Genomic DNA, 56,947 nt, shown 5'->3' with positions numbered 1-56,947 from the left:
AGGACGAGCAGTTCTGGCCCGGTCAGGCCCAGCAGCTGGCCGACCTCGTGCCCGGCTCGCACCACGTGCGGTTCCTGGCCGCCGAGGGCGCGAACATCCACTGCCAGCCGATGGCCCGGCTGCTCACCCACGAGCGGATGTTCGCCTGGCTCGACGAGCAGCTCGCGACGTCCGGATCCTGACGCGAGCAAGGGCGTGCCGCCGACGCGTCCACCACGCGCGGGCGGCCGCGCGCAGACGCCGGAGCGGACCGTCGGGCGGCTCGGCCGGCTCGCTGGGGGTCGGGACGGGAACGACCCGGTCGAGGAAGTCGACCAGCGCGCCGGTGAAGGCCTCGGGGGCGTCCAGGTTGCTCAGGTGCGAGGCCGACGGGATCACGACGAGCTCGACGCGGGGGTCGCGACGGGCCCAGCGCCGCGCACCTGCGGCGATGTCGCCGACGCGGTCGCCGTCGCCGTGGACGAGCAGCGTCGGCACCGGCAGCCGGTAGCCCGGTTCGGCGCGCAGGGCGTCCGAGACCAGCGACGACAGCACGCCGACGGTCGTCCCCTGGGGCATCGCCGCGGTGGCGTCCCGGACGTATCGGCGCGCGTCGCGGTCCCGGGCGGTGACGCGGCCGGCGGCGTGCAGGAAGAGCCGGCGCGGGTACCAGGCCAGGGAGCGCACGGCCGCGAGCGCAGCCACGTTCTCGGCGGGGAGACGGACCCCGCTGTTGCAGGTCGCGTCGGCCACCACCAAGGCGTCGACGCGCTCGGGGTCGCGGCGCACGACCTCCTGCGCGATGTTGCCGCCCAGGCTCAGGCCGACCAGCGCCAGTGGCTCCGGTGCCAGCGCGTCGAGCAGCGCCAGCACGTCGTCGACGGCGTCGTGGAAGCGGAAAGCACCGGAGGCCGTCGACGCCCCGTGGTGGCGCAGGTCCACCGTGACCACGCGGTAGCGGTCGCGCAGGACACGGACCTGCGGTCGCCACGCGTGGTGGTCGAGGGCCGCGCCGTGCAGCAGGAGCACCGTCGCCGCGTGCGGTGGCCCCTCGACCCAGTACGACACCGTCGCGTCCGGCCGGTCCAGGGTCCGAGCGGTCATGAGCCGTCCTCCGTCGACGCCACTGCGGGCATCGGGTGCAGGCTGGACCGCCGGGGCCGAGCCGTCCCGTGGCGGTCACCGACACCGTCACGCGCGACCCCGGCCCGGTCAAGCCGTGCGCACCCTGCGACCGTTGCTCCCGGGCCGCTGGCACCCCCTGCCCCGTGCCGCGGTGCTGGTCACGGGCCCGCACCGCCGGCGGCGGTGACGGGGGTGGCGCCGACCACGTGGGTCACCGCCGGCTGAGCACCACGAGCTGCTCGCGCGGAATCTCCGTCGTCCTCGGCTCCGCCGCCGTCGGCGCGGCCGGGAGCAGGTCCTCCAGCCCACCGACACGGCGCAGCTTCTGCCACCCCAGCCGGATGCCGCCGACCGCCGTGACCATCGACCGGATCACCACCGCGTACATCAGCTGCCGGTAGACGATCTGCTGCAGCGGCAGGAGCCACAGCACGCGCAGCGGCTCCCGCTCGAGCCGGAAGGCGATCACCGCGGCGACGAGCTGGATCGCCTGCACCGACGACCACGCGATCAGCGTCGTCACCGGGTCGAGGAAGAGCAGCCCGTAGATCAGGAAGATGTCGACCAGCGGCGCGAGCAGCGGCAGCAGCACCTGGAACACCGCGAGGTGCCCCAGGCCGGCCCGGCCGAAGCGACCGGACGCGCCGGTCTCGAGCACCGCGCGACGGTGCTTCCACATCGACTGCATCGTCCCGTAGCTCCAGCGGTAGCGCTGCCGCCACAGCTCACCCAGGGTCGCGGGCGCCTCGGTCCAGGCCCGTGCGTGCTCCTCGAACACCACGCGCCACCCGCTGCGGCAGATGGCCATGGTGAGGTCGGTGTCCTCGGCGAGCGTGTCGTCGCTGACCCCGCCGACCTCCAGCAGCACCGAGCGCCGGAACGCGCCGACGGCCCCGGGGATGGTGGGCATGCAGCGCAGGACGTCGTAGACGCGGCGGTCGACGTTGAAGCCCATGACGTACTCGATGTGCTGCCAGCGAGAGATCAATCCGCGACGGCTAGCGACCTTGGCGTTGCCCGCGACCGCGCCGACCGACGGGTCCGCGAACGGCGCCACCAGGCGCCCGACCGTCGCCGGCTCGAACACCGTGTCGCCGTCGATCATGACGATGAGCTGGTGACGGGCGTGGGCGATGCCGGCGTTGAGCGCGGCGGGCTTCCCGCCGTTGGCCTGACGTATCACCCGCACGTTCGGCAGCCGCATCGTCCGGGCCAGCGCCTCGACGATCTCGGCCGTCCCGTCGGTGCTGCCGTCGTCGACGACCAGCACCTCGACGGGGTGCTCGCTCGCCACCAGCGAGCGGACGGTCGCCGCGATGTTCTCCTTCTCGTTGTAGGCCGGGACGATCACGGAGACCGGCTCGGTCACCGGCGGTCCCCACGAGAAGCCGGGACGGTGCCGCTGCCGGTGGTGCCGGACGGCGACGACGAGCATGAGCACCAGCCGGAGCACGACGAGCACGCCGACGACGAGCAGCAGCCAGGTCAGGACGTCGACGACGACGCCGGCCACGGCGACCAGCCCGATCAGCGTCGCGCCCAGCAGGTGGTGGACCGTCGACACCGGACGGTTGTCGGCGGGCAGACCGACCGCCGTCTCCGGGGTGGTGAAGCGGTAGCCCTGGGCCTGCAGCTGCGGGATGAGCCGGTCGAGGGCGGCGACGGTCTGGGACCGGTCGCCGCCCGCGTCGTGCAGCAGGACGACCCCGCCCGCACCGTTCGCGGGGATCGAGTTGGCGACGATCGCGTCGACGCCCGGACGCTGCCAGTCCTCGCTGTCGGTGTCCGAGAGCACAGTGAGGTAGCCGTCGGCGCCGGCGGTGCGGAACGAGCGCAGGGCGTCGTTGTCCACCGCGTCGGCGGTCGAGGAGTAGGGCGGGCGTAGCAGGTAGCTCGACTCGCCCAGGGCCCCGGCCAGCACGAGCTGGGTCTCGGTGAGCTCGCGGTCGATGCGCACGTCCGACGCCGCGGAGAGGTCGGGGTGGGTGAACGTGTGGAGGCCGACCTCCGAGCCGGCGTCGCGGATGTCGCGCAGCAGCTGCGGATGCTGGGCGGCCATCGAGCCGACGACGAAGAACGTCGCGGGGACCTGGTGGCGGCGCAGGACCTCGAGGACCTGCGGGGTCCACACCGGGTCCGGCCCGTCGTCGAACGTCAGCGAGATCGTCTTCGCCGGCATGCGCGCGCTCACCGGGGTGGCGCCGCGAGCGTCGACGATCGGTCCGCCGTCGGTGATGGCCGCCGGGACCTCGTCGTGGGCCTCCTCGGTCGGCACCGCGCCGGTGGCGTCGACGCCGACCTGCGAGCGGGCCAGCCCGTGGACCAGCAGCAGGCAGCTGAACATCAGCAGGGCGACCACGAGGAACAGCACGCCGGGCCGGGGCGCGAGGCGCTTCCATCCGCCGCCGGGGGCCACCGCGCGGTGCGGGTGGCGCGCCGGCGCAGCGGTGCGGCCGCGGCGTGCTGAGGAGCGGTGGCTGGCCACGGTCAGACTCCGGTCGAGGTCGTGAGGGGGCCGATGTCCAGCACGGCGGGCGTCCCGGTTCCGGAGCCGGTCGGGGTCGTCGTCTCGGTGGTGGTGTCGGTGGTGGTGTCGGTGGTCGTGCCGCTGCCCGCGGCCGTTCCCCCGGTGCCGCTGCTCCCCGACGTCCCGCTCCCCGACGTCCCGCTGCCCGTCGTCGGGCCCGCGCCGCCCGACGAAGAGCTCCCGCCCGAGCCACCGGTGGTCGGTGACGTGTCGGGCGTGGAATGAGGGGTCCCCGGCACGCTGCCGCCGTGCGGGGTCGTGGGTCGCGGGGAGCTCGCGGGCGCGGCTCCCCCAGCGGCCGAGGCAGGGCCGCGGACGACCCGGAGGGGGACCAGCGGCGCCGCTGCGCGGTGGATCGGCGTCGTGACGTGCGGAGCGGCGGCGTGCCGCCCGCCCGCTGCCGGCGCATGCCGCGACGTGCTCTTCTGCGACGCGTGCGTGGCGACCGCGGCATCGGTGACGCCGTGACGTCCGGTCGCGCCGACCGGGACGACGACGTCCACGGGAACGTCGTCGAACTCGTCGCCACCCCCGTCGTCGATCGACGGCGACGGCGCGAGGCCGACGCCGGACGCGTCGATGACGCCGGCGTGCGTGCTCAGCGTGATGCCGAAGGCCGCGAGGTAGGCGGTGCACGCCGAGGCGCCGAGGTAGCCGAGCACCGTGACGCCGCGACGCCGGCGCCCGCTCGCGTCGACGAAGACCGGCGAGCGCTCCGCGGTCTCTCGTCCTGACTCCACACTGTTCATGGCTGACCCCCCGAGTCACCGACCGGGGGTCGGCGGGGCTTCCTCGTGAAGCCCGATCAACCACTCATCGTCACCGCGACCTCCGTTTGATACGTCTGGTCTTGTCACACGAAGGAGTGAAGTAGCCCGAATGGGTTCACAAGTGACGGTCGCTCGTGACGCTCCGACCGCGCACCGAGGAGGAACTTCGTGACCGTCGCGATGCCTCCGCGCCCGTAACGCCCGATTTCGCGGCGTCGATGGTCGAGCAAAGACCACCTGATCTCGGGGGATCCGATGTCGACGACGACCGACCTGCTCACGATCCGGCTCGACGACGCCGTGGCACGCCGCCGCCACCTGGACGGTCAGCTCGCTGCGCTCCAGGACTTCGAGCGCCGCCTCGCCGGGCGCGTCCACACCGCCCGCGCCGCGGGCGGCCAGAGCGAGCGGGTACGGGAGCTGCTCGCCCGTCTCCTGGGGGTCCGTGCCCGCCTCGAGGAAACCACGGTCGCGCAGGCGAAGGCCGCCGCCGACGAGAACCGGCTCCGTGACGACGTCCGCGACGCCGACGCACGACTCGGCAGGGCGCAGCGCGAGATCGACGAGCGACGGGAGTTCGAGCTCGCCTGCCTCCGGGCTCCGATGCTCGGGTAGCCGGCGACGTCACTCAGCGCGCCGCACACCCGTCGGGGACGTCTGAGCTTCAGAGTGGGACGCGGGGTCGCCCGCCGGGTCGGGGTTGTCGCTCGGGGTCGATGAACTCGGGCGGGGTGAACCACGGCCGACCGTCGATGATCTGCACGGACCAGTGACTGTGGTGGATCAGTTGGTGGTGGAAGCGACAGAGCAGGCACATGTTGTCCAGCGCGGTGTCGCCGCCGTCGAGCCAGTGATCGACGTGATGCGCCTGGCAACGACGGGGCCGTCGCGAGCATCCGGGGAACGCACAGCCTCCGTCGCGGACGTTGAGCGCCCGGCGGATGGCGTCGGACGCGGTGCGCTGCCCCCGGCCGACGTCGAGGGGCTCGGACCTCGACCCGAGGACCATCGGCACGATCTCCGCGTCGCAGGCCCAGCGGCGCAGGGTGCCCGGGTGGACCCGGGCGCCGGAATCGAGCAGGCCGTAGCCACCATGGTCGGCCAGGGCCCGCGACAGCCACCGGTGGTCCATCGTGATCGTGAGCAGCGCGCGACCGGGGCGGTCGGTCCGCCGCGAAGCCTGGTCACCCGCATTGAAGCGTCGCGGCGCCGGGACCCACGCGTCCTCCGCTCCTGTCCCGTCCTCGGCTTCGGTGGCGGAGTCGCGCCGTGCGTCGGCAGCGACACCGTGGGGGCCACGGGCGTCCTCGACGAGATCCTTGAGCCCGTCGGCGCGGCGGCGCTTGAGCTCGCGCTGGTCGTCCGGCCCGGAGGGCGCGGACAGATCGTCGATCACCTCGAGGAAGGCCTCCCCGTCGACCGGGTCGGACATCCGGCCGCGATAGAGGATCGTGCCGTTCTTGCGTCGCACGATCAGCAGCTCGTCGTCGCGGCCGGCGTCCTCCTCGGGCGGCTCCTCGCCGTCGGGGTCGAGGTGGGCCAGCAATCGATCCGCGACCGCCTGCAGTCCCCTCGGGCCGCACACGGTCGCCTCCTGCGCCAGCGTCCGCTCCGCCGCCTCCCACTCGGCGACGGGCAGGCTCTCCACCCGGTCCAGCCGGGCCATGGTCTTGCGGATGATCGAGATGTGGGCCTCGCCGATCTCGCCCGCGGCCGACACGGCGGACGTGCACGGCAACCGCGCCGGCAGCTCCTCCCCCGCGATCGAGGTGCGTGGACAGAGGTCCGCCGCCTCCGCGACCAGCCGCTTCGCCACGAACGGCGCGAGCTGCCACATCTCCTGCAGCAGCCGTGCCGTCGTGCGATCTCCCGACCGCTCCGCCACCCCCAGCGCCTCGAGCTCGGCGACCTGCTCGAGACGGGCGAACGCCACCCGTCGGCGGGCGATCTCGCCGAGGCGGGCGCGCTCGAGCGCCTCCCGCTCGACCACCCCCAGGCGCGATTCGCTCATGTGTTCGATTCTAGAACCGACCCCCGACAGCGAGGAGTCAGCAGCGCCCTCGCCGGGCGACGCGAGACCTTGGACGAGGTCATCATCCGGATGCGGGTCAGGTCGGCGTCGGCATCCAGTCGATGACGGCGGAGACGAACCGGTCGAGGTCCGAGAGGTCCTCGAGGCGGCGCACCACGATGGTGTCGTCGACGGTCACGTACTCGTGCACGAGGACGTTGTGGAAGCCGACGGCCCGGGCGAGCTGCTCGCTCAGCGCATCGGTCAGGACCCCGTGCCGGGCCAGCTGCCGCAACGCGTCGGCGTTGTCCGCCGGCGGGCCCCACCCCTCCGATGAGCACAGGTGCTGCGCCACGTCCACGCACGCCTCGATCGCCGTGACGAAGGTGTACTTGATACCCGGCAGCCACATCGGGTCACGTCGTCGGGCGGTCTCCGCCGACGCCTCTGCGCGCAGGCGCGACACGTCGTCGCGCACCGCACGCAGCAGGCGCAGGACGCGGACCTCATCGACCACGGCGGACGCTCTCGGCGAACTCGCGGTGGCTGCGCTCGATGCGGGGCCGCTCGTCCGCGTAGATCTTGCGGGTCGTCGCCACCCACCGCACGCGTGCGGGCGGATCGTCGTCGAAGAGCAGGAGCCCGTGCTGGGCGACCCGGCCCCGCAGCTCGAGCGGCGCGGAGTCGAGCACCAGCAGGTCCACGCCGGGTGGGAGCAGGACGTCGAAGGACGCCGGGGCGTCCACGCCCCACCAGGCGGCGACGTCGACGTCGGAGTCCACACGCGCCGTCCCCCGCGCGCGGCTGCCGTGCAGCAGGGCGAAGCGCGCCCCGGCGTCCCGGAGGAGCCGCACGATCTCGTCGCGCTCCGCGAGCGGAAGGTCGGACGTCACGGTGGCGAGTGTGGCACGAGCGGACCGCCGTGACCTGCGGCTCTCCAAAGCTCCGGCGTGACCGGCGCCGAGGCGCGTCGTTGTGCGGAGGCGGCCCTCCGGCGGCGCGACCCGCGCCGCGCCGACGGGGGTCGGGCCCTAGGAGGACGCACCGTGGCACCGATCGGACTCCTGCGGCGCGGGCTCGTGACGGTGATCGCCGCGGTCGGGTTGGCTGCTCTGGGCGTGCCGGCCGCACTCGGCGAGGACGAGGGCCACGTCGGGACAGGCGCCGTCGAGTACGTCAACATGGGCGACAGCTACAGCGCGGCCAGCGGTGTCCTGCCGCCCGCGCCCGGCGCGCCGCCCCAGTGCCTGCAGTCGGCCCGCAACTGGGGCCACGTGCTCGCCGACCGGTGGGGGTACGACCTCACCGACGTCTCCTGCGGCGCCGCCGAGACCCGCCACTTCACCGAGGCGCAGTACCCCGGCGTCCCCCCGCAGGTCGAGGCCCTCTCCGACGAGACCGACGTCGTCACGATGACCATCGGCGGCAACGACAGCGGCGTGTTCATCGGCACCATCCAGGCCTGCGCGACCGCTGCCGCGGCCACCGCCGGGACTGGCAACCCCTGCGAGGAGCAGAACGGGGACCGGTTCACCGACACCATCGAGAACGTCACGTACCCCGACCTGATCGACGCGCTCGAGACCGTGAAGGCCGCCGCCCCGAACGCCCGTGTCGCGATCGCCGGCTACCTGCAGATCCTCCCCGCCGAGCGGGGTTGCTACCCGGTCATGCCGGTGGCCTCCGGCGACGTTCCGTACATCAACGACATCCAGGCCACCCTCAACGACGCCGTCCGCCACGCCGCCGAGGCCACCGACGTCACCTACGTCGACGTCACCGAGTCCTCCCGGGGACCAGACGTGTGCCGGCCGATCGGCACCCGCTGGGTCGAGCCCGCTGTCGGCGGCACCAACCCGGTCGTCGTCCACCCCAACGCCCTCGGCGCGCAGGCCATGGCCGAGCGGGTCGCCGCCGAGCTCGGCGGAGCGTCCCGCGGCTGACGCTCGCCCCGCGCCTCTCAGATCGTCGGGACTTCCGGGGCGGGGTGTGGGGACCTCGTCTACCTCGCGGAGACCGCGAGGGCGCGCCCTCGCCGGACCCGGTTCCCTCGTAGTCGCGCTCTCCAGGGTCCTCGGGACCGGACCTCGTCGACCTCGCCCCGCCAGCGCGCTGTTGCGGTGCCGCGCCCCCGCGACCTGTGCTGTTGCTCGAAGCACGTCCGGAGGCGTTTCAGGAGTTCTGCCTCGAGGCCGTGCGACGCCGGTGCGGTCATCCGCGCCGCCCAGGCCGACGTCCTGGCCTTCCTCGGATGAGGCGTGCCGTCGACGGCGAGCTCCCTGCCGGACGCATTGCGACCGTCCTCGCGCACCTCGACCGGGTCGCCGCACATTTCCCGGCCGACCCGGCGGACCTGTGGCCGAAATCCTCCCCGACGACACCGTCGTCCTGCATCTCTGGCAGGCGATCCAGGTCGTGATCGACCTGGCCGCTGCGCCTCTAGGTCACGACCGCCCTGCTGACCTGCCGAATCAGCCTGCGAGCTCGGCAGCCCTCGCCTGGCATGCCTTAACAGTCGGCAACGCACCGGCTTCGCAGGCTTCTGTCAGGGATGGGGCCTCGCGGTCCTTGTCTGACAGGACGAGGTCCGCAACGTCGATGTACTGCTCCCATGGGAGCTTGAGGTCCGGGTCCAGCGGGTTCACGCCGTGCTCGGCGCCCGGGTTGTACGGCGTCGAGCAAAGGTAGCTGGCGACGGTGTGGTCCTCGAGGGCCAGGAAGGCGTGCCCGAGCCCCTCGGACAAGTAGGTGGCCGCCATCGTCTTTGGGTCCAGCCGGACGGCGTCCCATAGCCCGAACGTCTCAGACCCCACTCGGGTGTCGACGACAACGTCGAGCAATGCGCCCGAGACGCATTGGACGTACTTGGCCTGGCCGGGTGGAACGTCGGCGTAGTGGAAGCCACGTAGGACCCCGCGCCGCGACACGCTTGTGTTGGCCTGAGCCAGGGTCAGCGGGTGCCCAACGGCCTGCCGAAACGGCACCTCCTGGAAGGGAGCGGCGAAGGCCCCACGGGAGTCGGGGAACGACTGCGGTGTGAAGACCCATGCGCCGGGCACGGCCAGCTCTCGCGCCTGCATGGGAGGCAGCGTAGAGAGGCCCCTAGGGCGCCTATCCGTCGGCCTAGAGACCCCTCGACCCGCTGGCTCTGCCGAGTCGCTAAATAACTCTCCGTCCACGCGCTGTCACTATCTGTGCTGAGGCACCATCGTTGAGCGACATCGAGAGCAGTGGGGGGACGATGACTTCGCTTCTTGTGACGGGTGCGGCCGGTTTCATCGGGTCGAATCTCGTGCGCTATTGGCTTCAGGAGCACCCGCGGGATCGGGTGGTGGCGCTGGACGCGCTGACCTACGCCGGGGTGCGCGAGAACGTCGAGGGTCTCGACGGTGTGGAGTTCGTGCACGGCACGATCGCGAACACCGAGCTCGTGGAGCACCTGCTGCGGGCGTACGGGGTGGACGTGGTGGTCAACCTCGCCGCGGAGTCGCACAACAGCCTGGCGATCCTGCGCCCCGGCGACTTTTTCGCCACCAACGTGATGGGCACCCAGGGTCTGCTCGAGGCGGTCCGCCGGGTCGGGGTGGGCCGGTTCCACCACATCTCCACCTGCGAGGTCTACGGCGACCTGCCCCTCGACGTCGACGAGTCGTTCACCGAGGAGTCGCCGTACCGGCCGCGGACGCCCTACAACGCGGCGAAGGCGGGCGGCGACCACGTGGTGCGGGCCTACGGGCTCACCTACGACGTGCCGATCAGCATCACCAACTGCGCCAACAACTACGGCCCCTTCCAGTTCCCGGAGAAGGTCATCCCGCTGTTCACCACGCGGGCGCTGGCCGGGGAGCCGCTGCCGCTGTACGCGTCGACGAAGAACCGCCGGGAGTGGCTGCACGTCGACGACCACGCCGCGGCGATCGACGCGGTGGTCCACCACGGCCGGGTGGGCGAGACCTACAACGTCGGCTCCGGGCACGAGGTCGACGTCGAGGGGATCGCCGACGCGGTGCTCGGCACGCTCGGGCTCGGGTCGGACCTCAAGACGATCGTGCCCGACCGTCCCAGCCACGACCGCCGCTACCTGCTCGACTCCTTCAAGCTGCGCTCGGAGCTGGGGTGGGCCCCGCGGATCGGGTGGGACGAGGGCATCGCGGCGACCGTCGACTGGTATCGGACCCACGAGGACTGGTGGCGCCCGCTGCTCGGCCGGGCACCGGTCATCGAGGGTGCCGGCGCGGACTGGGGCCGCTCGTGAAGGGGATCGTGCTCGCGGGCGGCTCCGGCTCGCGGCTGCACCCGGTGACCCGGGCGGTGTCCAAGCAGCTGCTTCCGGTCTACGACAAGCCGATGATCTACTACCCGATCTCGGTGCTGATGCTGGCCGGGGTCCGCGACATCCTCGTGATCTCGACCCCGGTGGACCTGCCGGCGTTCCGGCGGCTGCTCGGCGATGGCAGCGAACTCGGGGTGCGGTTCTCCTACGCGGAGCAGGCCGCGCCCAACGGACTGGCCGAGGCGTTCCTCATCGGCGCCGACCACGTCGGCGACGACACCGCCGCCCTGGTGCTCGGGGACAACATCTTCCACGGCCAGCAGTTCTCCGCGCTGCTCGCGGAGCAGCGCGCGGTCGTCGAGCTCGAGAAGGGCTGCGTACTGTTCGGCTACCCGGTGCGCGACCCCAGCCGCTACGGCGTCGGGGAGGCCGACGAGACCGGCCGACTGCTCTCGATCGAGGAGAAGCCCGCGGCGCCGCGGTCCAATCGGGCCATCACCGGGCTGTACTTCTACGACAACGACGTCCTCGACATCGCGCGCACCCTGACCCCGTCGGCGCGCGGCGAACTCGAGATCACCGACGTCAACCGCGCCTACCTCGAACGCGGTGACGCCCGACTCATCGACCTCGGCCGCGGGTTCGCCTGGCTCGACACCGGCACCCACGAGTCGCTGATCGAGGCGAGCCAGTACGTGCAGGTCCTCGAGCACCGCCAGGGCGTGCGCTTCGCCTGCCTTGAGGAGATAGCGCTGATCAGGCACTGGATCACCCCGGAACAGGCCCTCGCCCTCGGCGAACGCCAGGCCAGCTCGGGCTACGGCGACTATGTCGTCGGCGTCGCCCATACCGCCAGAAGATTTACGCCTACACAATAGGGACCGGGACGTCCACGGTGCTGACCGCTCATCGACCGGTTGCCCGCAATTCTCCTACGCCGCTTACGCATGCGCAGGAGAACTGCGCCGTAGACGCAGGAGAAAGACGCCTAGCATGACAGCCGTCGCCCACTCCCCCACAGCGACACCGATGGCCCCGCCCGTAGCACCGTAAGCCGAAGACAACGCCACGATACACGGAACGCCTAGCACGACGCCAACCACTGTCGAGGCTAAGAACTGACGATGACGGGATCGTGGCAATAGCACATGACGGCCAAGCGACGTACCAACCGAGATCGCAAAGAAAGCAAGTCCAAGCGCGATTGAGGTCATATAATTGATCGCATACCCAGGTCCGAAGAGCAGCGACGTGGCCGGAGGACCCACAGCACTGAAGAGCACGAGCCCGAACAGGCCGATTAGCGAATGAACCGCCAATGATAGCCTTGTCCGCTTTCCCGAAAAGGGAACTTCGAGATCCAACGCAACCCAAGACTGTAAAGCATTGGCGACACTAGAGACACCATAGAGCGCCAGTCGGAATGCACGGTCTCCAGCTGCATATATCGCCACCTGCGTGAGAGAAGCCCCGACGCTGACCAGTGCGACCGCCCCCGCGGCATAACTACCAGCGGCTATCTCTGAGAAGGCTGGCGACAGAAGACTCCGCAACCGAGCGATCACCGGCATCGTCGGTTTGACAGCGACCGCTCGAGCGAAGGTGAATACAGCGTGGCAGGCGGTACCAAGCAGCGAGAACGCCAGGAACAATATCGGATAGACTATGAGACTCGACCCAGCGAGCAGGGCCCAGGCACCAAGAGCAGCCGCCGCCACTCGCGGCAAGGCATCGCAAAGAAAGAGAGTAGTCGGGCTAGCAATCCCAATCGCGTACCAAGCTGGGGTTAAACCACTTGACGCAATACCGATGGCCATAAAGACCGCCTCCCACCTGAACTCCTCGGGGGCCAGATGGGATACAACTCCTAGGATTGGCAACGCACATGCAAGAAGGGCAAACCCTCGCGTCGCTAGGGACTGCCTGAGAAGAACCGCATGCTGGAGCGGATCTCGAATGAGCTCCACTGGACCGCGAAGATTCCATCCAAGTGTAACGACCATCATGCAGAATGCGCCGACTGACTGCCCAATTGCGATGCTGGACCAGCCCCCAACCGGGGTCGTGCGCGCAATTATGGGGAGCAGGAGAAGGGGAGTAACAAGACCTGCGAAAGGAATCGCTGAAAAGGAGACGAGCCTTCGAAAGAGGTCATGCTTGATCACCGCTGTAACCAAGAACGCACCTCTTTCAAGCTGACCTCGCACGAACCGATGCACGGACCGATGCAAGTCCTGCCAAGGTGCCGCGAAACGAGGCGAGCAGCTTCGAGTTTGAGCCGGTTCCTCGCTCCCGACGTACCGGGCGAAGCAAGCCCCTCAAGGTCTCCACAATTGCCAAAGGATGACACAATCGAGCACTTCCGAAGGTGTCTCGGACGACATATACTCGGTTTCGTGCGTTGTAGTAATAGAATAGCTCGCTCATGCCGGCTTCCGAGGACGAAGCACCGACCTTGTGCCGCAATACACAAGTAGAAGCTAGCCCGAGCCGCAAGCCTTCTTTCAACGCGCGGAGTGAGAGGTCAACGTCCTCCCAATACATGAACAGGTCCTCACGGAAGCCGCCTAATCGTAGCCAGGTTGCGCCCATACACATGACGCCCGCGCCGGTGAGGAACCCTGTCGGTGCCGACGACCACCCAGGTGGCTCGTATACCTCTCGGATCTTGTGGTGTTCCACGCGTCCGGCTTTGGTATTAATCGACCCCCCGGCGAACCAGATGGTAGGAGGATGATCATCGTGCACGATGATGGGCGACAGGAGATCAAAGGCCCCCTTCTGTAGCAGCTCAACACATGGCAGGACCGAACTTCCTTCTTCTACCGTGGTGTCCGGATTAAGGATCCATATTACATCACTTTCGTTAGGGTTGATATATCTCACACCACGATTGACTGCCGCGCCGAATCCAACGTTCTCCGCCATTTCCACAATCGAGACATTCGACCTGGACCGAAGCGCCTGGAGTCGGGCCACCTCTACTCCGTCTTCGGAATTGTCAACGATCACAACTTCATAAACGCATTCGCGTGGCAGAGAATCAATGCACTTCTGCGCAAGATCGGCCGATCGATAGTTCACGATTACAACCTTCAATACACTCATTCTAGTTCTGCTTTCCTTCGCTCTAGGACTAGAGTCGGACTGTCGCTGAATCCGGTGTGGCTCATCAGGTGAGACTTTTCCACCACCCTTGTGCCCGCGACAAAGTATGTCAAGGCTAGGAGAACCCAGACGAAACCGAGCCGGAAGCCGTTATTCGCCTGAAAGTCGATAAGGAGGATGATAGAGCAGTAGAGCAAGACAGGACTACGCCTCCTGCATCCCCAAGCCGCGGTCAACCAACCAACAACTAAAGACCCAGTGATCCCGATACCTATGAGTCCTAAGTCCCAGAAGGACGTGGCAAAGAGGTTGGAGGACCCACGCCCAGCGTTGAGCTCCCCCCCGCCCGCGTATCGATCCCGATTCCCCTCGAGCGCCGTCTCGTACCCGAGGCTTCCGGCCCCATGCCCCAGGATGGGTCGATCAAAGCCTCGATCTTGAATAAGTTGCAAGACGCCGAGCCGCGAGTTGAGCGCACCTTGGTCTGCAGAACTGTCGTTCAAGAAGGTCAGTGGGTTGAGGCGCTCCACAAGCGAGGGCTCGACTGCAAACAAAAGCAACGTTCCTAGCGCACCGAGCCCGACGACGGCCATCAGGACCCTTCGAAGGCGCTTCGAGTCCCGCAGCCCGAGTGAGAGCGCCGCCGCTACAAGCACAGCTATCCATACAGCCCGGACCCCGGTAACCACAACCACAGTCGAAAAGAGAAGAACCTGCCACGACAGGATCTTCTCCCGAGCGTGTGAACCCGTCGCCAGTACTAGACCGATAGCTGCCGCAAGGCCCGCCCAGTCCGGCTCCGCCATCAATCCTTCGGGCCTGCTCCACGGTAGGCCGGCCACCTCTTGCAGTCCCCAGCCCGATCCAGCGAGTCCGAGGACGAACTGCAGTAGGGCTACAGCCGAGGTTAGGAGCGCCCCCCAACGCAAAGCTGTAAGAAGGTCCGCGACCAGTACAACTCGCTGCTGCAACAACAGAACGATAGCGAAGAAGAGCGCTAGCAAGTACGATTGGCCGACTGCGAGCGAAATGGTGTCACTAGGGCTAATTGTCCATAGAAGACTGGTCGCTACCGCTGCCGTTGACAGAGTGAGTAACGACGGAAGGGCGCCGATGACCCTCTCAGGGCCGCGTCGCCTGCCATAGTCGGCGGCGACAACGAGGAACAGCGACAGACTCAGGATCTGGTACAGGCGGAGGGCAGAACCCCCGATAGCCAGGGGTGATTGATCTAGAAAGGTCAGCCCGACTACCAACATCGCATAGTAACGCGAACTTCGCGCGCTCCGCCTCACTGTTGCGGCAACTAGCGCCAGTAGGATTGCCGCAACGTAGCCAAGGATCAGGATTGGATGCTGCGTTGCGAAATAGGTCAAACAAATTGTTACGGTACTGACGAGAGCCCACACCGCAATCGGTCCAAGGCGGGCCGGGGGCGGGCTATGCGTCCAACTCGGCGTAGCCCTAGCTTTCTCGACCCGTCTCGGCGCTAACGACGCACCCGGCTCGGATTCATCAGCGATTGAACCCATTATATGAGATCCGTCATTCCCAGGCTTCGATACAGTTCTCTTAGCTGTAAGGTAACTCTGTCTTGAGAGTACTTCTCAGCATTTCTCTTTGCGTCTTTGAGGTCCAAATCTAGCTCGAGAACGGTCTCAAGGGAAGAGACCATCGAATCAATGCTTAAGGGGTCAAAGAATGAGGCATGCCCACCGCTGACTTCGCGAAAAACTGGTAGATCGGAGCAAAGGACGGGAGTACCGGCAGCTTGCGCCTCGAGGATTGGGAGCCCGAAGCCCTCGTAGAGCGAAGGCATTACGAGCGCCGCGGCTCCAGAGATGAGGCGCCAAACTTCTGAATCACTAGGTGCCTCGATGAACTCCGCACCGGTCGGAAGTTCGCCCCAGCCTCGTCGCCCCACAATGAGGAGGTCGACCTCTGCCCGAACATTTGACTTCTGGTACGCCTCAAATAGCCGACCCAGGTTCTTGCGAGGTTCGATGGTGCCGAGAGCCACCACGTATGGCTTCGGCCGCTGGACGGGGTTCGCCACGAGACTTTGCATTGGCCGATGAATCGGGCTGACCACATGCACGGTGCGTAGCTGGAAGAACTCGCGTAGTTCTTCGGCGACCGAATGCGACACGGTTGCGACCACGCCGCGTTCTATTGCGCGCTCGGCGAGAGCTCGGTAGTAATAGCGCCCTCCGCGGCTGGCAGTTTCTGAAAATTTCCACCACGTAAGGTCATGGATCGTCGTGATCGTAGTTGGAGTCGTTCGTGCAGGAGGAAACGACAGATAATGATGAAGCTGATGTCGGCGACTGGCCTTCGGCACCGTGACGAGATCAGATAAGAGTTGTCCCGCGGTGCTGCCAGGATCAGCGACTCGAACGATAGCCCGCGGTGAACTGAGGAGGAGCGACGAGATGCCCCGAGCGTATCGCTCCCACCCAGTGATACGACTCTTGGCCGCCGAGCGGCCGTCGACGAAAAGCGTAGGGGGCAACGTCTCACTCCAATAGCGGTCCAGTGTTAGGCGTTCCGCGGACCAGGGCTCGGTCGACGGGCATCGGCGAGACTCCGAGCCGACCGCGGAGCTAGGGAGTCATCTAGAGTGGCGGCATTGGCCGTGTCATGATAGCTGCTTTGATATCTTCCATGCTTCTTCAGTTCAGCTGTACCGACGAGTGTTCGGACGGTACCTAGTATATTGGCCGAGACATTCTGCAGGGCTTTCACCGCAGAATCTATCTGGCTAGTCGTCGTCTTACCCGCACGCGAAACGACAAGAACTCCATCTACTGAGGGAGATAAGGCAACGGCGTCCGTGACCGGTAGGACTGGTGGGGTATCAATGACGATGAGATCGTAGTTGCGGTGCAAACCTGCTATTAGGGAAGACATCTGCCCCGAACCGAGGATCTCGCTTGGATTCGGCGGTGTAGGTCCTGACGTAATAGCTCGCAGACGACTTGACCAAACCTGCGTGGCCTGCTCCGCCGGTACTCTCCCCGCGAGCACGCTTGTGAGCCCCACCTTCTCCTCGAGCCCGAGAACCGAGGCTACAGATGGACGCCTCAGATCACCATCGATTAGGAGCACTCGATTTCCAGAAAGGGAAGAAGCGATAGCCAGATTTATGGCTGTAGTCGTCTTGCCTTCCCCCTCGACCGCGCTCGTAACGCATATAGTCTTGGGCGGTCTGTCTAAGTTGACGTACTGTAGATTCGTGCGTAATTGGCGGAGGCTCTCGCTCCAACTCGGCGGGGCTTGATCGTCTAATAGCAGCGATCGCCGCGAGGCGTTGCTGACGAAAGGAATCTCGCCAAGATTCGGCACGCCCGCAACGTTCGACAGTTGCTCTGCGTCCCTAACGGTCCGATCTAGAGAATCCACGAGCAGCGCCGTCCCAATACCGACCGCAAGCCCCACGAAGACGCCGATCCCGATGATGGCTGCAACTGGTAGCGAAATTGGGTCACTCGGAACCGTCGCTGGCTGAACAACACGGACCGCGACCGGCTGAATTCTGCCAGGTTGCGCTGGCCGTTCAATCTCGTTCACCAGGTCTATAAATACTGCGGAGACGGTCTCGGCGAGGCGCGCCGCATCCGGTGCCGTCGGTGCGGTTGCCTCGACATCGATGAGCACGGAACCTGGCGCGTTCGTTGCGGTTACGCGATCTCGAAGGTCCTCAGGGCTTGCTGTAAGTTGCAGTCGCTCTAGAGTCGCAGCGAGCACGCGGTCCGAGGTGAGAAGGTCGATGTACGATGTGACCCGCTGCTCCGTAACCAGACTCCCCTGATACACAGCATCTGCGGAATCGCCAACCTGCGCTGCTACGTAGAGACGCGCTGTTGATTCGTACGCGAGCGGCCTCAGAAGTGCAATCGCACTAGATGCAAGAATGCCGATGATGAGGGCGAGCACGACTAAGGTGTAGCGTCGGCGAATAGCTTCGGCCGCCTTCTGTATTGTCATTTCGCTCCTACCCGGCAATGCCTAGAGAGCGCTCCGGGCAGTCCTGGCCTGTAGTCATTTCTTGCCGTCGTGGCGTAACGGCGCCACACGTGTTGCAGGTCGGCCTGAAGGTTATGCCGTCTCCCTCCGGAATTTGTAGGAGCACCCCTTCCATATTGATAAACACGCTCCTGCCATGGGTGAGCATCCAGTATGCTTTGCATAGGCGAGGTTGTGGTGATAACTGGGACCCCATGCGGTCGTGGCTCAGCGTGGTCTTTCCCGGAGCGCGGGTCGCAAGGCGCTCGGGAGGTCTTGGGGTTGACTTCCGAGCGCGGACATTGCAGATCCCACGTGAGAGAAGGCGCTGAGCAATCATAGGTCGAAGCGATTGGTCGCTTGCTGCTTCGCCGTGCGGCGTCCGTTGGCGTCGCTGGGAAGCACAATCCTGAATTGCGGAGAGACCATCTCATAGTGGAGCCCTTTCTCCAGCTTCCCCCTATAAGTGCCCGCGTCGTGCAACCGGAGTATGCGCTTGCTCGCCGAGGAGAATTCGATGCTCTAACGCCCCGACGCTCCCAGCCAAGCAGCAGCTCAGGTTCACGCGGCCCAGCCGACCCAACTGCGTCCCGCACCCTATCGAGATCAACTGCCGCTCGGGCCGGAGGTGAACCGTCAGCAAGCCGGTCGTTGCGGCAGAGCGGCGCCTCGTCGATCACCGCACACCGCCGCAACGCCGAACCCATCGGCGAGCGCAAGATGCTCATATACCCCCCCGAGTGTTCGCGTGAACGCTATCGCGGCGCGCCCACGCCACCTCGGGGGCTCCCCCGTGATGCTTGCTCCGATCTGATGATCTCTGTTGCGGACGACAGGGTTCTCTGCTGTGTTGCGGCGCGCTCTCTAACTTGCACAGGAACCCTACCTGCTTGTACGGCAGGTCTTGCGAGGCCGCCACCCTGTACACCTGACGATTCCGGAAGCGACTCCAACGCTTCCACGCCGCACTGATCATGGGGATCGGACAACCTGTGGATTACTGTCGAGGCGTGCTCCACATCTCAGCGGGTGGCGAGGTCGCAGCAACACCCGCGACCGGTATGGGCGGGCGTGTGCTGGAGGACTCTAAAGCTCCAGAGTGCGTAGGTCGTAATCACGACGGTCGCGGTGCAGAGGAAGCGGAGATCACGCAACAGGTAGCGACGCCATAGGCGACGGAAGTCTGTCAACAGGCGGAAGACCGCCTCTGTTCCCGTGCGTTGAAACAACTTCGGTGCACGCGCTTGAGCTCCCGAGAGAAAGTCAATGGTCGCTCCAGCACCCACCATCACAGCGCCGGGGAGCTCGCGGCGGTGCATGTCGATCCACAACTCTTGCTTGGGGGCACCCAGACAAACAACCACGATGTGGGGAGCGAACGCCTTCAGCCGACGTATCAGGCGAGCGTCCTCCTCGTCACCGAGACCGAAACCCATCTGGGGACTGTCCGTGAGAACATTGCCCAGGTTGGGGTGCGCGAGCTTGAGTCGGCGGGCTGCCTCTTCTCCACGGCCCGGAGCACCTCCGATCAATGCAACTCGGAGATCTGAAGCGGCTGCTTCCGCAATCAAGGCGGACGTCAAGTCGACACCTGTGACCCGCGGAGCGTTGCTCGCTCCCGTCCACCGTGAGAGAAGCGCCAGCGGAGCTCCATCAATGGTGACTACGTCCGCTCGGCTGTAGGCATCGCGAAGGTCCTCGTCTCGTCTCATCAACATCATGTGATCGACGTTGCACGTGAAGACACTGACTGCGACGCTCGAGTTGCGTGCCTCCTGGATCAATTCGTCTGCGGCGGATTGAACTGACGAGTACAAGCGTAGGTTCACACCGAGCAGGTGGTGTTGGTGCCCCGTCTCGACCATCTCGATATGGGGGACGGCACGAGGCGATGGGACCGTGTCCAGGGCAGCAGTGTCCGCGACGGCCATGGGTCGGCGCCTTCCTATCGGCGAGAATGGAGCGAAGTCTTCGTTGCTGAGCGCCTAGTACGCCCCGCGCCCGCGGAAGACGGCCCCGACCGTTCTCCAGAGGATTGAGATGTCGAGAGCGGCGGACCAGTTCTCGACATAGCGAAGGTCCAGGCGGACCGACTCTTCCCAGGTAAGGTCGGAGCGGCCGCTGACCTGCCAGAGGCCGGTGAGGCCCGGGCGGACGCAGAGCTTGCGCAGCGCGTCCTCGGTGTAGGTGGCCACCTCGCGCTGCAGGGCGGGGCGGGGGCCGACCAGCGACATCGAGCCGCCGATCACGTTGAACAGCTGGGGGAGCTCGTCGAGCGAGAGGCGGCGCAGCACCCCGCCGAGGCGGGTGATGCGCGGGTCGCGCTTCATCTTGAAGAGCGGGCCGGCGCCCTCGTTGGTGGCGGCGAGCTGGGCGACCTGCTGGTCGGCGTTCACGACCATCGAGCGGAACTTGATCATCCGGAAGGTCCGGCCGGCGCGGCCGACACGCTCCTGGCGGTAGAACACCGGGCCGCCGTCCTGGCGGATGAGCACCGCGAGGGTGACGAACACCGGCGCGAGGATCAGTACCAGCGCGGCGGCGGCGGCGCGGTCGAAGAGGTTCTTGGCCATGCGCGCCGGGCCGCCCCAGCGGGGCTCGGTGAGGCGCAGCAGCGGGAGGCCGTCCACCGGGGCGACGTGCAGGCGGGGGCCGGTGATCTCCATGAGGCCCGGGTCGACCACCAGCTCGACGCCGGCGCCCTCGAGGTCCCAGGCGAGGCTGTGCAGGCGCTTCGGGGTCCAGCCGGGCGTCGGGGCGACGGCGACGACCTCGATGCCGAGCTCGTGCACGTGGCGGGCGACGTCGTCGAGGTCGCCGACCACCGGCACCCCGGCGATCTCGCCGGTGCCGGTGGAGGTGCAGGCCGCGCTGACGGTCCAGCCGTGGTGCGGCACGCGGCGGGTGCGGGCGACGAGGTCGGCGACCGCGGCCTCGGAGCCGACGACCAGCACCGAGGACATGCAGCGGGCGTCGCGGCGGGCGCGGTGCAGCACGCGGCGCACGGCGTAGCGGCCGAGCAGCAGGCCGGCGCCGGTGGCGGGGATGACCCCGAAGATCCAGGGGCGGACCTGCTCGACCTTGAGGGCCATCCCGGCGAGGGCCAGGAGGACGGCCGCGACGGCGGTCCCGCGGAGCACGCGGTTGAACTCGTCGGCGCCCTGGCCGAGGACCCCGCGGTCCCAGGCGCGGAAGCCGACGAGGCCGGCGAGCACGAGGGCCGCGGCGACGGCGTTGAACTGCGTGGAGGGCCCGAGGCCCCAGTCGCCGATGAGCGTGGCGAGGGCCGAGACGAGGGCGATGACCGTCAGGTCGGTCGCGACGACGATCCGGGTGAGCCGGCGCTGCCAGCGCCGCGAGCTCGGGCGAACGGTCGCGGAGGCCGCGGGATCGGCGGCGCGAGGACGCGGCACCGATTGCTCAATCGATTCCGTCAATCCGATTGCACTGCTCACTGTGATCCCCCCGGATGTCACGGATGGTGAACGACCATCCGCCCCTCTGACCCGTGGACTCGGCTCTGCGTGAGCCGGGACCGCGTTCTTGTGCCGCTATCGCGTGACCGTGCCCAGGTCGTTACACACGCCCTGCGGCCCTTCTGCGGCGTGTCGGGACGACACGCGCTGTTTGGTGACGCGTGTTCACCCGTTCAGCTCTGTGTGGCCTGGATCGCAGCCCGTATGCGTAACGAAACCACCGGTCGCGCCGAGGGGCGAGCTGATCAATCGTTCACCCGACTGGGTCCTCGCGCGGCGCGTTCGCGCCGCCGTCAGCCGGAGTCGCTGACCGCGGTCATTAGTCCGTTTAGACGAGCACCTGACATCACTGCCCCTTCACGACGAAAGGTCGGTGAAAGCGGAACGGTGTCTGCTCTGCGTCACGGGCTGGTGGGCCGGAGGCAGGAGGGAGCGACGCGATGTCGATCGCCTCGAGCCGCCGGTCCGGGCCCGGGGCCACGGGCTGCGATCCGTCCCGGCCTGACGAGGGGGGTACGTCAGGGCGGCGGGAGCAGTCCGAGCGGACGGGCGTCCGGCGGGGTGGGGGGACCACCCGCCGGGCGCCCCTGCCCCGGCTTGACGTAGCGGACGAAGCCGCGGGCGGCGTCCGCCCAGGGGGCCCAGCCGAGGCCGTCGGCGACGGTCGAGGCCTGGCCGAGGAGCCTGCGGGCCTCCGTCCGGTCGCCAAGGACGGCGGCGGCGAGGCCCTGGTAGAGCGCGAGCGGGCCGAAGGTGGCCGAGCCGATGCCCACGACGACCAGGGCCCCGGGGTCCGGGGGCAGGTCGCGGCGGACGACCTCGGCGGTCAGGACGTCGCCCAGCGCGAACGCCGCGCAGGCGGCGAGGCACAGGCCGGGCCGGTCGAAGAGCCGGCCCTCGCGTCCCTCGCGCTTGCGGTGCCAGTCGGCGAGGTGCGAGGCAGCGGTGTCGAGGTCCTCGGCGACCGCGGCGTCCACCGCGGCAGCGGCCGACCACGCCGCGACCAGCGGGTACATGGCGGCCGCACCGGCGGGCAGGCCCTGGAGCGAGGGCAGGGTGCGCCCGAGCAGGTGGCGCACCAGCAGGTGCACCCCGTAGGCCCCGACGGCGTCGGGCAGCCCGAGCTCCTGGCCACGGTGCAGGGCGGCGAGCGCGGCGGCGTCGGCCTCGTCGGTGTCGCCTCGGGCCAGGGTGAGCCCGGCGTCGAGCAGCGAGACCATCCACATCGTCCGCGGTCGGTGGCGGTCGACGGCGAGCGGCTCGAGGTCGCGGCGGGCCGCGACGGCGGCGTCCTGGCGGCCGGTGGCCAGCAGCGCGGCGATGCGCAGCTCCTCGGCCTCGAACCACAGCGCGTCCACGCCCTCCGCGTCGGCGAGTGCGGCGGCCTGCTCGCAGACCGCGAGCCGCTGGGCGGCCGGGACGGGCGCGTCGACGAGATGGTTGGCCTCGAGGACGCGGACGCCGGCGAGCAGGCCCGGGTCGCCGAACCCCGTCGCGGCGAGCTCCAGCAGCTCGGGCAGCGCCGTGGGGTCGTCGACATCCCCGTGGAGCTGCTCCTCCTCCAGGATCAGGCTGCGCAGCACCTCGGCGCGCTGCCGCTTCGACAGCGGCAACGCCCGGGCGCGCCGCAGGCGCCGGGCGCGTCGGGGGCGGCCGGCGACGCTGATGCCCATGGCGTCGTGCCCGACGGCGGCGACCACCGCGTCGTCGACCTCGCGTGTGTCCGCCGCGGCAAGGCCCTGCTCAGCGGTGTGGGCGGCGTGCTCGACGACCTCGTCGAGCACCTCGTCAGCCTCGTCGTGTCGGCCGAGCGCCTCGAGCACGAGACCGCGGTGCAGCATCACCGAGCTGGGACGCGACGAGTCGAGCACCGCGTCGAGCTGGACGAGGGCTTCCTCCATCGCGCCCTGGCGGTACGCCGCGATGCCGGCCCCGAGACGGGCGTCGCCGAGCTCGACGGTCGGGAGGAGCGGGCCGGCGCCGACGGCGTGGCGCAGCAGGGTGAAGGGTTCCGGCCGGCTCTCGGTGACGAGGACCCGGTAGCGGGCGTGGTGCAGCGCCTGCGCGCTCGCCGGCGGGACGGCGTCGAGCACGGCGTCGCGGGTGAGGGCGTGCCGGAAGGCGAAGCCGTCGCCCGTGGGGGCGAGCAGACCGCGGTCGACGGCGCTGCGGAGCTGCTTCGACAGCGCTCGCGGTGCGACGTCGAGCAGGGCGCCGAGGTCGGCGAGCGAGAGCGGGGCGAGCACGGCCAGGCCCTCGAGGGCGTCGCGGGCGTCGGGCTCGAGGCCGGCGAGCTGGTGGTCGAGCAGGGGACGCAGGCGCGCGGGGATGACGGTGGCGAGCTCGTCCACCGCCTTGTCGCCGTCCGGGGCGTCGAGGCCCGAGAGCGACTCGATCACCGCGGAGACGTGCAGGGCGTGCCCGCGGGTGCGCTCGAACAGGGCCTCGGCGACGCGCGCGGCGCCGTCGGGAGCGAGCCCCGGCAGGTGCCGGACGACCAACCGGCGTACCGCGGCGGAATCGAGCTCGCTGAGGCGCACGTCGCTGACGCACTCCAGCAATGCGAGCTCGGCGTGCGTACCGCCCCAGATGGGGTGGGCCTGCGCGTCGGGCTCGCGCGCGGCGACCAGCAGCGCCACCCCGGCGGGCAGGCCGAGGCGGGCGAGGCCGCGCAGTGCCGCGAGCGTCGCGGAGTCGGCGAGGTGGAGGTCGTCGAGAGTCAGCAGCACCGGACCGGGCCGGGCGGTGAGCCGGTCGAGCAGCGCGCGGCCAGGGGCGGGCTCGCCCGGGGCTACCGGGGGGACGCCGAGATCGGCGAGCGCCTCGGCCCACGCCGTCCACGGCGGAGCGTCGACGTCGCACGAGCCGCCGCCGACCGCCGCCCCGCGCATCCACGCCTCGCGGCGCGCGGCGCGCAGCAGCGCGGTCTTGCCGATGCCGGCCTCGCCGGTGATCAGGCGGATCGCGCCCGCCTCGGGGGCCTCGAGCAGCGCGCGGACGGCGGCGAGCTCCTCCTCCCGGCCGACGAGCGTGGGTCGCGGCTGGCGGGCCGGGGTGGGCGCGAGCAGCCGGAGGGTGAGGTCCTCGATCTCGGCGCCCGGCTCGACGGCGTAGTCGTCGCGCAGCGCCCGACGCGTGGCGGTGAGGATTTCGAGGGCCTCGCTCGTGCGGCCCTGCCGGTGCAGGCCGGACGCGGCGATGACGGCGAGGCGCTCGCGCGAGCGATCGGCGGCGAGGTCGGCGACGACGAGCTCGACCGCCTCCTCCGGCCGGTCGAGGTCCAGCAGGGCGCCGCCCATGCGCTCGATGAGGCGCAGCCGGCGGTCGACGGCGCGCACGCGCTCGACCTCGAGGCGCTGGCCCACCGGCGTCCCGGCGAACGGCTCGCCGCGCCACGTCGCGAGCGCCCGTGCGCCGCGCTCGAGCACGGTGTCGCGCGAGGCGTCGGCGGCGAGGGCCGCGGCGGCGTCGTCGTGGAAGCGGTGGAGGTCGACGGCGTCGCGCGGCAGGTCGAGCCGGTAGGTCTCGCCGATCGGGACGATCGGCAGCCGCGTCCCCTCGTCCGGGGCCTCGCGCCGGAGCCGGCTGACCAGCACCTGCAGCGCGCCGTCGGGCCGCTCGGGGAGGTCTTCGGCCCAGATCTCGTCGATCAGCGCCGGCACCGCGACGGTGCCCCGGCACGCCGCGGCGATCAGGGCGAGGAGGGTGCGCAGCCGCCGACCGGGGCGACCCAGTTCCCCCGACGCCCCTTCGATGGCAACCTCGCCCAGCACACGGATGCGGACATCCGAGGACGCTGACGATGACATCGCACCCCCTACTGCAACTGTCCGTAACCGCGGGACAGGAGGTTACGTCCTTGTGGGCCATCAATCCAGGCGAGGTACGCCAAGGCGACATACTCCTCGTGACGCAGATCCCCGGTGAGGCCGTCGGCAAGCTGATGGAACGGCTCGACGGCACGGTCTTCTCGCACTCGGGGATCGCGACGCGCGCCGACGGTGCCGACGGTGCCGCGACGCACCTCGCGAGCGCCCTCGCGCAGAAGCTGCCCCACTCGCTCGACTACGGCGGCGTGCGGTGGGACCTCTTCGGAAAGTACTGGGAGAACGAGCGAGACCTCTACTGCATCCCGATGCCGGACGACGCACGCCGTGAGGCACTCGAGTACCTCGCCGACTTCGAGCCGGTGCCCGACGGCGAGGGGTCGTTCTCGTACGTCAAGCTCGTCACCGTCGCCGCCGGCCTGCGCGCGGTCGAGCTCGAGGACACCCAGCCGGAGCTCGCCCAGCGGATGTTCGACGCGGCCTGCACGCTCGCCGATGCCTGGAGGGCGACCAGCCGCGTCCGGAGCTACTTCTGCGCCGAGCTCGTGGCCAACGCCTTCGGGCGGACGTTCACGCGGGCCGAGATGGTGCCACCCGAGGTCGACGAGGAGCCCGACAAGGACATCGCCGAGTGGCGCTGGGTCGGCTTCCTCGTGGACCTGATGGTCGACTGGGTCGACTCCGACGACCCGCGCCGGCAGGCCTGGATGGACCTGTGCGCGATCCTCACCGGCGAGGACTGGGACTTCGTCGCCGACGCCGCCACCGCCCTCGCGAAGTCGGGCATGCGGGTGTTCGGCACCGGACCCCGTGAGGCGGCCGTGCCGAGACCCCTGCGACCTCCGCCGCCGGCCACAGGACAGGCCCGACCGGACACACCCATCCCCCACGCCCTCGTCACGCCGCGGATGTTGTGGCAGGTGTTCGGCCACGACGAGGACGGCCGGAGCACGCTCCGTCGAGTCAGACGTCCGTCGGAGTCGACTACCGCAGAGTGATGTCCGCTCCGCTCGACTCGATCTGCTCGCGGCTGAACCCGACCCCGTCGCCGGAGCTGCTGCCGGTCTTGACGCGGTAGTCGTCGCTCGCCGCGACGTCGCTGATCGTGAAGGCGTACTCGCAGCTGTCGGAATAGCCGTAGTAGTAGGACGAGCTCCAGGTGTTGCGGGCGATCCCGGTGCCGGTCAGCGAGGTGGAGCCGACGAGGCTCCCGGCGGCGTCGTAGATCATCACCGGCATGCCGCTCGCGCGGGTGCTGGTGCAACCCGAGCCGGGCGACACGTAGCCGGACATCCCGTAGATCGTGACGGTGCCGCTCACCGACAGGGTGCGGTTGTTCGCGGCCACCGTCCCGATGAGCATCACCGCCGCGATGGCGGCGACGACGGCGATGACGACCCAGCCCCCGCGCATGCCGGATCGCGCCGGCGGCGGCACCCCGGGTCCGAGCGGGGCCATGCCCGCCGGAGGCACCGTCCACGGCGCCGGGGCGGGCCGGCCGGGCGCCGCGGCGCGCGGTGCCGGGGATGCGAAGGGCGACTGCGCCCCCCACGGAGCGACCGGTCGCGGGATCGCCACGGTGATGTCGTCCGCGGTCGGCGCCGGCCCCGTGGTGTGGGGCCGCTGCTCGGTGCTGCTGCTCATGATCGTCTCCCCGACGTCACCCGGCGCCGTCGTGGCGCCCGATGCCGGCCAAGTCGCTGGACCGGGCACGGCCGTTACGCCCCCTCCACTCGTCCGGGTGACGCAGACTGAATCGATGTGAACGGCGGTAACAACGGCCGCGCCACGGCGATGTCGTGGTCGAACGGGCCGGCTCCCTCGGCCCGGATCGTCGGGGGATGATCACGTGAACGAGCGGTGCAGCTGTGGTGCGGACCTGATCGCGGACCTGCCGATGTGTCTCGCCTGCGGGGCGCGGCGCCCGGCGCCGCGGGTGCTGGTCGGAGCGGGTGCTCCGCGTCCCGCCGCGACGTGGGGACCGCCGGCGGCGCCTCGTCGGATGGTCCGGCCGGTGCCGCGCCCCCAGCCGATGCCGCAACCGCTTCCCCAGGCTCCCCCGACGCCCGTGCCGGCTCGCTCGTCGTCGGCGCCGTGGATCGTCGGCGCCGCGGCGATCGTCGTGCTCGCCGTGATCGGCGCACTGGCCGTCGTCCTGCTGCGGCCCACGGCGACCTCCTCCACGGTCGTCCCGGTCGCACAGGCGCCGGTCACGGTGACCGCCGCGCCGAGCACCGTCTACTCCTCGCCGTCCTCCTCGTCCTCGTACTCCTCCACCGGTGACGGCGGCAGCACGAGCACGCTGCAGGCCGTCGTCGACTCCGACCGCAACGCCATGGAGGCGTTCGACGGGATGTGGGTGCCGCAGCTCTCCTCGAAGCGACCCGGCACCGTCGACAACGGCACCACCTACGACTCGTCGTCGATCTACGCGAACTACCAGGGTCTGGTCACGAACCACACGAACGTCCGGCTGCTGTGGTCGGGCGACTGGTCGGTGTACCGCGAGAGCGACTACTGGGTCGCGGTCTACGGGCAGGGCTTCACCACCGCCGCCGGCGCCAACGCCTGGTGCGACGCCCAGGGCTTCTCCGCGGACGACTGCTTCGCCAAGCGGCTCTCCCACACGGCCGGACCGGCCGGCACCACCGAACCCCGCTCCTGAGCCGTACCGACTCGCTGCCCGGAGACCTCGATGACCACGCCCGGCCCCCGCCTGCCCGACCTGTCGGTCCTCTTCCCCTTCCGCACCTGGCTGCACCACCCCGCGCTGCGCTCCTGGACGACGTGGCTGTTCGTCGCGCTCGTCGCGACGCCGCCGGCGGTACTGGCCCTTCTCGACGACGCCACATACCGCAGCGAGGCCACCGCCTTCGCGGCCTATTTCGCGGCGGCGTGGTTCCTCGTCCTCTGGGTGATCGTGCGTCCGCGCAACATCCACGGCGCACTCCTGGCACAGGTCATCGCCCTGGCGCTCCTGCTCGAGATGCCGCTGGCCACATGGCTCGAGGAGCTCCTCGACGGTGGTAACGACAATCTGTTCGAGAGCGTGCTGACGGTCGGGGTGCCCGAGGAGCTCGCGAAGGCGCTCCCGGTGATTCTCCTGGTCTTCCTGCATCGTCGGCGCGTCCTGGTGCCGCGCGACACGCTGTTCCTCGGGGCCGTCAGCGGTCTCGCCTTCGGTGCCGCCGAGGCCGTCAAGTACGCCATCGAGTACATGCCCAGCGATCTCGGCCGGGGCGGTGCCATGGTCCTCGTCTGGCGGTTCGTCGCCGGCCCCATCACCCACGCCCTGTGGGCAGGAGTGGCCGGGTACTTCGTGGGCCTCGCCGCGCAGTACCGCGCGCCGCAGCCGGTCCTCGTGCTCGCAGGTCTCGGCATCGGTGTGCCGGCGGTCCTGCACGGACTCAACAACTGGGACCCGGTCAACGGCACCCTCCTCTGGGTGCTCGTCGACGCCTTCAGCGCGCTGCTCTTCGTCGCCTACGCACGAATCGGATTGGTCGCTGCGCCCGCGGCGGCCGCGCCCGCGCCGCTCGCCCCCGTCGTGATCGACCCGCCGACCGCGCCGATCGCCCTGCCGCAGCACGGCCCCGGGCGGCACGCTCTGGTCTGACTCGGCGTGGTGACGAACCGTCCTCAGGACACGGTTCGGCCGCACCCCTCCGGGCCCGGGGGTGGCGTGCACGCCGATACCGGGCAGCCCCAGGATCTGCTCCGCGATGCCCACCAACCTGTACGGGCCGGGCGACAACTTCGACCTCGAGAAGTCGCACGTGCTGCCCGCGCTCATGCGCAAGTTCCACGAGGCCCGCGTGTCCGGGGCGCCGACCGTGACCGTCTGGGGCACCGGGACGCCGCGCCGCGAGTTCCTCCACACCGACGACCTCGCGGCCGCGTGCCTGCACCTGCTCGAGCACTACGACGGCCCGTCGCCGATCAACGTCGGCGTCGGGGAGGACGTCCCGATCGCCGACCTCGCGTCGCTCGTCGCCGACACCGTCGGCTTCACCGGCGACATCGTCTACGACACCTCCCGGCCCGACGGCACCCCGCGCAAGCTCCTCGACGTCTCGCGCCTGCAGTCGCTGGGCTGGAAGCCGACCATCGGGCTCGCCGAGGGGCTCGCCTCGACCTACCGGTGGTTCCTCGAGCAGCCGGAACGGCACCCGACCGGCGCGTAACGACAGCCCGTCGCCCGGCGACAGAGCGCATAGACGTTCCGGGACGACGGGGGTTGCCTGCGATGACCATGGTTCTGACGGCAGTGGCGGGGGCGACGGCGGGCGCTGCGGCGTGGCTGATCGCACCGTGGGCGAGCATGGCGGTGCGCGGCACCGTCGACGAGCGACAGTGGGCCGCGCGCCGCTGAGCGGTCAGCCGGTCGTGGCGTCCTCGAGGAGCTCGAACTCCACCCGCTGACGCCCCATCCGGAAGTGCTGGGTCCGGCGCAGGTACGGGAAGAAGCCGGCCTTCGCGCAGCCCTTGAGCGAGGCCGGGTTGTCGGTGCCCACGAACGTGATGACGTACCGGGCGCCGAGCGGGCCCGCCTTCTCGGCGATGCGCGACATCGCGGCGCTCATCACGCCCTTCCCGCGCCAGGCCACCGGGGTGAACGCACCCTCGAGCAGCGCGGTGTCGTCGTCGAGGCGCGGGAAGATCCCGCCGAAGTGCCGCGCGATGTCGGCGTTGTCCCGGGACGTGAACAGCCACTGCGTGTAGCAGGCCTCGTCGTCCGCGGTGACCGCCACGTGGGGCGCGCCGATCCCCGCCTCGAGCAGGCGCCGCCGCATCGAGCGGTCCCACTTCTCGTCGGGGGTCAGGTCGGCGGCGGCGTCGAGCACGGCCGCGACGTCCCGGTCCTCCATCGGCCGCACGCTGATGTCGATCTTCGCACCGGGCTGGGTGTGGGGCGCCGTGAGGTCCCGACGGAGGCCGTAGGCCTCGACGTCGCTCCGGAGGCGGCGGCGGGCCGCGCCGTAGACCGGCTTGATCGTGTCGGGCTCGCGGATGATGGCCGTCAGGGCGGCGATCGACGCGTTGGACATGGGCGTGCTCCTTCTCCGGTGGTACCTGGGTCGTGCACGTGATCAGCCCGCGTGGGCGGAACGCGGCGCCCGCTGGACGCCACGGTCGGAGGCGTCGAGCAGCCCGTGCCGGACCTCGAGCGCGGCCGCCTCCAGCCGGGAGTGCACGCCGAGCTTCGTGAGCACGGCGCGGATGTGGCTGCGCACGGTCAGCGTGGACACGCCCATCACCTGGGCGATCCGCGCCGTCCCGGCGCCGTCGACGAGCAGGGCGAGGCACTGCCGCTCGCGAGAGGTCAGGTAGGCGGCCATCGCGTGGGCTGCGGCGCTCGACGGGCTGCGGGGACGGGCGCGTTCCGCGGTCTCGACCACCACCTGCTCGCCCCCGACCACGCGATCGACCGCGGCGAGGAGATCGTCGACGCCGCCGCTCTTGGTGACGAATCCGTCGGCCCCGGCCGACAACGATGCCGACGCACACGCCGGCGAGGCGTCGGAACTCAGGGCGATCACCTTCGTGCGCCCTGCGGTGCGATCGACGACCGACTCGATCAGTTCCGGTCCGGCGCCCAGCGAACGCGCGTCGAGAAGGCAGAGATCAGGAGTGAGGCGGTCGACCGCCTCGACCACCGACGCCGGGGTCGTGGGGACTGCGCCGACGTGCCAACCTCGTTTGACGAGCACCGAGGCGAGGAGCTCAGCCAGCACGACCTGGCCATCTCCGATGACGACGAGCATGCGGGTGCCCTCTCCTCACTGTCCCCCCTCCCCAGCCACTCATGTCCCCCGACTGTGGCTGTGCGTGTCACACATTCGAGTGAACGTCCTCCTTCTGTCAATGACGATTTGTCGCAGTCGGCTCGTTACTAGGCTATCCGCCTAGGTTGGATGATCAGCTAGGCGTCCAAACGGGTGACTGGTCGCCATCATCCGAACGCACATGGTGATCATCGGGACTCGAGGTCCTCGTCCACCTGTAGGACGCCCGACAGACCTCGGTGAACTACGTTCGGCGCTCGTGCCCGACGTCCGCGTCCTGCTGATCGCCGAGCAGCGCATGCTCGCCGACGCGTTGTCCGAGCGGCTCGGCGACGAGCCGGGCCTGACCGTGACGTCGGAGGACGGCACCGACCGGCAGCACCTCGAGCAGGCGCTGGTCCGTGCCCGCCCCGGGGTCGTCGTGACCTCGGACCTCACCGTCGGCCGTGCCGTCGCGCGACGCAGGCCCGACGTGGCCCTCGTCGTCCTCGCGCCCGTCGCGGACAGCACGCACGCCGTCGCCGCGGCCCGTGCCGGGGCCGTCGCGTGGCTGCCGATGTCCAGTGGTGTCGACGAGCTCGTCGCCGTGGTGCGCGCCGCGGCCGAGGGCCGGGCGCACTACCCCGACCTGCACCTCGCGGAGGTGCTGCGCGAGCTGCGCCGTGACGTCGACCGGGCCCGGGCCCCTCGCGGTCCGCTGCACCTCCTCAGCGAGCGCGAGCGCGACGTGCTCAACTGCCTCGCCCAGGGCCGGAGCAACAAGGAGATCGCTCGCGCGCTCTCGATGTCGGGCAACACGGTGCGGACCCACGTCCGGAACATCTTCCGCAAGCTCGAGGTCCACAGCCGGCTGGAGGCCGTACGGGTCGCCCGGACCGACACCGAGGACGTGGGAGAGGTCATGGGAGAGCGCATGGCACCGGCCCCCGGCGTCCTGCACGCCGTGCCTACTCCACCTCACCCCCGAGATCACCACGCCCCGTGATCACTGCAGGTGACCGGCCGGTGGCGGGGCGCTGACTCTCCTTCATCGGGCGTAGGTGACCTCGCCCGCTCGCGCGATCCGTACGCCCTCCACCCGCCTCTACCGTCGCTCGCGTATCCGCAGAGGTGATGGGGGGTCCTCTGCGGGGTGCCCGCCCGGATCCCGCGTGGCATGCCTCGAGATCACCGGTGACTCCCAGCCACACGCGAGCCGCGCCCGTACCCGCGAAGCTCTCCCCGAGGAGCCTTCCTTGCCACAGCACCAGCCCGAACCAGCGCTCGACGGGACCCGGCGAGGGTCTCCCGCGAGCGACATCCTCGTCGGCGTGGACGTCCGGTCGGTGACGTCGCCCACGATGCCGCGCCACGGCGACGCCGTCGTCAACCTCCCGACCGTGCCGGTCGAGCACGGGGTCCGTGCGGACATCGAGATCCGCACCCGCCCCACCGTCTCGCTCGTGATCCCGGCCCGCAACGAGGCCTCGAACATCGCCTGGGTGCTCGAGCAGGTTCCCGACTGCGTCGACGAGATCGTCCTCGTCGACGGGCGCTCCACCGACGCCACGATCGTCACCGCGCGGTCGGTCCGGCCCGACATCCGGGTGGTCCACCAGGAGGGCGTGGGCAAGGGCGACGCGCTCCGAGCCGGCTTCCTCGCCTCGACCGGCGACACGATCGTCATGATTGACGCCGACGGCAGCATGGCGCCGCAGGAGATCCCGCACTTCCTCTACTACCTCTCCCACGGCTACGACTTCGTCAAGGGTTCCCGCTTCATGGCGGGCGGCGGCTCGCTGGACATCACCCGCCTGCGACGCACGGGCAACCAGGTCCTCATGCGCCTGGCCAGCCGGCTCTACGAGGCCCCGCTGACCGACCTCTGCTACGGCTACATCGCCTTCCACCGCCGCTACCTCGACTACGTCGACCTCACGACGACCGGCTTCGAGGTCGAGACACGACTGGTGATCTCCGCACTGCAGTCGGGCCTGCGCATGACCGAGGTGCCGAGCATGGAGATGCCGCGGCGCTACGGGAAGTCGAATCTCCGCGTGGTCCGCGACGGCACCCGCGTGCTCCGCACGCTGCTGCGCACCCACGAGAACGGTGTGAGCGGCTACGCCGTGCAACGGGCCCGCGCGTGGGCGCACCACCGCCAGACACCCGCCGTGACCGCCGTGCCTGCCGTGACGTCCGTGGCGGCGGCGCCGTCCACGCCCTCGGCCGGGTCGTGATGCGGGGTCCGCTCACGTTCCGGACCCGCTGCCTGATCGCCGCGATCGCCGTCCTGGCCGGCGCCGGCGTGCTCGCCGCCGTGCCCACCGCGCCCGTCGCCGTCGTCGCGCTCTTCCTGCTCGGGGCCCCGGTGCTGGTGGTGGCGCTGGGCTGGCGCACCGCCGACCCGCTCGCGCGCGTCGTCGTCGCCGTGGCGGTCGGCCTCACGCTCAACGGCCTGGTCGCCGAGGTGATGCTCGCCGCGGGTGTCTGGTCCCCGTCGGCCGGGATCGTCGTCGTGGGCGCCGCCGTCGCGGCGCTCGCGATCGCCCTCGGCCACCTGCCGGCCCGCGAGCTGTCGGCCCGCGAGGAGGGGACTGCCCGATGAAGGTCGACATCGTGGCCCCCGGCGACCTCGGCGAGAGCGAACGCCGGCAGTGGGCCGCGTTCCAGGACGCCGACGACCGGATGCGCAGCCCGTTCCAGTCGGTCGAGTTCACCCTCGCCGCGGCACGACACCGTCCCCGCACCCGCGTCGCGGTCATCTCCGACGGCGGCGAGGTCGTCGGGTTCCTGCCGTTCGAGCGCGGCCCGCTCGGCGAGGCGACGAGCCCCGCCGCCGTGCTCAACGAGGGCCAGGGCGTGATCCACCGGCAGGGGTACGAGTGGGACGCCCGGGAGCTGCTCGACCGCGCCGGGATCGGTGTGTGGGAGTTCGACCAGGTCGTCGGCTCGCCGACGGCGTTCGAGCCCTACACGACGTTCCGCGCCGAGTCGCCGGCCATGGACCTCACCGACGGGTTCGAGACCTACCTCGCGGGAGCGCGCGCCCGGTCGTCGCGGATCAAGGACCTTTCCCGGCGTCGCCGTCGCCTGGGCCGCGAGCACGGACCGGTGCGCTTCGAGTTCGCCGCGGACGACCCGGTGGCGATGCGGCGCGTCATGGCCTGGAAGTCCGACCAGTACCGCCGGACCGCCCGCCCCGACCGTTTCGCCGAACCCTGGATCCGCGCGCTCGTCGAGGACGTCGCCACACTGCGCACTCCCGGGTGCTCCGGTGTGGTCTCGCTCGTGTGGGCGGGCGACACGCTCGTCGCGGGGCACGTCGGCCTGCGCTCGCAGCGGGTCCTCCCGACGTGGTTCCCGGCCTACGACCCGGACTTCTCCCGGTACTCGCCCGGCCTGCTCCTGCACGTCGAGATGGCGGAGGCCGGCGCGGCGGACGGGCTCGAGTGCATCGATCTGGGCCGGGGTCCCAAGGACTACAAGGACTGGCTGGCCGACCACGTCCACGAGGTGTGGGAGGGCCGCGTCGTCACCCGCACCGGGGCGGGCCTCCTGCACTGGGCGCGCCGTGTCCCGCTCCGGGAGGTCCGCAACACCGTCGTCTCGAACCGGCGGCTCTACGACGTCGCCGACCGCACCCTGCGCACCTATGCCTCCGTGAAGGCTGCCGCCCTGAAGTCCTCTGCGCTGAAGTCCTCCGCGCTGAAGTCCTCCGCCCGGCCCGAGGAGAGCGTCCGATGACCGCACCCGAGACCGTCTCGGTCGTGATCTGCGCCTACACCTCCGACCGGTGGGACGACGTCCTGGCGGCCGTCGCCTCGGTGCGCGACCAGAGCGTCCCGGCGCTGGAGATCCTCGTCGTCGTCGACCACAACCCGGTCCTCCTCGAGGGACTGCGCGCCGCGCTGCCGGACGTGCGGGTGATGGCGAACGACGACGTGCAGGGACTCTCCGGCGGACGCAACACCGGGATCGCCGCGGCCCACGGCGACGTCGTCGCGTTCCTCGACGACGACGCCGTCGCCGAGCCCGACTGGCTGAAGTTCTTCCTCGCCGCCTACACCGACGACCACGTCCTCGGCGTCGGCGGCACGACCCACCCGTGGTGGCAGTCCGATCGTCCGTCGTGGTGGCCGCAGGAGTTCGACTGGGTCGTCGGCTGCACGTTCGTGGGCCGGCGCCCGGGTCGCGTCCGCAACCTCCTCGGCGGCAACGCCTCGTTCCGCCGGGACGCCTTCCGGGCCAGTGGCGGTTTCCCCACCCACATCGGGCGTACCAGCACGTCGGTCACGCCGCTCGGGTGCGAGGAGACCGAGCTGTGCATCCGCATGGGGGACGCCGTGCCCGGTGGCGTGTTCCTCTTCGAGGACCGCTCGGTGATCTGGCACCGGGTCTCCGACACCCGGGCCCGCTTCCGGTACTTCCGCTCACGCTGCTACGCCGAGGGGCTCTCGAAGGCGCTCGTCACCCGCAGCGTCGGGGCCGCCAAGGGGCTCTCGGAGGAGCGCGCCTACACCTGGGGCGCCCTGCGCACCGGGGTGGCCCGCGGGGTGGTCGACGCCCGCCGCGGCGACGCCGCCGGTCTCCGGCGTGCCGGCGCGATCGTCGCCGGGCTGGCATGGACCGTCGCGGGCTACGGCGTCGGGACCGTCCGCGGCTCGTCGGTCGGTGCGTCGTGACCGCCCCGACGACCACCACGGTGCCGATCCTCATGTACCACTCGGTCGCCGTGACACCCGATCCGCGCGTCCTCGACCTGTCGGTGCACCCCGATCACTTCGACGCCCAGCTCGATGCGCTCACCGAGGCCGGGTACACGACGATGACCTTCTCGGCGGTCCGCGCGGCCCTCGCGGGCGGGCAGACGCTGCCCGCGAAGCCGGTCGTCCTCACCTTCGACGACGGTTACGCCGACTTCCACCGGGAGGCCCTGCCACGCCTGGTGAGCCACGGCGCGACGGCCACGCTCTTCGTCACGACGGGCTGGCTCGCCGACGCCGGGCGCCATGCCAGCGGGCGGCCGCTGGACGACACCCTGACCTGGGAACAGGTGGGCGACGTCGACGCCGCCGGGATCGAGATCGGCGCCCACAGCCACAGCCACCCCCAGCTCGACCAGCTGCCCGACCAGCTGCTCGACGAGGAGCTCGCCACGAGCCGGCTCCTCCTCGAGGACCGGCTGGGGCACCGCGTCACCTCGCTCGCCTACCCCTACGGCTACTCGAGCCGACGGGTCCGGCGGGCCGCCGAGGCCGCGGGGTACGAGCGCGCCGCGGCCGTCGCGAACGTCGCGGCCGGTCCCGGGAGCGACGCCTACGCCGTCCCCCGGCTGACCGTGCGGCGCTCCACCGACACCGACCGGTTCCGCCGGATCGTCGGCCAGCAGGACCTCGCGAGCCTCTTCCTGCGCGAACGGGTCCTCACCGCGGGGTTCGCCGCCGTCCGGCGCTCCCGCGCCGCGGCGCGCACGTGGTGCCGTCTTGGCTGAGGTCGTCGACCGCCCCACCACGCCCGCCACCACCGGCCCGCCCCTGGTCCGGAAGCTCCGCTCGCACCTGTCGGACTCGTTCTCCCGCAACGCCTACGCGTTGATGGTCAACACCGGGATGAACGGTGTCCTCGGGCTCGCCTTCTGGGTCGTCGCGGCGCGGCACTACCCCGCCGCCGACGTCGGGCGCGGGTCCGCCCTGATCTCCGCGGTGACCCTGCTGTCGGCGGTCGTCGGGATCAACGTGACCGGCACCCTCACGCGCTTCCTCCCGCGGACCGGCCGGCGCACCACGCGCTTCGTCCTCCACACCTACTGGGTCAGCTCCGCGATCGTCGTGGCCCTCACGCTCGGCTTCCTGCTGCTCGTGCCGGTGTGGGGCCCGTCGTTCGCCGAGCTCCGGGACCCGGGTACCGCAGCCTGGTTCGTCGCGGCGGTGGTCCTCGCCGGGATCTTCACCGTCCAGGACGGCGTCCTCGTCGGCCTGCGCAGCTCGGTGTGGGTACCGATCGAGAACACGGTCTTCGGGATCCTCAAGCTCGTCCTGCTGCTCGCCCTGGCCTCGGTCGCGCCCGCCGGTGGCGTGTACCTGTCGTTCGTCATCGCGATGGCCGTCGTCACGCTCCCCCTCAACGGGATCATCTTCGGGCGCGTGCTGCGCCGGACGCGCGACGCGGCAGGCACCGGCGAGCCCCCGGGGCGCGCGGAGATCCAGCGGTTCTTCGCCGGCGACTACGTCGGGGCGCTGTTCTCGTTCGGCGCGGCCTACGTCATCCCGGTGATCGTGGCCGCCGTCGTCCTCCCGCAGACGTTCGCGTCCTTCTACATCGTCTGGATGGTCTGGGGCAGCCTGCAGCTGGTCTCGATCAACCTCGCGCAGTCCCTGACCGTCGAGGGCGTCTACGACGTGGGGATGCTCGTCGCCTACACCCGCTCGGCCCTGCGCCGGTCGGGCGTGATCCTCCTCGTGGCCGGCGGGCTCCTCGGCCTCGGAGCACCGATCCTGCTCGGCGTCCTCGGGCCGGGGTACGACGAGGCGACACCGCTCCTGCGGCTCCTCGCGCTCACCGCGTTCCCGCGGGCCGTGCTCGAGGTCTGGCTGGGTGTCCTGCGGGCGCAGGGCCGTTCCCGCGAGCTCGCCCGCGTGCAGGTCGCGTCCGGGATCGCCGTCGTGGGCGCGGTGACGGTCGGGCTCCTGCTCGACGGCGGGCGGCTCGGCATCGACGTCGCGCCCATCACCGGCGTCGGCATCCTGGTGTTCGTCAGCCAGAGCGCGGTGACCGTCGCCGTCCTCCCGGGCCTCGTCCGGTTCCTCACCTCCACCCGCCGGCCGCCCACCACCCGGCGTCTCGTCGAGCTCACCGTCCGGCCGGCCACCCTGCCCGCTCCGGCCGTCCTGCCGGCACCGTCACCTCTCCCGACCCGGACGTCGGCGGCGCGGGCGGTGGCGCGGGCCGCCCGCGCGGTCACGGCGCTCCGGGCTCTCGGCGCGCTGACCGTCGTCTCGCTGCTGCTGTACTGGCTGCCCCTGTCCGGCGTCGACCTCGAGGGGATGAACGGGCTCGGACTGATCTCCGTGCTGCCGGTCGTCTCCCTGCTCGGCCTCTGGCTGCTGGGGATGGCGTTCGTGGGCACGCTGGCCCTGCGCCGGGCGCACCGGCCGCTGCTCGCCGCGCAGCTGGTGGCCATGATCGCCTGCCTGCACGGCGTGACCGCCGTGCTCGAGACGATCCCCCGCTTCTCGATCACCTACGTGCACCTGGGGATGGTCGACCACATCGTCCGGACGGGCGTGGCCCCGCCCGACTTCGACGCCCGCTTCAGCTGGCCCGGCTTCTTCGCCCTCATGGGGTTCCTGTCGCGGGGGACCGGACTCGACGACGCGCTCGATCTCCTCGCCCTGGTGCCGCTGCTGAGCAACCTGCTGTACGTGCTCGCCCTGGGGCTGATCCTGCGGTCGGTCCGCGCGAGCTGGCAGGCGAAGTGGCTGACCCTGTTCGTGTTCGCCGCGGGCAACTGGGTCGGCCAGGACTACTTCTCGCCCCAGGGCCTCACCTACTTCCTGTACCTGGCCTTCCTGGGCGTCCTGCTCACGTGGTTCCGGCCCGCCTCGGGGGGGCCGGGCGAGATCGCCCCACCCGCCGAGCGGGGCGTCGGCGCCGGCCTGGGCCGGGCGGTGCGCACGGTGCTCCGGCTACCGCGACCGACCGTCCCCGGGGAGCTGCCGGCGCCGTCGGTGACGCCCGCGACGCGCACGACGTTCCTCGTGTTCCTCGTGCTCCTGTTCCTCGTGACCGCGGCGACCCACCAGCTCACGCCGTTCGTCATGCTCGGCAGCGCGGCGGCGCTCGTGGTCCTGCGCCGCTGCGTCACCCGGGGCCTGCCCCTGATCCTCACCGTCGTCCTGCTCGCGTGGATCAGCTACATGACGGCGCCGTACTGGACGGGCCACCTCCTCGAGCTGATCTCCGGTATCGGCGATCTGGGGGGCACCTTCTCCAGCGGTGTCCAGGAGCGCACCGCCGGCGACCCGGACCACCAGGTCGTCGTGCTCACCCGCATCGCGCTCTGCCTCGGGCTCTTCGGGATCGCCGCCGTGGGCCTCTGGCGACGGGGACGCCGCGGGGTCGACGACCGGATCGTCACGGCACTGGTGGTCGTCCCGGTGCTCGCGGCGGGGTTGCAGAGCTACGGCGGCGAGATCGTCCTGCGCGTCTACTTCTTCGCCCTGCCGGCGCTGTGCATCCTGGTGGCCCTGGCCGTCTTTCCCGACGCCCGGTCGCGCGCCGGTTCCACGACCCGGGTGATCGGGGCCGGCCTCGTCGTCACGATCCTGCTGGGCGGTTTCCTGCTCGCGCGCTACGGCAACGAGTCGTACGAACAGATGCGGCCCCGGGAGCTCGCGGCCGTCGAGGCCGTCTACGCGCAGCCCGGACCGTCGACGGTGCTCTTCCCGACCGAGACCCGCGCCGCCGCCAGCACGCCGTTCATCCCCATCTCCCACCGCGACATCGAGCGCGTGCGGGTCGGCCCCGTGACGGTCCCGCCCGACCCCGACGACCCGACACCGGTGATCGCCAAGATGCGGGAGCAGGCGACGACGCCCTTCCTGCTGGTGACGCGCGGGCAGGAGGAGTTCCTGCGGATCGGCGGCGGCTACCCGGCGGACTGGGGGCCCCGCTTCCGCGCCGCCCTCGACCGCTCCCCGGAGCTGACCCTGATGCACGCCGACGTGGACGCGCGGGTCTACGTGCTGCGCGACCGTCCCCCGGGCACCGGGCCCGTCGTCCCGCTCCCACCCGGCTTCATCGGGGCGACGCCGTGGACACCGGTCGGGGTGATCCTGGTGGGCTTCCTGCTCGTCACCCTGCTCGGCCGGGAGATCTGGAGGCTGTGGCTCCCGCCGGCGCGGCGCTCCGAGCTCTGGCCCCTGCGCCTGCTGTGGGTGCCGCTCGTGATCACGTTCCTCGCGGTGGTCGTGGAACGGGCGATCGTGCTCACCAGCGGCTGAGGGGGTCTCAGCCCACCTGCGGGGACATCCGGGGCACCCAGCGGACCTCGTTCCCGACCAGCGTCAGCGTGCGCCCGTCCACCTCGACCTGTTGCGGGCCGTCGGTGGTGTTCACCAGCAGGACGGTCTCGGCGCTGGCGAGACTGCGGACCGACGGTCCGACGGGCAGATCGACCAGGGGTGTGCCGGGCGGGAACCACCGGGCGAACTCCTGCACGACGCCGAGCATCGGTCCCGGACGTCCTCCGTCGGGGCCGCTCTCGGTGGAGGTCCAGAGGCTGGCGTCGCCCTGGTCGCCGTCCGGTGGGGGGTTCCAGTAGAGGCTCGTCGCGACCCCGGCCTTCGCGAACTCGATCATCGCGGCGGTGCGCACGGCGAGGCGGCGCTCGAGGCGCCAGTCCGACCCCGGCGGCTCGACGTACCACTCGGCCCACCACAGCGGCAGGTCGGTGCGGGCCCGGATCCACGCGCTGACCGCGCCGAACTTGTCCAGCGCCGTGAACGGATCCGGGGCCCCGTTCGCGGTCGTGGCGTGACCGTCGACGACGACGAAGTCCGCGCCCTTGGCGTGCTGCACCCAGTACTCGAAGGCCCGCAGCGTGCGCGGGTCGACGTGGCCCCACGCCCCCGCGAGCTCGCCGGAGTCGACGTCGACGCCGTCGGGAGCGGCGGCCATGTCGAGGTAGGGGCCGCCGACCTGGTTCGCGGGATTCGCGCTCTTGATCGCGTCGTAGACCCGGTTGTAGAGCCCCGTGTACGCGGCCGCGTCCCAGGTGCCCGCGGAGTCGTCGAAGAACCCCTTGAACTCGTTCCACACGAGGAAGTGCCGGACGTCCGGGTAGCGCCGCGCGACCTGCCCGGCGAGGGCGGCGAAGTCCGCGTGGTGCTCCGGGCTCGGGGCCTCCTCGAGCCTGCTCCAGTCCGTCTCCCCCGGGCTCCCGCCCTTCATCCAGTCCGGGGCGCAGCAGAGCGTGATGACCGGGAGGCCACCGGAGGTGCGGATGAAGTCGATCCGGCTGTCGAGGCTCGCGAAGTCGTAGACGCCGGGCCGCGGCTCCGGATTACCTGCACCCCAGCCCATGAGGTGCTGGTTCTGGACGAGGGCCTGCCGGTTCAGGCCGTCCCGCACCGACGCGATGGCCTCCGGGAACCCGTGGTCGGCGCTCTGCTGGGTGTGGGTGAACCCCCACCCCGGAGCCGTGGTGGAGCCGGGGCCGGCGTCGGCCGCGACGGGCGCACTGCCCGCGAGCGAACCCAGGAGCACGAGCGATGCCGCGGACGCCATCGCGCCGTGCAGCCACGTCGTTCCCACCGAAGAGTCCGCCCCCTGTCCGGATCGCCCGGTCCGATCAGCGTGGCACCCGGGGACGGGGACGGACATGGTCCATCGGGACGAGGGTGGGTCACCCCTGCGGAGGGGCGCTAGGGCTTGAGCACCCGCGCCCGCTCGACGCCGGCCGGGTCCATCTCCTTGAACTCCATGCGCCGCCGGCCGGCGAGCCTCCTCTCGTACCGGTCGACGTAGGGCAGGAAGCCCGCCCGCTCGCAGCCCTTGAGGCTCGCGACGTTGTCGACGCCGACGAAGGTGACGACGTAGCGCGCCCCGAGGTCGGTGGCCTTCTCCGCGATCATCGACATGCCCGCGCTCATGATCCGCTTGCCCTGGTGGCGCACCGGCGTGAACGCGCCCTCGAGCAGCGCCTCGTCGGGGCCGAGCACGGGGAAGATGCCGTGGAAGAACGACTGCACGTCGTCGTTGTCCTCCGCGGAGAACAGCCACTGGACGTAGCAGGGCTCGTCGTCGGAGTTGACCGCGACGTACGGGCTCCCGATCCCCGAATCCAGGAGGCGACCACGGGTCTGCCGCTCCCAGCGCTCCGCGGTGTCGACCTCGGCGTGGGTGTCGAGGATGTGCTCGACGTCGTCGTCGCGCATGGCGCGCACCGAGATCGGGATCTTCGCGACCGGGGTCTCGTGGGGGACCGCCAGGTCCCGCTTGAGCCCGTAGGAGTGCGACGTCGACAACGCCCGCTTGCCGACGGACCGCATCGTCGGGACGAAGGTCCCCGACTCCAGCGTCGTCCTGGCGAACCGGGCGTAGCGCGTGAGCGTCGTGCCGGCGCTCGAGTTGTCCTGCACAGCGAAGTCCTCACCGTTGGGGAATCGGCCATGGTCGCCGATCGCTCTCCATCGAGCGACCACCACCCGGGGTGAGACGTGCACCTGAACGGAGGGTTCGCTTCCCCGCCCCTGATGCCACCCGATCGGGCGTAAGATCGCACGGGTTGTCGTGATCGAGCTAACGATCCGTGTCGATCAGACGAGAATAGATCGAGCGCCGGCGGGGAGCCGGCTCAGCACCCTCGGGGGGTCCCATGTCCAAGCACTCGGCTCCGCAGACCGGCCGCAGCACCGGCGACCCCGTCGTGCTGATCCGCCCGGTCGCCCTGAGCGCCGCCGACTATCTCGGTCGCCTGGGCAGCGCCGCGACGACCCTGGTCCCGATCACGGTGCGGGGTCGGCACTCGCGGAGCTGACGCACCCGGGCCGGAACGTCAGGCCGGCAGCCCCGTGTCCGCGTGCTCCGTCCCCGCGTGCTCCGTCCCCGCGTAGAGGGGACCCGCGTCGTTGACGGCGAGCAGCAGCGGCACCGGCCCGCTGGTGTCGATGCGGCACACCGCGGCGTCGACGAGGAACGTCCGCCACGCGATCTCGATGCCGACCCCGAGCGCCCAGCTGATCGCCGCCTTGATCGGCGAGACGTGGCTGACCACCACCACCTCGCCCTCCGCCGCCTCCGCCGCCAGGTCGAGGCACGCGGCGGCCACGCGGTCCCGCACCGCCACGAGCGACTCGCCGCCCGCCGGCACGTGCTCGGGATCGGAGCGCCAGGCGTGCCAGGCGTCGCCGTCGAGAGCCGTCATGGGCTGGCCGTCGAGCTCGCCGTAGTCCATCTCGGTCCACCGCGTGTCGACCTCGACGGGCACCTCGGCCCCGAGGAGCGCCGCGGTCTCGCGGGCCCGCACGAGCGGGCTGGTCACCAGCCGCGTGGGCCGCGGGAGCCCCGCGGCGAGGGCGCGGGCCTGCCGCCGTCCGGTCTCGGTGAGCGGCGGGTCGGCCCGCCCGCACATCAGCCCGCGGGCGTTGGCCTCACTCTGACCATGGCGGACGAGGGTGAGCACCTACGCCACGGTAGTGCCGCCGGAGCGGGCATCCGCCGCGCATTCGGGCGACGAGCAGCGTCCGCGAGCAGCACCAGGGCGCCGGGGGCGCACGAGATCAGGGCGAGGACGCCGTAGACGACAGCCGTCGCGAGCCCCTGACCCGGGGCGAGGCCGACGGCGGCGAACGCGACGGCCGCGACGGCCTCCCGCGGGCCCCAGCCGCCGACGGTCAGGGGCACCGACATCGCCAGGAGCGCCACCGTGACGAGCGGGAGCAGCTGCCCCAGGGGTGCGGTGACCCCGGCGGTGCGGGCGGCGACGACGAACAGCGCGAGCAGCCCGGCGAGCGCCACCAGCGACAGCAGGACGACGGCGGGCGCGGTGCGCCAGCGGCCGAGCCCCTCGCGGACGTCGCGCATCGCCGCGACGAGCCCGAGGCGCCACCGCGCCGCGCGCCGGGCGGTCCAGAGCCAGCCGACGACGCCGGCGACGAGGAGGACGACGCCGGCCGCGACGAAGCCGAGCCCGGGGCCGACGACGGCGTGCACCACGGCGGGCTGCGCGAACAGCACGGCGGCGCCGACGGCGACGACCACGACCTGGCCGGCGACACGCTCGATCACCACGGCCCGCGCGCCGCGCCCGTCGCCCGGACGGTGGTGGCGCACGGCGCGGTGCACGTCGCCGAGCACGCCGGCGGGCAGCAGCGAGTTGAGCAGCGTCGCGCGGTACGCGTCGGCGGTGGCCTCGCCCAGCGGCAGCGTCAGCCCGACGCCGCGGGCGACGACACACCAGCGGGCGGCACCCGCGGCGGTGGTGAGCGCGCCGAGCAGGAGCGCGGCGGCGACCACCGGCCCGGAGATCCCGGCGAGCGCCTCGACCACGCCGCCGGCGCCCAGGCGCACGACGAGCAGGAGGGGCAGGCCGAGGCCGACGACGAGCCTGATCACCGTGCCGAGGTGAGGGATGCGGCGACGCGCCGGGAGCACGTTCGGGGAAAGAGTCGGGACGGCTTCGGGGCTGGTCCGGGGAGCGGGGACGTCGGTCGTCGGGGGTGGGGTCGAGCAGGTCACGGGCGCGGGGAGCGTCACGTCGAATCAGTCCAGTGGGGAGCTGGGGAGCGGGTGGTCCGGGGTCGTACGTGGGGTGCGGTGGGGTTGGGGCAGGGGTGTCAGGGGAGGGCCAGCAGGTCGAGGTGGCCGACGTGGACGCGCAGCCGGCCCTGCTCGGCGGCATCGAGGCGTCGGTCGAGGTAGGCGTCGGCGTGCCGCGCGAGGTCGGGGTCCTGCGCGACGGCCGCCGACACCCAGCCGTGCAGCCAGGCGACGACGAGGTCGACGTCGTCGAGCCCGAGCTGCCAGGGGCTGACCCGGGAGACGACGTGGGCGCCGCGACGGGCGAAGGCCCGCTCCGCGACGTCCGGGGCGGACGGGCCGAGCAGCCGGCGGCCGTCGACGACCCGCTGCTGGTGGGCGTCGAAGGCCGCGGCCATGGGGACGTCGCGCGCCTCCGCGGGCTCGAGACGGACCTGGCCGACGACGCTGAGCGTCAGCAGGGCCGCACACCCGGCACCGACGCAGGCGGCGGCGACGGCCTCGACCTCCTCGGCGGTGAGCACGTCGAGCAGGGCCGACGCGGTGACGAGGTCGATCCCGGCGAGGTCCTCGGCGGTGAGCGTGGTGACGTCGACCGCGCGGGTCTCGGCGGTGACGGGCGAGCCGTCGCGGGCCCGGTCGGGGAGGTTCGCGGCGGCGTGGGCGAGCAGGTCGGGGTCGCGGTCGGCGAGCACCCAGTGCTGCGGGCCGGGCAGGCGGGGCGCGAGCCAGCGCGCCATCGATCCCGTGCCGGAGCCGAGGTCGAGGATCCGCCCGACGGCGGGGTGACCGGCGCGGAGGTCCTCGACGAGGTCGATCGCGCGGGCCTCGGCGTCGGCGGGCTCGCGCAGGGCGAGCCAGTCGGGCGCCGCGGGGGCGCCGGGCCGGGAGTGGCCCGGGGCGGGGTGGCGGGGGCCGGGGAACTCCCCGCTCAGCTCGGGGCGCGCAGGTCCGCCAGCACCTGCTGCACCCGTCGCGAGGTCTGCGTCCACGTCGAAAGAGTGCAATGCCGAGATCTCGCTGAGATCCGTCGCCCATTGCGATGCGCCGCATCGGCGAACCAGCGGTGTAGCCCTGCGACGAGTGCGGGAACATCCTCAGCGGAAACTAAGATTCCGGCCCCGTCGAGGGTCTCGGGCAGCCCGCCGGCGTCGCTCGCCATCACGGGGATGCCCCGCGCGAGCGCCTCCGTCACCACCATCCCGTACGTCTCCACCCGCGAGGGCGCGACGAGGAGATCGGTGGCGTCCCAGGTCCTGTCCAGTTCAACGCCCGAGAGGGGGCCCGCGTGACGGATGCGGTCCCCCAGACCGTGCCGGGCGATGCTGGCACGCAGGTCGGCGACGAAGGCGGGGGCGCGCCGGGTGGGGCCGACGAGGTCGAGGGTCCACGGGTGCTCGGGCAGCTCGGCCAGCGCCTCGACGAGCAGGTCCTGCCCCTTGGTGGGCGTCACGGCGCCGAGGCAGAGCAGGCGGTGGACGCCGTCGGTCCCGGTGGCGAGCGGGGCGGGATCGACGCCGGGGACGGCGACGACCACGTCGTCGAGGCCGTGCCGCTCGTGGAGCCGCCGCGCGGCCCAGGGGCTCGTCGCGAGCACGGCCCCGGCGGCGCGCAGCACCGCGCCCTCGCCGGCGTCGAGGTCGGGCGCCTCCTCGCCCAGGGGCAGGTGCACGAGCACGGCGAGCGGACGGCGCGCGGCGTGCGGGACGACGATCTCCGGCACCCCGCACGCCACCAGCCCGTCGAGCAGCACCGGGCCGTCGCCGTCGGCGAGCACCGCGTGGAGCTCCCGGCGCGCCGCGTCGTCCGGTCGCGGCCAGGTGCCCGCGACCTGGACGCCGCGCACGGCCACGCCGTCGGCCCGCAGCCCCTCGATGACCCGCGCGTCGTAGACGTCGCCCCCGCTGACGAGCGCGGGGTCCGCGACCGGTCTGACGAAGCTCACCGCGCGCACCGCCCCAGCATGCCTACGGTGCGGGACGTGAGCCTGCCGCACCTCGCCGCCGAGGACCACGTGTGCGCGCCCTGCGGCTGGCGCTTCGCCGAGGTGCCGGTCGAGGAGGCGGCGGCGGTCGCGGCGTCGGTGCCGGCCCGCGTGCGGGCGGCGGTGGCGGCGATCCCGCCGGAGCGGCGTCACGGCCGGCCGCGCGAGGACGTGTGGTCGGTCGCCGAGTACGTCTGCCACCTGCGCGACGTGGCGATGGCCTTCACGATCCGGCTGCACCGGGCGCGCACCGAGGACCGGCCGGCCCTGGAGCCGGTCTACAACGACCTGCGCGTGCGCCGCTTCCGCTACGACCGCCACGACGTCGCGGCGGTGCTCGACGAGCTCGACCTCGTGACACCCGGCCTGCTCGACGAGGTCGCGCGCTACGGCGCCGCCGACTGGGACCGGACCGTCACCCGGCTGCCCCACGAGGAGCGGACCGCCCGGTGGCTGCTGCGCCAGGCCGCGCACGAGGGCGTCCACCACGTCGCCGACATCGCGGGGAGCGCTCCGCGCATGTGAGCAGCCCCACCTCGGTGCGGGGGACCCGGCGGCGGGGTGGTGGTGACGGTGACGACCTCCTCGGGCCGTCGGAGCCGGGCGTGAACGCGCGCTCGTCACCTGATCGAGTGGGAGGGAAAGCGTGCCGTCGATGCGTCGACCGCCGGGCTGCGGGTTACCCGGGAGGTGACCGACGCCGTGGGCTCCCCCATGCCGATCGCCCGGGACACCGCCGTGAGACGGTCCCCGCCGATCCACCACGGCCGACCGTCGACCCCGACGACTTGGAGTCCCCCGATGGCCCGGCACCGCCGGACGTCCGACCGTGCCCGCACCGCGCGAGCGGTCCTCGCACCGATCGGACTGGCCGCCGTCAGCGCCGTAGGGGCCTCGCCCCTCGCGCTCGCCGCTCCCGCCCCGACCGCCGTGGGTCAGGGCGACGCCGTCCCCTGCACCGACACCGCCGACGTCTGCGTCGACCTCAGCGAGCGCAAGGCGTGGCTCGCCGACGACGGCGTCGCCACCGGCGACGCCATGGCGATCACGTCCGGCTCGCCCGAGGACCCGACGCCCACCGGGACGACGACGGTGCAGCGCAAGGAGCGCCACCACGTCAGCCAGGAGAACCAGGACGCGCCGATGCCGTACTCGCTCTTCTTCGACGACGAGGGCCGGGCGTTCCACAGCGGCGACACGGCCGGCACGTCGCACGGGTGCATCCACCTCGAGGTCGAGGACGCCCGCGCGGTGTTCGCGGCCCTCGACATCGGTGACGAGGTGCAGATCCGGCGCTGAGTCGCCGGCGCGCTCAGGAGAGCGTCAGCTCGTAGCCGGCCGACGCCACGTGCGACTCGTGCAGGGTCACGGTGATGCCCGCGAGGCTCCGGCCGCCGTCGCCCAGGCTCCCGTCGCCCGCGCGGGCGGCGAGACGCTCGGCGATGACCTTCGCGAGGTACTCGGTGGTCGTGTTGACGCCCGCGAAGTCGGGGTGCTCGTCGAGGTTGCGGTAGGTCAGGTCGGCGAGGGCGGTGTGCAGCTCCTCGGTGGCCCGACCGATGTCGACGACGATGTTGTCGGCGTCGAGCTCGGCCCGCCGGAACGTCGCGTCGACGACGAACGTCGCGCCGTGCAGCGCCTGCGCCGGTCCGAACACCGCCCCGGTGAAGCTGTGGGCGATCATGATGTGGTCGCGGACGGTGACGGCGAACATGCGGACTCCTCGTCGACGGGTACGCGCCCCATCAGATCAGCCCGCTCAGATCAGCGCGGCGACCACCGCGACGACCAGGCCCACGGCGAGCACGGTGAGGAAGAGCCAGAGGTCGCCGAGCAGGCGCCCGCGCCAGGAGGCGTCGGGCGACGACGGCGCGGCGACCGGCAGGGAGCGGACCTCGGGCACCGGAGCGTCCGGGATGCGGGAGACCACGCGCACCGGCCGGGGGACGCGGCCCGTGGCGGGCGCCGACGAGGTGGTCACGGACATGACGGTCTCCCGAGGACGGAACGACGGAGGGTGACGGTGGACGGTGAGGACACCGCCGCCCTGCCTGGTGCTCACCGACACAGAGAACCGGGCCACGTGACTGTAGGCAACGTCGGTGTCGTCAAGCGGACCGGGGTTGGGCCGAACCGGTGACGGCACTCGACGCACGGTCGCCGACGCGTCACTCGCGCCGCACCGGGGACGACTAGCTGCAGCAACCCCCGCCGCAGCAGCCGCCACCGCCACCGGCACCGCCGGGGGGCGAGGCCATGGCCCGCGGCGTCCCGGTCGGCTGGGCCGTCCGCGCCTTGCCGCCGAGACCGACGGTGTTCAGCAGCTTCACCGTGTCGTCGTGACCGGTGGGGCAGGGCGCCGGGTCGCTCGCCGCGCTCATCGGCCGGTCGACCTCGAACGTCGACGCGCAGGTTCGGCAGCGGAACTCGTAGCGCGGCATGGTGCGCAGCCTACGAACGGGGAGTTCGCGCGCATAGAAGCAGCGAACAGCGCGTTCGCTGCGACCTCGCTGCCGCCTCGCTGCCGCCTCGCAGCGACCTCGCTGCGACCTCGCTGCGACCTCGCTGCCACCGGGACCCGTGCCCGCCGACTCTTCCCCTCGTCCGAATCCTGGCCTTACGCTGCACGTGAGACGGAACGCTGTTCCATGAGACGAAACGTGGAGGTGCCGTGGACGAGGTGGTCCGCGTCGACGCGGCGGAGCTCGAACGACTCGCCCTCCGGGTGCTCGAGGGCCTCGGGACACCCGCCGACCTCGCGCTGGTCGTCGCCGGATCGCTCGTGGGCGCCGACCTCGCCGGCCACGGCTCCCACGGCGTCCGCCGGCTCGAGCCCTACGCCGCCTTCGTCCGCAGCGGCCAGATCGTCCCCGGCGCCAGGGCGAGCGTGGAGACCGCGGACGGCGCCACCGCCGTCGTCGACGGGCACTACGGCTTCGGCCAGCCCGCCGCCCGGCGCGCGGTCGACGTCGCCGCGGAGCGCGCCGCCGAGCACGGCACGGCGATCGTCGCGATCCGGCGGTGCAACCACGTGGGCCGGCTCGGGGAGTACGTCGAAGACCTCGCGCGGCGCGGCCTGGTCGCCTCGGCCTTCTGCCACGCCGACGCCACCGTCGCCCCGTACGGCGGGCGGGGGCGCCGGCTGGGCACCAACCCGCTGGCCTGGGCGGCCCCGGCCGGCGACGGCGCCCCGCCGCTCGTGCTCGACTGGGCCACCTCGGCGTCGGCCGAGGGCAAGCTCGCCGTGGCCCGCGCGCGGGGTGACCAGGTCGCCCCCGACGTGCTGGTCGACGCCGCAGGGGCCCCGAGCACCGACCCGCAGGACTTCTACGACGGCGGCGCACTCCTGCCGTTCGGCGGGCACAAGGGCTACGCGCTCAGCCTCATGATCGACGTGGTCGGCGGGCTGCTGACCGGCGCCGGGACGGCCTCGCAGCCCGGCTACGACGGCACCAACGGCACGGTGCTCGTCGCCCACGACGTCACGCGCTTCACCCCCCTCGCCCGGTTCACCGAGCAGGTCGAGGCCCTGCGCGAGGAGCTGCACGCGACACCGCCGGCGCCCGGGTCGGACGGCGTCCTGCTCCCCGGCGAGCCCGAGGAGGCGGCCCGGCGCCACCACCTGGCCCACGGCGTCGACGTGCCCGCCGGCACCTGGGCGGCGCTGAACGATCTCGTCCCGCACACCGCAGGAGAGCAGCGATGACCACGTCCCAGCCCGAATCCCAGCCCGAGTCCCACCCCGACACCACGCCCGACGATCCGCAGGTCGCCACCCGGGGCCCCGCGCTGCGCCGGGTCGTGTTCGGCGCCCTCGTCGGCACCGCGCTCGAGTGGTACGACTTCTTCATCTACGGCACGGCCGCCGCGCTGGTGTTCAACGTGCTGTTCTTCCCCCAGAGCGACCCCGTGGTGGGCACCCTGACGGCGTTCGCGACGTTCGGCGTCGGCTTCGTCTTCCGCCCGCTCGGCGGGATCGTCTTCGGGCACATCGGCGACCGGATCGGCCGGCGCGAGACCCTCATCCTCACCACCCTGATCATGGGCGTGTCCACCGGCGTGATCGGCCTGCTGCCCACCTACGAGACGATCGGGGCCGCCGCGCCGGTCCTGCTCGTGCTGCTGCGGATCCTCCAGGGCCTCGGCGCGGGCGCCGAGTTCGGCGGCGCGTCCACGCTGCTCGCCGAGCACGCCCCGCCCGAGCGCCGCGGCTACTACACCTCGTACGCCCAGACCGGCGTGCAGGTCGGCCTCGTGCTGGGCACCGTGTCGTTCCTGCTGGTCGCGCTGCTGCCGCAGGAGGATCTGCTGTCGTGGGGCTGGCGGGTGCCGTTCCTGCTGAGCTTCCTGCTCATCGCCGTCTCGCTCTACGTGCGCCTGCGGGTCGAGGAGTCGCCGACGTTCCGCGCGATGCTCGCGCGCCGGCAGGTGGTCCGCATGCCCGTGCTCGAGGCGCTGCGCGACTACCCGCGCAACATGCTCATCGGCATCGGGGCGCACATCGCCGACACCGCCGCGGTCTACCTCTTCGCGACGTTCACCGTCTCCTACGCCACCACGCGGCTGGACATCCCCCGCTCGACGGTGCTGACCGGCGTGATCGTTTTCGGACTCGTGGTGATCGTGCTGCAGCCCGTGTGCGGCGCCCTGTCCGACCGGATCGGGCGCAAACCGCTCAACGTCTTCTCCGTGGTGTTCCTGGCGGCGTTCATCTATCCGTTCTTCCTGCTCCTGGAGACCCGCGAGCCGCTCCTGGTGGTGCTCGCCCTGGTCGTGGCCACCGCCTTCGGGGTGGCGCCGATGATCGCCGTGCAGCCCGCGTTCTACAGCGAGCTCTTCGGCGCCCGGGTGCGCTACAGCGGCTTCGCCACGTCCCGCGAGGTCGGCGCCGCGCTCGCCGGGTTCACCCCGCTGGTGGCGACGGCCCTGCTCACCCCGGAGGGCGGCGCCGGGTGGGTCGCGGTGTTCATGGTGGTGCTCTGCGCGATCTCGCTGGTGGCGTTCCTGGCCGCACCGGAGGGCAAGGACCGTGCCATGGGCGATCCCGGGCCGGCCGCGGCCCGGGAGAGGTGAGCGACGACGGGGTGCGCCCGGCCCGCGTCCGCATGCTCCACCTGGGCGCCGGGGCGTTCTTCCGGGCGCACACCGCGGTGTTCACCGAGGACGCGCACGCGGGCGACCCCGCCGGCGAGCGGTGGGGTGTCGCGGCGGTCGCGCACTCCTCGCCCGCCGTGGTCCGCGCGCTGCGGGCCCGGGACGGGCGCTACGGGGTGCTCGAACTGGGCGGCGGGACCGCGCGGGGCCGGATCGTCGGCGCGGTCCGCGAGGCCCACGTGGCCGCCGAGGAACCGGCGGCGGTGCGGGCGCGGCTCGCCGACCCCGAGGTCACGGTGGTGACCGTGACCGTCACCGAGGCGGGGTACCACCACGACCCCGTCACGCGGCGCCTGCGCGCGCACGACCCGGACCTGCAGGCGGACCTGGCGGGCGACCCGCACCGCACCGTGGTCGGCCTCCTCGTCGCCGGTCTCGGCGACCGGGCCGCCGCGGGGGCGCCGGGACTGTCGGTGCTCGTGTGCGACAACGTCGACGACGGCGGGCCGCTGCTCGCCGGGCTCGTCGCGGAGTTCTGCGCCCGCACCGGACGCGGGGCGCTCGCGGACTGGGTCGCCGAGCACGTCCGCTTCCCCACGACCGTCGTCGACCGCATCGTGCCGTCGCCGGACGAGCGGGCCCGGGCGCTGGTGCGCGAGCACCTCGGGTGGGCCGACGAGGCGTCCGTGGTCAGCGAGACCCACCGGCAGTGGGTGATCACCGACGACCTCGCGGCGCCCCGGCCGGCATGGGAGCGGGCCGGCGCGCTGCTCGTGCCCGACGCCGGGCCGTGGGCCCGGGCCAAGCTGAGGCTGGTCAACGCCCCGCACACCGCGCTCGCCCTGCTCGGCGGGCTGCGGGGCCACACCACGGTGGCCGGGGCGATGGCCGACGCCGGGCTCGCCGCCGCCGTCACCGCCCTGCTGGACGAGGAGCTCGTCCCCACCGTGCCCGCCGTACCGCGCCTGGACCCGGACGCGACCGCCCGGAGCTCGCTCGCCCGCTTCGCCGACCCGGCCCTCGCCCATCCGCTGGCCCAGATCGCCGCCGACACCTCACTCAAGATCGGTCCGCGGCTCCTGGCCCCGGCCCTCGAACTGCGCCGGGCGGGCCGTGCGCCGGTGGGCATCGCCGCCGTGCTGGGCGCCTGGGTGTACGCGCTCCGGCACGCGGCCGCCCTCCCCCGCGACCCGCACGCGCCGCGTCTGGTGGCGGCCGCCGCCACCGACGACCCGGTGCGTGCGGTCCTCGGCCTCGACGACCTCGTCCCGGCCGAGCTCGGCCACGACCGCGAGTTCCTCGCGCTCGTCACCGAGGCCCACGACCGGCTCGTCACCGACGGCACCCCGCGAGAGGACACGTCATGGACCTGACCGGCACGGTCGCCGTCGTCACCGGCGGCGGCACGGGCATCGGGGCGGCGATCGCCGAGGCGCTCGCGCGGGCCGGGGCGGCCGCCGTGGTCGTGGGGTACACGCGCTCGGTCGACGACGCCCGCGCCACCGTCGCCCGGCTGCGGGAGCTCGGTGCCGACGGCTCGGAGGCCCTCGCGCTCGACGTCGCCGACGACGCGGCCGTCCGCGCCGCGGCCGAGCACGTGCTGGCCGCCCACGGCCGGGTCGACGTGCTGGTCAACAACGCCGGGACCACCGTGCCGGTCCTCTTCGACGACCTCGAGGGCGCCACCGACGACATCTGGCACGACGTGCTCGATGTGAACCTGGTGGGCGCGTTCCGCTGCGCCCGGGCGCTCGGGCCCGCCCTGCGCGACGCCGGCGGCGCCGTGGTCAACATCGCCTCGGTCTCGGCCTACCGGGCGGGCGGCTCCTCGATCGTCTACGGCGTCAGCAAGGCGGCGCTGCTCCAGCTCACGCGCGGGCTGGCGCGCGCGCTCGCCCCCGGGGTCCGCGTCAACGCGGTCTCGCCGGGCACCGTGGCGACGCGGTGGCAGACGGGCCTGCACGGCGAGGAGCGCTTCGCCGAGCTCGCCGCCGCCGAGCGCGCCCAGGCGCCGCTGGCACGGACCGTCGGGCCCGAGCACGTCGCCCAGGCCGTCGTCGGCCTCCTGCACATGGACCTCGTCACCGGGGAGGACGTCGTCGTCGACGCCGGCCGGTGGCTGACGTCCTGACCGCCTCCGCCACCCCGCCGCCGCGACCTAGGCTGGCCCCGTGCCCCGACCGTCCGGCAGCAACGCGGTGGAGAAGACGCTCGCCGTCCTCGACGCCCTCGGCGAGCACGAGCGCATCGCCGACATCTCCGACGCGACCGGGATCCACAAGTCGACGGTGCACCGCATCCTGCAGGACTTCACCCGCCTGGGCTTCGCGCGCGTGACCGACCAGGGCACCTACCAGGGCGGGTCCCGGATCCTGGGCCTGGCCGGGCGGGTGCTCGCGCGCAGCGACGCCGCCGAACGCGCCCGCCCCGAGCTCGTCGCGCTGCAGCGCGGGACCGGCGCCACCGTGCACCTGGCCCTGCTCGACGGGCACGAGGCGGTCTACGTGGCCAAGGTCGAGAGCGCCAAGCCCTACCGGATGGCCTCGCGGGTCGGGATGGCGATGCCGCTGCACTGCACGGCGATCGGCAAGGCCGTCCTCGCCGGGATGACCGACGCCGACGCGGCGGCCCTCCTGGCCCGCGCCGACCTCCCCGCCCGCACGCCGAACACGATCACCGACCCCACGGCGCTGATCGCGCACCTCGCCGACATCCGGGCCCGCGGCTGGTCGGTCGACGACGAGGAGAACGAGGCCGGGGTCCGTTGCGTCGGCGCCACGGTCTTCGACCACACCGACCGCGCTATCGGCGCGGTGAGCGTGTCGCAGCTGATCACCGATCCGGAGAGCCTCGCGGCCGACGAGGTCGGTCCGCGGGCGGCGGCCACGGCGCGCGCCGTGTCGGAACTGCTCGGCGCCCCGCGCTGAGCGACGGACCGGCTCAGGAGGCGCGCGGGCCGGCCGCCAGTGCCGCCCGCGTCTCGCCCAGCGTCGGCACCCGACCGGTGCCGCCCGCGCCCGCCAGCGACAGCGCGGCGGCCGCCGTGCCCAGCCGTGCCGCCTCGAGGAGTGGGTCACCTGCGGCCAGGCGCGCCGCGAGCGTGCCGGCCAGCGCGTCGCCCGCCCCGGTCTGGTCGACCACCAGCGGCACCGGGACCGCGTCGAGCCACGTGGGCGCGCCGCCGTCCGCGGCGGCCACCAGGACGCCGTCCTCGCCCCGGGTCACCACCACCGCCCCGGCGCCGAGGCCGAGCACGTGCGCGGCCACCGCGGCCGGGTCGTCGTCCCCGACGAGCGCCACCGCGTCCCCCGGGCACGACGGCGTGACGACGCTGCAGGACGGGGCGATCCGCTCGAGGACCGCCCGCGCCCGCGGCGCCGACGTCAGGCGCGGGCGGAAGTTCGGGTCGTAGACGACGCGCCCGCCGGCCTCGGCCACGGTGCGCGCGGCGTGCAGCACCGTCTCCTCGGCGCTCGCGGAGAGGGCCGCCGTGATGCCGCTGACCAGCAGCACCCGGGTCCGCTCGAGGGCGGCGGCGTCGAGGTCGTCGGGGACCAGGCCCGACGCGGCGCTGCCCTGGCGCAGGTAGACGAACTCCGCCGCGCCGCCCGGGTCGTGCGCCGAGACGTAGGCCCCGGTCGGGGCGTCGTCGACCACCCGCGCCAGCGGGGTCACGCCGAGCTCGGCGATGCGGGCCACGAGACGCGCGGAGAGGGCGTCGGCGCCCACCCGGGTCAGCAGGGCCGTGTCCGCGCCGGCCGCGGCCGCCGCGGCAGCGGCGTTGAGCGCGTCCCCCGAGAAGGACAGCGAGAAGCCCGACGCGGTCTCCAGCGGCTCGCCGGACGTGAGCTCCAGCAACGGCTCGCCGACGACGAGGACGTCGTGTCCCTGCTCGGCGTCACTGCTCACCGGGCGCCCCCGACCAGGTCGCCCAGCCGCTCGGCGGTACCGGCGGGATCGGCCACGAGCGCGCGGAGCAGGTCGCTCCCGACCCCGACGGCGTGGGCGCCGGCGTCGAGCCACGCGGGGACCGCGTCGAGCCCGATCCCCCCGGTGGGCAGCACCCGGGCGCCGGGCAGGACGGGCAGCAGCGCCCGGAGGTAGCCCGGCCCGACGGGCGCGGCCGGGAAGAGCTTGGCCGGCCCGTGCGCCGCGGCGGCGGCCAGCTCGCCGGGGGTGAACCCGCCCTCGACCAGCGGCACGCCCAGCTCGTCGGCGGCGGCGCGGACCGCGGGGGCCGGCCACGGGGAGACCAGGAAGTCGACCTCGAGGTCGTGGGCCCGTCGCACGTCGTCGGCGTCGCGCACCGTCCCGAGCCCCAGGCAGAGCTGCGGGTGCGCGAGCCGCACGCCGGCCAGGGCCTCGGCCCACCCGGGGGTCGATCGGGTCAGCTCGATCGCGGGCAGCCCGGCGCCGACGAGCGCGTCGACCTGCGCCCGGGCGCTCGCGGCCGAGTCCGACCGCAGCACCGGCAGCACCCGGGCACGCCCGAGCACGCCGATCCACTCGTCCCGCGTCCCGTGAGACGAAACGGCGTGTTGACTCACAGGACGAGGGTAGGTGGGCGGTCGCGGGGTTGTCGAGATCGCGCCCCAGTAGGAGACCTCAGTAGGAGACCCGCACCCCCAGGCCCCGGCGCTCGCCGGCCGCCAGGGCCGCGAGGACGTCGGGCAGCTCGTCGAACGCGCAGGTGTCGGTGATCAAGGCGTCGAAGCGGGCGTCGGCGAGCAGCCGCAGGGCGAGCGCGAGGCGATCCCCCAGGCTCCACCGGGGACGGCGGGCCGGGGCGACCTTCCCCACCTGGCTGGCGCGGATCGTCAGGCGCCGCGAGTGGAAGGCCTCGCCCAGCGGCACGCGGGGCGCCCGCTCGCCGTACCAGGACATCTCGATCACCTCGCCCTCGTCGCCGAGGAGCTCCAGGGACCGCGCGAGCCCGGCCTCGGTGGCGCTGGCGTGCAGCACGAGGTCGCACTCCCCCGCCGCGGCGTCCGGGGTCGCGAACCCGACGCCCAGCGCGTCGGCCACCGCGCGCCGGGATCCGTCGACGTCGACGAGCTCGACGCGCGCCCCCGGGAACCTGGCGAGCACCCCCGCCACCGACGCCCCGACCATCCCGGCACCGACGACGGCGATGCGGTCGCCCACCCGCGGCGCGGCGTCCCAGAGGGCGTTGACCGCCGTCTCGACGGTGCCGGCGAGCACCGCGCGCCCGGGCGGGACGCCGTCCGGCACCTCGACCACCATCGACGCCGGCACGACGAAGCGCTCCTGGTGGGGGTGCAGGCAGAACACGGTGCGCCCGGCGCCCGGGCCCTGCTCGACGACGCCCACCGCGAGGTAGCCGTAGATCACCGGACCCGGGAAGTCGCCGGCCTGGAAGGGGGCGCGCATGCGCTCGTACTGGCTCGACGGCACCTCGCCGCGGAACACCAGCGTCTCGGTGCCGCGGCTCACGGCGGAGGCCAGGGTACGGACGAGGACGTCGTCGGGACCCGGATCGGGCAGCGGGACCTCGACGATGCTCCCCCGCCCGGGTGATTCGACCCGGAACGCCCGTGTCGTGCCGGTCATCGACGACCCTCCTCACCCCGCGACGATCACGGGGCCGCCATGCTGGCACGCGTGCAGAGCGAGCACGGCCCGTCCGCGATCCTGACCGTCGAGCTCGTCGGCGGTGCGCTGGCGAGTGCCGGTCTGCTCGGGGTGCTCGCCGAGGGGCTCGGGCTCGGCCCCTTCGGCC

At 71.8% G+C, this 56,947-nt stretch carries 55 protein-coding genes (2 of these 55 only partly in view); 26 read left to right on the top strand and 29 right to left on the bottom strand.

The window, feature by feature from the left end; all coding sequences use genetic code 11:
• Positions 1-182, top strand: the 3' portion of a protein-coding gene (locus OG774_RS26015; RefSeq protein ID WP_328305226.1) for an alpha/beta hydrolase family protein. 1,045 nt of this gene lie to the left of the window's left edge; the window shows 182 of its 1,227 coding nt (coding positions 1,046-1,227); its start codon lies off the left edge, out of view; its stop codon occupies positions 180-182.
• Here OG774_RS26015 and OG774_RS26010 read toward each other — a convergent pair.
• From OG774_RS26010 to OG774_RS26000, 3 genes are all read right to left on the bottom strand, one after another.
• Positions 124-1,083, bottom strand: coding sequence for an alpha/beta fold hydrolase (locus OG774_RS26010; RefSeq protein WP_328305225.1), 960 nt, complete (start codon positions 1,081-1,083; stop codon positions 124-126). The genes OG774_RS26015 and OG774_RS26010 overlap by 59 nt on opposite strands.
• A 232-nt stretch (positions 1,084-1,315) precedes the next feature.
• Positions 1,316-3,589 carry a bifunctional polysaccharide deacetylase/glycosyltransferase family 2 protein gene (locus tag OG774_RS26005; protein WP_442873914.1) on the bottom strand — a complete coding sequence of 758 codons (2,274 nt, stop codon included), beginning with the start codon at positions 3,587-3,589 and terminating at the stop codon, positions 1,316-1,318.
• Positions 3,590-3,591: 2 nt separating this feature from the next.
• A complete protein-coding gene (locus OG774_RS26000; RefSeq protein WP_328305224.1) occupies positions 3,592-4,380 on the bottom strand; it encodes a hypothetical protein in 789 nt (262 codons plus the stop codon).
• Positions 4,381-4,656: 276 nt separating this feature from the next.
• Here OG774_RS26000 and OG774_RS25995 point away from each other — a divergent pair, with 276 nt between their 5' ends.
• A complete protein-coding gene (locus OG774_RS25995; protein WP_328305223.1) occupies positions 4,657-5,016 on the top strand; it encodes a hypothetical protein in 360 nt (119 codons plus the stop codon).
• Positions 5,017-5,065: 49 nt separating this feature from the next.
• Here the strand turns inward: OG774_RS25995 and OG774_RS25990 are convergent, their stop codons facing one another.
• From OG774_RS25990 to OG774_RS25980, 3 genes are all read right to left on the bottom strand, one after another.
• Positions 5,066-6,412, bottom strand: a complete 1,347-nt coding sequence (locus tag OG774_RS25990) for an HNH endonuclease signature motif containing protein (protein ID WP_328305222.1) — start codon at positions 6,410-6,412, stop codon at positions 5,066-5,068.
• A 97-nt stretch (positions 6,413-6,509) separates the two neighbouring features.
• Complete coding sequence (hepT, locus tag OG774_RS25985) at positions 6,510-6,929, bottom strand: type VII toxin-antitoxin system HepT family RNase toxin (RefSeq protein ID WP_328305221.1); 420 nt, start codon at positions 6,927-6,929, stop codon at positions 6,510-6,512.
• Positions 6,919-7,305 carry a nucleotidyltransferase domain-containing protein gene (locus OG774_RS25980; RefSeq protein WP_328305220.1) on the bottom strand — a complete coding sequence of 129 codons (387 nt, stop codon included), beginning with the start codon at positions 7,303-7,305 and terminating at the stop codon, positions 6,919-6,921. The genes hepT and OG774_RS25980 overlap by 11 nt, the downstream gene beginning before the upstream one ends.
• A 153-nt stretch (positions 7,306-7,458) precedes the next feature.
• Here OG774_RS25980 and OG774_RS25975 point away from each other — a divergent pair, with 153 nt between their 5' ends.
• The gene (locus OG774_RS25975) at positions 7,459-8,355 is read left to right on the top strand and encodes an SGNH/GDSL hydrolase family protein (RefSeq protein WP_328305219.1); all 897 of its coding nucleotides are present in this window, start codon (positions 7,459-7,461) and stop codon (positions 8,353-8,355) included.
• 528 nt (positions 8,356-8,883) lie between these two features.
• Here OG774_RS25975 and OG774_RS25970 read toward each other — a convergent pair.
• Positions 8,884-9,492, bottom strand: coding sequence for a dTDP-4-dehydrorhamnose 3,5-epimerase family protein (locus OG774_RS25970; protein ID WP_328305218.1), 609 nt, complete (start codon positions 9,490-9,492; stop codon positions 8,884-8,886).
• Positions 9,493-9,653: 161 nt separating this feature from the next.
• Between OG774_RS25970 and rfbB the strand changes: the two genes are divergently transcribed.
• Entirely contained in the window at positions 9,654-10,667 is a 1,014-nt protein-coding gene (gene rfbB, locus OG774_RS25965; RefSeq protein ID WP_328305217.1) for a dTDP-glucose 4,6-dehydratase, read from the top strand.
• Complete coding sequence (rfbA, locus tag OG774_RS25960) at positions 10,664-11,563, top strand: glucose-1-phosphate thymidylyltransferase RfbA (RefSeq protein WP_328305216.1); 900 nt, start codon at positions 10,664-10,666, stop codon at positions 11,561-11,563. Before rfbB ends, rfbA begins: the two co-directional genes overlap by 4 nt.
• 1,312 nt (positions 11,564-12,875) lie before the next feature.
• On the opposite strand, the gene OG774_RS25955 is transcribed toward rfbA, so the two are convergent.
• The 7 genes from OG774_RS25955 to OG774_RS25925 all read right to left on the bottom strand — a co-directional run bounded on the left by OG774_RS25955 (position 12,876) and on the right by OG774_RS25925 (position 25,047).
• Positions 12,876-13,793, bottom strand: coding sequence for a glycosyltransferase family 2 protein (locus OG774_RS25955; RefSeq protein ID WP_328305215.1), 918 nt, complete (start codon positions 13,791-13,793; stop codon positions 12,876-12,878).
• Positions 13,790-14,599, bottom strand: coding sequence for an O-antigen ligase family protein (locus OG774_RS25950; protein WP_328305214.1), 810 nt, complete (start codon positions 14,597-14,599; stop codon positions 13,790-13,792). Before OG774_RS25950 ends, OG774_RS25955 begins: the two co-directional genes overlap by 4 nt.
• Positions 14,600-15,324: 725 nt before the next feature.
• The gene (locus tag OG774_RS25945; RefSeq protein WP_328305213.1) at positions 15,325-15,849 is read right to left on the bottom strand and encodes a glycosyltransferase family 4 protein; all 525 of its coding nucleotides are present in this window, start codon (positions 15,847-15,849) and stop codon (positions 15,325-15,327) included.
• A gap of 482 nt (positions 15,850-16,331) precedes the next feature.
• On the bottom strand, positions 16,332-17,780 hold the full coding sequence (locus OG774_RS25940) for a polysaccharide biosynthesis tyrosine autokinase (RefSeq protein WP_328305212.1): 1,449 nt from the start codon (positions 17,778-17,780) through the stop codon (positions 16,332-16,334).
• Between the two features lie 1,040 nt (positions 17,781-18,820).
• The gene (locus OG774_RS25935) at positions 18,821-19,729 is read right to left on the bottom strand and encodes a WecB/TagA/CpsF family glycosyltransferase (RefSeq protein WP_328305211.1); all 909 of its coding nucleotides are present in this window, start codon (positions 19,727-19,729) and stop codon (positions 18,821-18,823) included.
• A 54-nt stretch (positions 19,730-19,783) separates the two neighbouring features.
• Positions 19,784-21,211 (bottom strand): sugar transferase, encoded by a 1,428-nt coding sequence (locus tag OG774_RS25930; RefSeq protein WP_328305210.1) that lies wholly within the window; start codon positions 21,209-21,211, stop codon positions 19,784-19,786.
• A 581-nt stretch (positions 21,212-21,792) separates the two neighbouring features.
• Positions 21,793-25,047 (bottom strand): BTAD domain-containing putative transcriptional regulator, encoded by a 3,255-nt coding sequence (locus tag OG774_RS25925; RefSeq protein ID WP_328305209.1) that lies wholly within the window; start codon positions 25,045-25,047, stop codon positions 21,793-21,795.
• 134 nt (positions 25,048-25,181) lie between these two features.
• Between OG774_RS25925 and OG774_RS25920 the strand changes: the two genes are divergently transcribed.
• The gene (locus OG774_RS25920) at positions 25,182-26,099 is read left to right on the top strand and encodes a hypothetical protein (protein WP_328305208.1); all 918 of its coding nucleotides are present in this window, start codon (positions 25,182-25,184) and stop codon (positions 26,097-26,099) included.
• Here OG774_RS25920 and OG774_RS25915 read toward each other — a convergent pair.
• Entirely contained in the window at positions 26,086-26,745 is a 660-nt protein-coding gene (locus OG774_RS25915) for a hypothetical protein (RefSeq protein ID WP_328305207.1), read from the bottom strand. The genes OG774_RS25920 and OG774_RS25915 overlap by 14 nt on opposite strands.
• A gap of 424 nt (positions 26,746-27,169) precedes the next feature.
• Here OG774_RS25915 and OG774_RS25910 point away from each other — a divergent pair, with 424 nt between their 5' ends.
• The 4 genes from OG774_RS25910 to OG774_RS25895 all read left to right on the top strand — a co-directional run bounded on the left by OG774_RS25910 (position 27,170) and on the right by OG774_RS25895 (position 29,473).
• Complete coding sequence (locus OG774_RS25910) at positions 27,170-27,766, top strand: hypothetical protein (RefSeq protein ID WP_328305206.1); 597 nt, start codon at positions 27,170-27,172, stop codon at positions 27,764-27,766.
• Positions 27,767-27,796: 30 nt separating this feature from the next.
• Positions 27,797-28,717 (top strand): PrsW family glutamic-type intramembrane protease, encoded by a 921-nt coding sequence (locus OG774_RS25905; RefSeq protein ID WP_328305205.1) that lies wholly within the window; start codon positions 27,797-27,799, stop codon positions 28,715-28,717.
• 61 nt (positions 28,718-28,778) lie between these two features.
• On the top strand, positions 28,779-29,285 hold the full coding sequence (locus OG774_RS25900) for an NAD-dependent epimerase/dehydratase family protein (RefSeq protein WP_328305203.1): 507 nt from the start codon (positions 28,779-28,781) through the stop codon (positions 29,283-29,285).
• Between the two features lie 62 nt (positions 29,286-29,347).
• Complete coding sequence (locus OG774_RS25895) at positions 29,348-29,473, top strand: hypothetical protein (RefSeq protein WP_328305202.1); 126 nt, start codon at positions 29,348-29,350, stop codon at positions 29,471-29,473.
• Positions 29,474-29,477: 4 nt separating this feature from the next.
• On the opposite strand, the gene OG774_RS25890 is transcribed toward OG774_RS25895, so the two are convergent.
• Both OG774_RS25890 and OG774_RS25885 read right to left on the bottom strand, forming a co-directional pair.
• On the bottom strand, positions 29,478-30,149 hold the full coding sequence (locus OG774_RS25890; RefSeq protein ID WP_328305201.1) for a hypothetical protein: 672 nt from the start codon (positions 30,147-30,149) through the stop codon (positions 29,478-29,480).
• A 42-nt stretch (positions 30,150-30,191) separates the two neighbouring features.
• Entirely contained in the window at positions 30,192-30,866 is a 675-nt protein-coding gene (locus tag OG774_RS25885) for a helix-turn-helix transcriptional regulator (RefSeq protein WP_328305200.1), read from the bottom strand.
• A 280-nt stretch (positions 30,867-31,146) separates the two neighbouring features.
• Between OG774_RS25885 and OG774_RS25880 the strand changes: the two genes are divergently transcribed.
• The 7 genes from OG774_RS25880 (at position 31,147) to OG774_RS25850 (ending at position 39,871) form a co-directional block, all read left to right on the top strand.
• A complete protein-coding gene (locus OG774_RS25880; RefSeq protein WP_328305199.1) occupies positions 31,147-31,872 on the top strand; it encodes a response regulator transcription factor in 726 nt (241 codons plus the stop codon).
• 325 nt (positions 31,873-32,197) lie between these two features.
• Positions 32,198-33,106 carry a glycosyltransferase family 2 protein gene (locus OG774_RS25875; protein ID WP_328305198.1) on the top strand — a complete coding sequence of 303 codons (909 nt, stop codon included), beginning with the start codon at positions 32,198-32,200 and terminating at the stop codon, positions 33,104-33,106.
• Positions 33,106-33,474: a hypothetical protein gene (locus OG774_RS25870; protein ID WP_328305197.1), complete on the top strand. Its 369-nt coding sequence runs from the start codon at positions 33,106-33,108 to the stop codon at positions 33,472-33,474. The genes OG774_RS25875 and OG774_RS25870 overlap by 1 nt, the downstream gene beginning before the upstream one ends.
• Positions 33,471-34,613 carry a GNAT family N-acetyltransferase gene (locus OG774_RS25865; protein ID WP_328305196.1) on the top strand — a complete coding sequence of 381 codons (1,143 nt, stop codon included), beginning with the start codon at positions 33,471-33,473 and terminating at the stop codon, positions 34,611-34,613. Before OG774_RS25870 ends, OG774_RS25865 begins: the two co-directional genes overlap by 4 nt.
• Entirely contained in the window at positions 34,610-35,551 is a 942-nt protein-coding gene (locus OG774_RS25860; protein ID WP_328305195.1) for a glycosyltransferase family 2 protein, read from the top strand. The genes OG774_RS25865 and OG774_RS25860 overlap by 4 nt, the downstream gene beginning before the upstream one ends.
• Positions 35,548-36,360 carry a polysaccharide deacetylase family protein gene (locus tag OG774_RS25855; RefSeq protein WP_328305194.1) on the top strand — a complete coding sequence of 271 codons (813 nt, stop codon included), beginning with the start codon at positions 35,548-35,550 and terminating at the stop codon, positions 36,358-36,360. The genes OG774_RS25860 and OG774_RS25855 overlap by 4 nt, the downstream gene beginning before the upstream one ends.
• Positions 36,353-39,871 (top strand): lipopolysaccharide biosynthesis protein, encoded by a 3,519-nt coding sequence (locus OG774_RS25850; protein ID WP_328305193.1) that lies wholly within the window; start codon positions 36,353-36,355, stop codon positions 39,869-39,871. Before OG774_RS25855 ends, OG774_RS25850 begins: the two co-directional genes overlap by 8 nt.
• A gap of 7 nt (positions 39,872-39,878) precedes the next feature.
• Here the strand turns inward: OG774_RS25850 and OG774_RS25845 are convergent, their stop codons facing one another.
• Both OG774_RS25845 and OG774_RS25840 read right to left on the bottom strand, forming a co-directional pair.
• Positions 39,879-41,183 (bottom strand): GH39 family glycosyl hydrolase, encoded by a 1,305-nt coding sequence (locus tag OG774_RS25845; protein ID WP_328305192.1) that lies wholly within the window; start codon positions 41,181-41,183, stop codon positions 39,879-39,881.
• Positions 41,184-41,293: 110 nt separating this feature from the next.
• Entirely contained in the window at positions 41,294-42,010 is a 717-nt protein-coding gene (locus tag OG774_RS25840; protein ID WP_328305191.1) for a GNAT family N-acetyltransferase, read from the bottom strand.
• Between the two features lie 236 nt (positions 42,011-42,246).
• Between OG774_RS25840 and OG774_RS25835 the strand changes: the two genes are divergently transcribed.
• The gene (locus OG774_RS25835) at positions 42,247-42,408 is read left to right on the top strand and encodes a hypothetical protein (RefSeq protein ID WP_328305190.1); all 162 of its coding nucleotides are present in this window, start codon (positions 42,247-42,249) and stop codon (positions 42,406-42,408) included.
• An 18-nt stretch (positions 42,409-42,426) separates the two neighbouring features.
• On the opposite strand, the gene OG774_RS25830 is transcribed toward OG774_RS25835, so the two are convergent.
• The 4 genes from OG774_RS25830 to OG774_RS25815 form a co-directional block, all read right to left on the bottom strand.
• Positions 42,427-43,053 (bottom strand): histidine phosphatase family protein, encoded by a 627-nt coding sequence (locus OG774_RS25830; RefSeq protein WP_328305189.1) that lies wholly within the window; start codon positions 43,051-43,053, stop codon positions 42,427-42,429.
• Positions 43,002-43,985: a lysylphosphatidylglycerol synthase transmembrane domain-containing protein gene (locus OG774_RS25825; protein ID WP_328305188.1), complete on the bottom strand. Its 984-nt coding sequence runs from the start codon at positions 43,983-43,985 to the stop codon at positions 43,002-43,004. Before OG774_RS25825 ends, OG774_RS25830 begins: the two co-directional genes overlap by 52 nt.
• A 221-nt stretch (positions 43,986-44,206) precedes the next feature.
• Positions 44,207-44,980 carry a class I SAM-dependent methyltransferase gene (locus tag OG774_RS25820; protein ID WP_442874013.1) on the bottom strand — a complete coding sequence of 258 codons (774 nt, stop codon included), beginning with the start codon at positions 44,978-44,980 and terminating at the stop codon, positions 44,207-44,209.
• Positions 44,981-45,060: 80 nt separating this feature from the next.
• Positions 45,061-46,074: a glycosyltransferase family 4 protein gene (locus tag OG774_RS25815; protein ID WP_328305186.1), complete on the bottom strand. Its 1,014-nt coding sequence runs from the start codon at positions 46,072-46,074 to the stop codon at positions 45,061-45,063.
• Positions 46,075-46,110: 36 nt separating this feature from the next.
• Between OG774_RS25815 and OG774_RS25810 the strand changes: the two genes are divergently transcribed.
• Positions 46,111-46,638: a DinB family protein gene (locus OG774_RS25810; RefSeq protein ID WP_328305185.1), complete on the top strand. Its 528-nt coding sequence runs from the start codon at positions 46,111-46,113 to the stop codon at positions 46,636-46,638.
• Between the two features lie 276 nt (positions 46,639-46,914).
• Positions 46,915-47,412 carry a L,D-transpeptidase gene (locus OG774_RS25805; RefSeq protein ID WP_328305183.1) on the top strand — a complete coding sequence of 166 codons (498 nt, stop codon included), beginning with the start codon at positions 46,915-46,917 and terminating at the stop codon, positions 47,410-47,412.
• 13 nt (positions 47,413-47,425) lie between these two features.
• Here the strand turns inward: OG774_RS25805 and OG774_RS25800 are convergent, their stop codons facing one another.
• The 3 genes from OG774_RS25800 to OG774_RS25790 all read right to left on the bottom strand — a co-directional run bounded on the left by OG774_RS25800 (position 47,426) and on the right by OG774_RS25790 (position 48,554).
• Positions 47,426-47,827 (bottom strand): 6-pyruvoyl trahydropterin synthase family protein, encoded by a 402-nt coding sequence (locus tag OG774_RS25800; RefSeq protein ID WP_328305182.1) that lies wholly within the window; start codon positions 47,825-47,827, stop codon positions 47,426-47,428.
• Between the two features lie 45 nt (positions 47,828-47,872).
• Positions 47,873-48,100, bottom strand: coding sequence for a hypothetical protein (locus tag OG774_RS25795; protein WP_328305181.1), 228 nt, complete (start codon positions 48,098-48,100; stop codon positions 47,873-47,875).
• A gap of 205 nt (positions 48,101-48,305) precedes the next feature.
• Positions 48,306-48,554, bottom strand: coding sequence for an FmdB family zinc ribbon protein (locus tag OG774_RS25790; protein WP_328305180.1), 249 nt, complete (start codon positions 48,552-48,554; stop codon positions 48,306-48,308).
• Between the two features lie 230 nt (positions 48,555-48,784).
• Here OG774_RS25790 and OG774_RS25785 point away from each other — a divergent pair, with 230 nt between their 5' ends.
• The 5 genes from OG774_RS25785 to OG774_RS25765 are packed head-to-tail and all read left to right on the top strand — an operon-like array spanning position 48,785 to position 54,134.
• Positions 48,785-49,819, top strand: coding sequence for an Ldh family oxidoreductase (locus OG774_RS25785; RefSeq protein WP_328305179.1), 1,035 nt, complete (start codon positions 48,785-48,787; stop codon positions 49,817-49,819).
• On the top strand, positions 49,816-51,186 hold the full coding sequence (locus tag OG774_RS25780) for an MFS transporter (protein ID WP_328305178.1): 1,371 nt from the start codon (positions 49,816-49,818) through the stop codon (positions 51,184-51,186). The genes OG774_RS25785 and OG774_RS25780 overlap by 4 nt, the downstream gene beginning before the upstream one ends.
• Entirely contained in the window at positions 51,183-52,580 is a 1,398-nt protein-coding gene (locus OG774_RS25775) for a mannitol dehydrogenase family protein (protein ID WP_328305177.1), read from the top strand. The genes OG774_RS25780 and OG774_RS25775 overlap by 4 nt, the downstream gene beginning before the upstream one ends.
• Entirely contained in the window at positions 52,571-53,338 is a 768-nt protein-coding gene (locus tag OG774_RS25770; protein ID WP_328305176.1) for an SDR family NAD(P)-dependent oxidoreductase, read from the top strand. Before OG774_RS25775 ends, OG774_RS25770 begins: the two co-directional genes overlap by 10 nt.
• A 40-nt stretch (positions 53,339-53,378) precedes the next feature.
• Complete coding sequence (locus OG774_RS25765; protein WP_328305175.1) at positions 53,379-54,134, top strand: IclR family transcriptional regulator; 756 nt, start codon at positions 53,379-53,381, stop codon at positions 54,132-54,134.
• A gap of 13 nt (positions 54,135-54,147) precedes the next feature.
• On the opposite strand, the gene OG774_RS25760 is transcribed toward OG774_RS25765, so the two are convergent.
• The 3 genes from OG774_RS25760 to OG774_RS25750 all read right to left on the bottom strand — a co-directional run bounded on the left by OG774_RS25760 (position 54,148) and on the right by OG774_RS25750 (position 56,778).
• Complete coding sequence (locus tag OG774_RS25760; protein WP_328305174.1) at positions 54,148-55,116, bottom strand: sugar kinase; 969 nt, start codon at positions 55,114-55,116, stop codon at positions 54,148-54,150.
• Positions 55,113-55,703, bottom strand: a complete 591-nt coding sequence (locus tag OG774_RS25755) for a bifunctional 4-hydroxy-2-oxoglutarate aldolase/2-dehydro-3-deoxy-phosphogluconate aldolase (RefSeq protein ID WP_328305173.1) — start codon at positions 55,701-55,703, stop codon at positions 55,113-55,115. The genes OG774_RS25760 and OG774_RS25755 overlap by 4 nt, the downstream gene beginning before the upstream one ends.
• 109 nt (positions 55,704-55,812) lie before the next feature.
• The gene (locus OG774_RS25750) at positions 55,813-56,778 is read right to left on the bottom strand and encodes a dehydrogenase (RefSeq protein ID WP_328305172.1); all 966 of its coding nucleotides are present in this window, start codon (positions 56,776-56,778) and stop codon (positions 55,813-55,815) included.
• Between the two features lie 51 nt (positions 56,779-56,829).
• Here OG774_RS25750 and OG774_RS25745 point away from each other — a divergent pair, with 51 nt between their 5' ends.
• A protein-coding gene (locus OG774_RS25745) for a CDP-alcohol phosphatidyltransferase family protein (RefSeq protein WP_328305171.1) crosses the window boundary here: on the top strand, positions 56,830-56,947 show its 5' portion. 2,204 nt of this gene lie beyond the right edge of the window; the window shows 118 of its 2,322 coding nt (coding positions 1-118); it begins with the start codon at positions 56,830-56,832; its stop codon lies off the right edge, out of view.

It is taken from the genome of Actinomycetospora sp. NBC_00405 (genome assembly GCF_036044095.1).
In the GTDB taxonomy this organism is placed as follows: domain Bacteria; phylum Actinomycetota; class Actinomycetes; order Mycobacteriales; family Pseudonocardiaceae; genus Actinomycetospora; species Actinomycetospora callitridis.
Note: the sequence above shows the minus strand (reverse complement) of the source record. Positions and strands in the feature narration are given on the sequence as shown.

Bases quoted from the DNA above. Each gene is read 5' to 3' on its own strand.
- OG774_RS25795 (WP_328305181.1), bottom strand. From the start codon at position 48,100: ATGTCCGTGACCACCTCGTCGGCGCCCGCCACGGGCCGCGTCCCCCGG.
- OG774_RS25750 (WP_328305172.1), bottom strand. From the start codon at position 56,778: ATGACCGGCACGACACGGGCGTTCCGGGTCGAATCACCCGGGCGGGGG.
- OG774_RS25935 (WP_328305211.1), bottom strand. From the start codon at position 19,729: ATGGCCGTCGCGGACACTGCTGCCCTGGACACGGTCCCATCGCCTCGT.
- OG774_RS25805 (WP_328305183.1), top strand. From the start codon at position 46,915: ATGGCCCGGCACCGCCGGACGTCCGACCGTGCCCGCACCGCGCGAGCG.
- OG774_RS25865 (WP_328305196.1), top strand. From the start codon at position 33,471: ATGAAGGTCGACATCGTGGCCCCCGGCGACCTCGGCGAGAGCGAACGC.
- rfbB (WP_328305217.1), top strand. From the start codon at position 9,654: ATGACTTCGCTTCTTGTGACGGGTGCGGCCGGTTTCATCGGGTCGAAT.
- OG774_RS25800 (WP_328305182.1), bottom strand. From the start codon at position 47,827: ATGTTCGCCGTCACCGTCCGCGACCACATCATGATCGCCCACAGCTTC.
- OG774_RS26010 (WP_328305225.1), bottom strand. From the start codon at position 1,083: ATGACCGCTCGGACCCTGGACCGGCCGGACGCGACGGTGTCGTACTGG.
- OG774_RS25995 (WP_328305223.1), top strand. From the start codon at position 4,657: ATGTCGACGACGACCGACCTGCTCACGATCCGGCTCGACGACGCCGTG.
- OG774_RS25955 (WP_328305215.1), bottom strand. From the start codon at position 13,793: ATGAGTGTATTGAAGGTTGTAATCGTGAACTATCGATCGGCCGATCTT.
- OG774_RS25990 (WP_328305222.1), bottom strand. From the start codon at position 6,412: ATGAGCGAATCGCGCCTGGGGGTGGTCGAGCGGGAGGCGCTCGAGCGC.
- OG774_RS25950 (WP_328305214.1), bottom strand. From the start codon at position 14,599: ATGGCGGAGCCGGACTGGGCGGGCCTTGCGGCAGCTATCGGTCTAGTA.
- OG774_RS25780 (WP_328305178.1), top strand. From the start codon at position 49,816: ATGACCACGTCCCAGCCCGAATCCCAGCCCGAGTCCCACCCCGACACC.
- OG774_RS26000 (WP_328305224.1), bottom strand. From the start codon at position 4,380: ATGAACAGTGTGGAGTCAGGACGAGAGACCGCGGAGCGCTCGCCGGTC.
- OG774_RS25790 (WP_328305180.1), bottom strand. From the start codon at position 48,554: ATGCCGCGCTACGAGTTCCGCTGCCGAACCTGCGCGTCGACGTTCGAG.
- OG774_RS25770 (WP_328305176.1), top strand. From the start codon at position 52,571: ATGGACCTGACCGGCACGGTCGCCGTCGTCACCGGCGGCGGCACGGGC.
- OG774_RS25895 (WP_328305202.1), top strand. From the start codon at position 29,348: ATGACCATGGTTCTGACGGCAGTGGCGGGGGCGACGGCGGGCGCTGCG.
- OG774_RS25860 (WP_328305195.1), top strand. From the start codon at position 34,610: ATGACCGCACCCGAGACCGTCTCGGTCGTGATCTGCGCCTACACCTCC.
- OG774_RS25905 (WP_328305205.1), top strand. From the start codon at position 27,797: ATGACCACGCCCGGCCCCCGCCTGCCCGACCTGTCGGTCCTCTTCCCC.
- OG774_RS25915 (WP_328305207.1), bottom strand. From the start codon at position 26,745: ATGAGCAGCAGCACCGAGCAGCGGCCCCACACCACGGGGCCGGCGCCG.
- OG774_RS25970 (WP_328305218.1), bottom strand. From the start codon at position 9,492: ATGCAGGCGCGAGAGCTGGCCGTGCCCGGCGCATGGGTCTTCACACCG.
- OG774_RS25940 (WP_328305212.1), bottom strand. From the start codon at position 17,780: ATGACAATACAGAAGGCGGCCGAAGCTATTCGCCGACGCTACACCTTA.
- OG774_RS25870 (WP_328305197.1), top strand. From the start codon at position 33,106: ATGCGGGGTCCGCTCACGTTCCGGACCCGCTGCCTGATCGCCGCGATC.
- OG774_RS25890 (WP_328305201.1), bottom strand. From the start codon at position 30,149: ATGTCCAACGCGTCGATCGCCGCCCTGACGGCCATCATCCGCGAGCCC.
- OG774_RS25885 (WP_328305200.1), bottom strand. From the start codon at position 30,866: ATGCTCGTCGTCATCGGAGATGGCCAGGTCGTGCTGGCTGAGCTCCTC.
- OG774_RS25835 (WP_328305190.1), top strand. From the start codon at position 42,247: ATGTCCAAGCACTCGGCTCCGCAGACCGGCCGCAGCACCGGCGACCCC.